This is a genomic window from Streptomyces sp. NPDC048560 (assembly GCF_040650955.1).
Taxonomy (GTDB): domain Bacteria; phylum Actinomycetota; class Actinomycetes; order Streptomycetales; family Streptomycetaceae; genus Streptomyces.
Genome location: NZ_JBEZIJ010000010.1, coordinates 240,020 through 294,559 on the forward strand (window position 1 = coordinate 240,020; position 54,540 = coordinate 294,559).

Consider the following 54,540-nt stretch of genomic DNA (forward strand, 5'->3'; position numbering starts at 1 on the left):
AGCCACGGACGGCCGCTGAACTCCACCCAGCCCTCGCGCAGATCGGACAGGAGGCCGCCGCCCGCCGCGCGCACCGGGATGTGACTCACATCGAGAAACGCCCGCAGGGCCCCGGCGACGGCGAAGGCGGCGGCGTCGACGGCGAGCACCCATCCCGGGTCCATCGCCGCGATCATCGCCCCGCCGAGCGCCGCGCCGCCGATGGCCGCACCGTGCATCGACATCCGGAAGAGCGCGAAGGCCCGGCTCGCGTGCTCGGCGTCGACGCTGGACATCAGCATGCCCTCGGCCGCCGGGCTGAAGAACGCCTGCCCCGTGCCGCAGAGCGCGGTCAGCAGCATCATCTGCCACAGCTGGGGATCGCCCGTCAGGACCAGCCAGGCGAAGGTGGCCTGCGAGACGAAGTTCAGGGCGTTCGCGGCGACCATCACCCGGTGGCGCGGCAGGCGGTCGGCCACCGCACCGCCGATGAGCAGGAAGAGGACCAGCGGCGCCGTCCTGGCGGCGGCGACCAGTCCGACGTCGCCGCCGTCCCCTCCCGACTCCAGAACGGCGAACGCCGCCGCGATCAGCGCGCCATGGGTACCCAGGCTCGTGATGATCGCGGCGGCCGTCAGCAGACCGTAGTTGCGGCCGGCACCGACAGGGCGGGCGGCAGGGGCGGAGGGTTCGGAGGCGGAGGTCACCAGTGGACTATCGCCACCGGACCCCCTCTCCGACAAATCGACCGACGGGTGAGGCTCAGGACGAGGACCCCGCCAGCCGCACCGTGCTGAGGATCTGCTGGATGGTCGTGTCCGGAAGCTCGTCGTCGACGCCCGCGTTGGCGTACAGGACCCAGGTCGAGTACTCGTCCTTGGCGTTCTTGAAGGAGAACGCGATCGACTTGCCGTCGGTGTCGCACTTCTTCTTCTTGGAGACGTTCGCCGCGGTCGCCGTCGCCACGCTGCCGGAGAGACCCGACTTGGTGGTGTACGGCTTGGACTTGGCGACCTTGACGGTGCCCTTGGGCTCCTCCTGGGCGTAGGGGGCCCATACCCAGTTGCCCGCCTCGTTCCGGGCGGCCTCGTCGGTGCTCTTCGCACCCTGGGCGCCCTTGGTGCCGACGCCCGCGAGGCCGGTGTCCTCCTTGGTTCCGTCCTTGTCGGCGTCGTCGATGCACCACTTGCTCTTGTAGTAGGCGGGTGCGGAGAAGCCGACGGCGGGCGGTCCCGTGGGGTTCTTGACGTCCTCGAAGCCGGAGATCACGGTCGAACTCGCGACCTCCCAGTCACCGGGAACGTCGAACTGCGTACCCCACTTGGGATTGGTGACGACCTTCCACCCCGGGATCAGCGGCTTGGCGTCGCTGCCGCCCCGCGGATTCTCGGCCGGAGCGGACGTGGCCTCGGACGGCTTGGCCGACGCGGACGGCTTCTTGCCGTCGGCCACGCTCTTGCCGTCCTTCTCGCCGTCCTTGCCGAGCACGATCACACCGGTCACGACCGCTGTCACGACGACCGCGGTGGCGGCGACGATCGCGACGATCGTCGTCTTCTTCCTGTCGTCGCCCTGCGGGCCGCCGGGCGAGCCCGGAACGGCGTACTGCGGCACGGTCGGCTGCTGGTACGGATTGGGCTGCGGATACCCCGGCTGACCCGGCTGCTGGTACCCGGGCTGCTGCCCGGGCTGCTGGTATCCCGGCTGCTGATAGGGATTCGGCTGCTGGTACCCCGGCTGCTGGTACGGGTTCTGGTTCTGGTCCTGCGGGTTCTGCTCGCCCCCGGGCGGCTGCTGTCCTGGCCACATGGCCAGTAACCATAGAGGGGACGCGCCACCGCTGCTACGGCCGCCCCCGTACGGGATGGCCAAACGCCCCTACTCGTGAGTAACCTGCGGTGCATGAGCGCTGAACAGATGACAGTCGGCGAGATGCTCGTCGCGACGGTCCCGATGGCCAGGACCCTCAACCTGGAGTTCCTGGAGACGACCGCGGACCGCGCGGTCGTCCGGCTGCCCGACCAGGCCGATTACCACAACCACGTCGGCGGACCGCACGCCGGAGCGATGTTCACGCTCGCCGAGTCCGCGAGCGGAGCCATCGTCATCGCCGCCTTCGGTGACCAGATGTCGCGCGCCGTGCCGCTCGCCGTGTCGGCGGAGATCGGTTACAAGAAGCTGGCGATGGGCGAGGTCACCGCGACCGCGACCCTCGGCAGGCCCGCCGCCGAGGTGGTCGCCGAACTCGACGAGGGCAAGCGGCCCGAGTTCCCGGTCGCCATCGAGATCCGGCGCGCCGACGGCGCGGTGACGGCCGAGATGACCGTCGTCTGGACGCTGCGTCCGAACAGCTGACCACCGGCTCCGCCCGACAGGGCCGTCGCGCATCCCGTCACGGGGGCGCGACGGCCCTGAGTGCTGCCGGGGGCGGGTAGGCTGCGCGCCGTGCGCCACCGAGGCGCGCGGTGGGCGGTGAGTGGCTGCGCGGAGCGCGGTCGCGGCACCTGTACGGGAGGAACCGGCGTTGCACGTCCAGGAGTGGCTCGAGACCGTTCCCGCGGTCAGCATCTACCTCCTCGTGGGGATCGTTATCGGACTCGAGAGCCTGGGCATTCCGCTGCCGGGCGAGATCATCCTGGTCAGCTCGGCGCTCCTCGCCTCGCAGCACGGTGACATCGACCCGGTGGTGCTCGGCGTCTGCGCCTCGGCCGGAGCGATCATCGGCGACTCGATCGGTTACGCCATCGGCCGCAGGGGAGGCAGGCCTCTGCTCGCCTGGCTCGGCGGCCGGTTCCCCAAGCACTTCGGGGAGGCCCAGATCGCCATGGCGGAGCGGTCCTTCGAGAAGTGGGGCATGTGGGCGGTCTTCTTCGGCCGCTTCGTGGCGCTGCTGCGCATCTTCGCCGGCCCGCTGGCGGGCGTCCTGCACATGCCGTACTGGAAGTTCCTGATCGCCAACGTCTTCGGCGGCATCCTCTGGGCGGGCGGCACGACGGCCGTCATCTACTCCGTCGGAGTCGTCGCCGAGGCGTGGCTGAAGCGCTTCTCGTGGCTGGGCCTGGTGCTCGCCGTCCTCATCGGCGTGACGTCGATGCTCGTGCTCAAGAACCGGGCCAAGAAGGCCGCGGCGCAGAGCGGTGACACAGCCGCTCCCGCACCCGAGCCGGTGACCGTGCCCGCCGCCGACTGATCAACGCCGACTGGTCAACGCCGGCTGACCCGCCGCCGAGCCGAACAGCGACGAGCGGACCGGCGCCCCGGCGGCCGGGCGTCCGGCTCGCCGGATCCGCCCGGTCTCAGCCCTCGTGCTGCCGGCGGTGGGCCTTGGCCAGCTCCACGTAACCGACCGCGTTGAACCTGACGCCCTCGCGCTCCTCCGCGGTCAGCTCCCGCTTGACCTTGGCGGGCACCCCCGCGACGAGTGAGTTCGGCGGCACCCGCATCCCCTGAGGCACGAGCGCCTGCGCCGCGACCAGCGAGCCGGTGCCGATGTGGGCGCCGTTGAGCACCGTGGCGCCCATGCCCACCAGGACGTCGTCCTCGATGGTGCAGCCGTGCAGGACCGCGTTGTGGCCGACCGAGACCCGGGCGCCGACGGTGAGCGGGAAGCCCGGGTCGGTGTGGACACTGCAGTTGTCCTGGATGTTGCTGTCGGGGCCAAGGCTGATGGGGCCGCAGTCCGCCCGCAGCACCGCGTGGTACCAGACGCTGGAACCCGCGCTCATCGTGACCTCACCGATCACGACGGCGGTCGGCGCCACGAACGCGTCCGCGTCGATCGCCGGCTCCTTGCCGCCCATACCCATGATCAACGCCTGCTCAGCCATGGCCTGCTCCTCCGTGCTCCGGTGTGGTGCGGTCGCTCCGGTGGAACGGTAGGCGACGCCCGCCCGGCCGTCGGTGGTGGGGTGAACATCACAGACCGGGGCGCCGACCGGCTCCCGCCCAGGCCGTTACCGTGTGTCGCGTGCCGACGAACAGAAACACGTTCTCCTCGCTCGCCGCCCGGCGGCGCAGCCTCCTGTCCCGGGCCGTCCACCGTGCCTGGGCCTGGGTGCAGGAGACGGGCGCGGTCACCGCGCAGCACCCCGGGCGGCTTCGGTTCCGCCGGATGGGACCCGGGACCCGGCTGGCGTTCCCGCAGGGAACCGTGTTCGGGGAGGCGTGGATCGAGCTCGGCGACCACTGCATCATCGGGGAGCAGGTCACGCTCACGGCCGGCCTGATGCCCGATCTCGACCTGGGCTCGGAGACCGTACTCACCCTGGGCGACGGCGTCGTGCTGGGCCGGGGCAGTCACGTCATCGCCGACACCACGGTGACGATCGGACCGGACACGTACTGCGGCCCGTACGTCTACATCACCTCGACCAACCACAGTTACGACGATCCGCACGAGCCCGTCGGCCGGCAGTGGCCGCGCATGGAACCGGTGGTGATCGGCCCGGGCTGCTGGATCGGCACCGGCGCGGTGATCCTCCCCGGCGCCAGGCTCGGCCGCAACGTCGTGGTCGCCGCCGGCGCGGTCGTCCGGGGCGAGGTCCCCGACCACGCGGTGGTGGCAGGCGCGCCGGCCCGGGTCGTACGGAGCTGGGATCCCGAGAAGGGCTGGCAGCCCCCGCTGCGCACACCGGCTCCGGTCCCGATCCCTGACGGTGTCACGCCCGAACAACTGCGGTATCTGGCCGAGCTGCGGCCAACGACGCCTGAGGTGTCCGAGGCCGTGGACAGCCCTTAGCCGGAAGCCAGCAGCACCGTCCCCACCAGGGCCAGGCCCGCCCCGGCCGCCTGGATGCCCCGTAGCCGCTCGCCCAGTACCCCGCGTGCGGCCAGGGCCGTGACCACCGGGTAGAGCGAGGCCAGTACGGCGGCCACGGTGACGGGGCCGTTCTGGGCCGCGATCGAGTACGTGCCGTTGGCCGCGACATCGGCGAGGCCGACGAAGGCGAGCGCGGGCAGCGCAGCGAGGACGACCGCCCGGCCGCCCTCCTCGGGCAGCGCACGGCCGCCCCGGCGCACCGACACGTACAGGGCCGTGCCGCCGACGGCGATGTTGGTGAGGCGCTGGACGAAGAGGGCGAGGAAGAGCCCGGTGACCGTCGTGGACGCCTCGGAGATCAGCGCCATCACGGCGCCGAATCCGAACGCGGCCAGGAGCGTCAGCAGCACCGCCTGGCGCTGCACGGGCGCTCCGCGCAGCTCAGGCCCGCCCGCCAGCACGATGCCCGCCACCGCGACGGCGACGCCGGCGAACTGGAGCAGCCCCGGCCGTTCTCCCACGACCAGCCCGACGCTCACCGGCACGGCCACACCCAGGGAGCCGAGCGGGGAGACGACGCCCATCGGTCCGAGCGCCAGCGCCTTGTAGAAGCTGAGCATCGCGACGGGGCCGACCGCGCCCGCGGCCACCGCGAACCACAGCCGGCCGTCGGCCTCGCTCCATGCGCCGGTCGCCACCACGATGCCGCCCAGCACGAGGGCCGCGATCGACTGGGAGACGACCACCACGGTGAGTGCGGGCGTACGCCGGGTGAGCAGCCCGCCGCCGAAGTCGGCCAGCCCCCACAGCAGGCTGGTGGCCAGGGCGAACAGAGCTGTCATGACGTGCCTCGCAGTACAGTGCGGTCAACGGTTCGGTGCACCACACCGTAGTGCAGTATTTTGAACTCTGTCATCCAGAATATTGGACGGAATGTGTCTGACCTCGATCAGCTCACGCAGTCGCTGGCCCGCAATCTCAAGCGGTGGCGGGGTGAGCGCGGCTTCACCCTGGACGCTCTGGCAGCCCGCGCCGGGGTCAGTCGCGGCATGATCATCCAGATCGAGCAGGCGCGGACCAACCCCAGCGTCGGCACCACCGTCAAGCTCGCCGACGCCCTCGGCGTCAGCATCACCACCCTGCTCGACTACGAGCAGGGCCCGCAGGTCCGGCTCGTCCCCGCCGACCAGGCCGTACGCATGTGGTCGACCGAGGCGGGCAGCTCGACCACCCTGCTGGTCGGCACGGAGGCCGCGGGCCCTCTGGAGCTGTGGTCCTGGCGCCTGATGCCGGGCGAGGGCAGCACCTCCGATCCGCATCCCGAAGGAACCGTCGAGCTCCTCCACGTCACGGAGGGCGAACTGACGCTGGTCGTCGACGGCGAACCGCACGTGGTGCCCGCCGGAACCTCGGCGACGTTCGAGGCCCATCTGTCGCACGCCTACCGCAACGAAGGAACGCGGCCGGCGGAGTTCACCATGGCGGTCTCGGTCCCTCCTGCTCGCTGAGCGGTGAACTCGCCACGCGGCGCGGATACCTGCCCGCATCACGCCGGCGCCGGCCCGCGGCGGGAGGTCAGCCGGCGGGTCGCGAAGTCGGCCGCGTCGGTGAAGCGGAAGAGGCGGGCGACTGCCGACCCCACCGATCCGGTGCGTACCGCCGATCCGGCACCGGCACCGGCGTCCGTGCGCTCGAACTCGGCTCCCAGGGCAGGGAATTCGCTGTCGTCCAGGACCACGTCCTCGTACTCCCACCAGTGGCGGCCGTTCCCGGTGTCCACCACGCAGCGGTACGTGCGCCGTGGAGGGGAGGGGACGCGGTACTCGCCGAGGTGGAAGGCGGTGCAGCAGCCGAAGCCCGTACCCAGCAGCAGTACCTGAGCCCCGGCCTCGTAGAGGAAGGCCAGGGGCGAGTCCTCGCCGAGGTGACAGTCGGGCCGGTGGTGCGCGGTGAGCGGGCCGGCGAGAGGGCCGAGGGCGGTGAACGAGGTCTGAGGATGGTTGCTGCGCACGGCACCCGGAGTCAGCCGGACCGCCTCGGCGAGACGGCCCATGGACGGTGCGGCCGTGGCGGCGGGGTCGAAGGGAGGCATCCGGGCACGGACCGCCTCCGTTTCGCGGTCGGTGAGTCCGTGAACCAGGTGGAGGTAGTGACGCGAGGTGTCGGAGTTCTCCGGTGTGAACGACGGCACCACCAGCGTGCCGTCCGCGCCCAGCGCGTCCCGCAACGCGCCGACCACGGCGCCGGTCCCGCCGTCCACCCTGCCGACGGCCCGCATCGACGCATGGACCAGCAGCGCACCACCGCGCTCCACACCGAGCCGGCGCAGCTGCTCGGCCAGCCCGGCTCGGTCGTGGGCGGCGTTCACCGGACTCTGACCCCGTCGTCGGTACGCACGTGACGCATTCTCACCACGCGGCCCCGCGGGCGATACCCCGCACATCCGGCCACCCCGTGGCCCGGCCCTACCGGCCGAGACGCGGAATCTCGATCGCGGGGCAGCGGTCCATGACCATGTCGAGCCCGGCCGTGCGGGTACGCGCGTAGGCGGCTTCGTCGACGACACCCAGCTGGAACCAGACGGCCTTGGCACCGATGGCCGCGGCCTCGTCCGCGACCCCGCCCGCCAGCTCGCTGTTCACGAACACGTCGACCACGTCGACGTCGAAGGGAATGGCCTCCAGGGACGGATATCCCCGCTCACCGTGGACGGTCTCGGCCTTGGGGTGCACGGGCACGATCCGCTTGCCGTACCGCTGGAGCACGCTCGCGACGCCGTAAGCCGCCCGCCCCTCGTTCGACGACAGCCCCACGACGGCCCAGACGTCGCCGGACTCGGTGAGTATCTTGCGGATGGTGTCCTGGTCGCCGTACATGCCGTGCCTTCCTGCGGACGCGAATACTGACTGACTGCGCAACCTACGGCAGGCGCCGGGGATTCCCCGGCCGAGCGGCGCATAGGGTGGCCGGATGCAGGACCAGTACCGGACCGTCGCCCGTGCGGGCGTGCACGAGACCGAGATCAGCCGCTCGCGCTTCATCTGCGCGCTCGCCCCCGCCGCCACCGAGCAGGAGGCGCAGGACTTCGTCGCACGGGTACGCAAGGAGCACCCCACCGCCTCCCACAACTGCTTCGCGTACGTGATCGGCGCCGACGCCTCCGTGCAGAAGGCGTCCGACGACGGGGAGCCCGGGGGTACGGCGGGCGTTCCGATGCTGCACATGCTCATGCGCCGCGAGGTGCGGTACGTGGCCGCGGTCGTGACCCGCTACTACGGCGGCGTGAAGCTCGGTGCCGGTGGTCTGATCCGGGCGTACGGCGGATCGGTGGGCGAGGCGCTCGACGCGCTCGGCACGATCACCCGCCGACGTTTCCGGCTGGCGACCGTCACGGTGGACCACCAGCGCGCGGGCAAGCTGGAGAACGATCTGCGGGCCACCGGCCGCGCCGTGCGCGAGGTCACATACGCGGAGGCGGTGACCATCGAAATCGGGCTGCCGGACTCCGAGGTCGAAGGATTCACGGCCTGGCTGGCCGATGCCACGGCGGGCAGCGCCACCCTCGAACTCGGCGGGGAAGCGTACGGAGACGCCTGAATCCGTGATTGATGCGGGTTCCGGGGGCCACCGGCGTTAGCGTGGTCGGTGCTGCTCGTGGGATCACGGGTCCGCCCCGGGTGGAGGAAGAGGAACATGCAGGTCGTAGCCGTCGGAGTGATCTCTTGAGGATTCTGCACACCTCCGACTGGCATCTGGGGCGCTCACTCCACCGCGTTCCGATGCTCGACGCGCAGCGGACCTTCCTCGACCACCTCGTGGCCACGGTGCGCGAGCGTGGGGCCGACGCCGTCCTGGTGTCCGGAGACGTCTACGACCGGGCCGTTCCGCCGCTGTCCGCCGTCGAACTGTTCGACGACGCGCTGCACCGGCTCGCCGCCGAAGGCGTCCCGACCGTCATGATCTCCGGGAACCACGACTCGGCCCGAAGGCTCGGTGTCGGCGCGGGCCTGATCGGCCGGGCCGGCATCCATCTGCGGACCGACCCCGAGAGCTGCGGCGCCCCTGTCGTCCTGCGCGACGCGGACGGTGAGGTGGCGTTCTACGGGCTCCCCTATCTGGAACCGGCCCTCGTCAAAGACACGCTCGGCGCCGCGAAGGCCGGTCACGAGGCCGTCCTCACGGCCGCCATGGAACGCGTGCGCGCCGACCTCGCCACCAGGCCCGCCGGGACCCGGTCGGTCGTTCTCGCCCATGCCTTCGTCGCGGGCGGTGAACCGAGCGACAGCGAACGCGACATCACCGTCGGCGGGGTCGCCGCCGTGCCCGCAGGTGTCTTCGACGGCGTCGACTACGTGGCCCTGGGACACCTGCACGGCAGCCAGCGCGTCACCGAGCGCGTGCGCTACTCGGGCTCCCCGCTCGCCTACTCCTTCTCCGAGGCGGATCACCGCAAGACCATGTGGCTGGTCGACCTCGACGCGGAAGGCTCGGTCGCCGCGGAGCGGATCGACTGCCCGGTGCCCCGCCCTCTCGCCCGGCTCCGCGGACGCCTCGACACCCTGCTCGACGACCCCCGCCACGAGCGGCACCAGGAGTCCTGGGTCGAGGCCACCCTCACGGACCCGGTGCGCCCGGACGACCCGATGGCCCGGCTCACGGAGCGCTTCCCGCACACCCTGAGCCTGGTCTTCGACCCCGAGCGGACCCCCGAGGACCCCTCGGCCTCCTACGCACAGCGCCTCAGAGGGCGCGACGACCACCAGATCGCGGAGGACTTCGTGGCCCACGTGCGCGGCGGCAGCGGACCGGACGAGCAGGAGCGCTCGGTGCTGCGCTCCGCCTTCGACGACGTACGCGTGGACGACGGCGTGCACGAGGTGTCCCGTTGAGGCTCCACCGGCTGACGATCACGGCCTTCGGCCCCTTCGGCGCCACCCAGGAGGTCGACTTCGACGCGCTCTCCTCGGCCGGCATCTTCCTGCTCCACGGCCCGACGGGCGCGGGGAAGACCTCGGTCCTGGACGCGGTCTGCTACGGCCTGTACGGGGCCGTGCCCGGCGCCCGGCAGAGCCCTGGGACCTCGTTGCGCAGCGATCACGCCCCGGAAGGACTGACCACCGAGGTCCGCCTGGAGCTGACCGTCGGCGGACGCCGTCTGGAGGTGACCAGGCGCCCGGCCCAGCCGCGCCGGAAGAAGAAGGGCACCGGCTTCACGACGGAGAAGGCGCAGAGCTGGCTGCGCGAGTACGGCGCGGACGACGGCTGGCGCGCACTCAGCCGCTCGCACCAGGAGATCGGTGAGGAGCTGACCGAGCTCATCGGGATGAGCAGGGAACAGTTCTGCCAGGTGGTCCTGCTGCCCCAGGGCGACTTCGCGCGCTTCCTGCGTGCCGACGCCGAGGCCCGCGGCCGGCTGCTCGGCAGACTCTTCGACACCCGGCGCTTCGCGGCGGTCGAGGACCGGCTCGCGGAGCTGCGGCGTGGCGCGGAGGCGCAGGTCAGGGCCGGGGACGAACAGATCGTCGGCCTCGCCCAGCGGATCGCGCAGGCCGCTGGGCCCGCCGGCCGGGAACGGCCGCTGCCCGAGGCCCAGCCCGGCGACCCGGGCCTGGCCGAAGGTGTACTGGAGTGGGCCGCCGTGGCACGCGCCGGGGCACGGGAACGGCTCACGGTCGCCGAGTGGGCCCTCACCGCCGCCGAGAGCCGCCAGGCGGCCGCCCGTCACAGGCTCGACGCGGAACGCGAGCTCGCCAGGCTCCAGCAGCGGTACGAGGAGACCGGGCGCCGCGCCGCCGCTCTCGAGGCGGGCCGCGCCGAACGGGACCGGTGTGCCGAACGCCTGGAACGGGGGCGGAAGGCCGAGCTGGTCGCTCCCGCGCTCGACCTGTGTGACGAGGCGGAGCGCGCGTACCGTGCGGCGAACGAGGAACGCGAGCGTGCACGGGGCCGGCTGCCCGCGGACCTGGCCGACGCGGGCGCCGACCAACTCGCCACGCTGGAACGCCGGTTCCGCCAGGAGCTGGGCGGACTGGAGGCGGCGCGCCGGGCGGAGCGCCGCAGCGCGGAGATCGACGCCGAACGGGCCGCCCTCGAACGGCAGTCGCGTGCCGACGACGAACTGATCCAGGACACCGGGCACTGGCTCGCCGGATGGGAAGCCACCCGCCTCGGACTGCGGGAACGCATCGAGGGCGCGCAGGAGGCGGCGACCCGCGCGGAGCAGCTGGCCGGCCATCTTGCTCCCGCGCGCAGGAGGCTGGAGGCGGCCCGACGGCGAGACGCGCTCGCCGTCGAGGCGGCGGACGCCGCCGAGCGGCTGTCCGAGGCCCGTGAGAGGGCCCTCGCGGCACACGAACACTGGCTGGGCCTGAGGGAACGGCGCCTGCGCGGCATCGCGGCTGAGCTCGCCGCGGGTCTGGTCGACGGTGCGGCATGCACGGTCTGCGGCTCCGCCGAGCATCCCGACCCGGCACGGCCCGGAGACGGGCATGTGGACCGGGCCACCGAGGAGGCCGCGCTCACCGCGCACCGCCGTACCGAAGCGGTGCGCGCCGAGGCGGAGCGCGAACTCGGCTCCGTACGCGAGCGGTTCGCGGCGGCGAGCGCGGACGCGGCGGAGGAGCCGGGCGAGGAGGGCGACGCCGTCGTCCCCTCCGTCGCCGAACTCCACGCACTGGTCGCCGAGTTGACCGGGGAGCACGCTTCGGCCCACCGCCTGGCCGCCGGTATGCACGCGGCGCGGGAAGCGCTCGGCGCCGCCGAGCGCGAGCACGCGGGGCGGCTCGAACAGTTCGGGCAGGCGGAGCGCCGCGCTGCCGCACGTACCTCGCAGCGCGAGGCGCTCGACCGTGAACAAGCTTCCCTGGAAGCGGAGTTGATTGCCGCACGCGGCGAGTCGGCCACGGTCGCAGCCCACGCCCACCGGCTGGAACGCAGGGTCGGACTGCTCGGCGAAGCGGCCGAAGCGGTACGGGCCGAGCAGAGCGCCGCACAGCGGCGCAAGGAGGCCGACGACCGGCTTGCTGACGCGGCGTTCAAGGCGGGATTCCCCACCCCCGCAGTCGCGGCGGCGACCCTCCTCACCGACTCGGAGCACCGCGACCTCCAGCACCGGATCGACGCCTGGCAGGCGGAGGCCGCCGCCGTCGCCGACCGGCTCGACGAGCGGGACGCCCGCGCCGCCGCAGAGCGCCCGCAGGCGGCTCCGGACGCCGCGCAGACCGCGCACGACACCGCCGAGCGGCTGCTGCGGGACGCCGGTTCGGCGCTCGCCGCCGCCCGTGAGCGCTGCTCCGAACTCGACCGGCTGTCGCGCCGGGCCGCCGAGGAGGTACGCGCGCTGGGCCCGCTGCGGCGGGAGTACGAGCGGGTGGCCCGGCTCGCCGGGCTGACCGCGGGCACCTCCGCGGACAACGAGCGCAAGATGCGCCTGGAGGCGTACGTGCTCGCCGCGCGGCTGGAACAGGTCGCGGCGGCCGCCACCGCCCGGCTCCACAAGATGTCGTCGGGCCGCTACACCCTGGTCCACTCGGACGCCCGCTCCGGAGGCCGCCGGGCCGGCCTCGGTCTGCACGTCGTGGACTCCTGGACCGGCCGGGAACGCGATACGGCGACCCTCTCGGGGGGCGAGACCTTCTTCGCCTCCCTCGCCCTGGCACTCGGCCTCGCCGACGTCGTCACCGACGAGGCCGGCGGCGTACGGCTGGACACGCTCTTCATCGACGAGGGCTTCGGCAGCCTGGACGAACAGACCCTCGACGAGGTGCTCGACGTCCTGGACTCGTTGCGGGAACGCGATCGCAGCGTAGGCATCGTCAGTCATGTGGCCGATCTGCGCCGCCGCATCCCCGCCCAGCTCGAAGTGGTGAAGGAGCGGCACGGCTCGGCGGTGCGCCACCGCACTGCGGACGGGCTCAGCGGCTGATCGGACGCCGGGGGAGCGGGGAGGAGTAGACGATGCTGGTGGTCACGGCGCCGAGCGTGCCGATCCGGCCGGTGACCTCCTCCAGATGGCGCATGGACCGGGCGGTGACCTTCAGTACGAAGCAGTCGTCGCCTGTCACGTGGTGGGCCTCGATGATCTCCGGCGTCACGTCCGTCAGATCATGGAAGGGCTTGTAGTTGCCGTTCGGGTAGCGCAGCCGTACGAGCGCCAGGATCGGCATTCCGAGCCTCTCGGGGTCGACCACCGCGGCGTAACCGCTGATCACCCCCAGTTCCTCCAGGCGGCGGACCCGCTCGGTGACCGCGCTCGGGGACATCGCCACGGCGCGCGCCAGGTCGGCGAACGAGGCCCGGCCTTCGCGCTGGAGGACATCGAGGATGCGCCAGTCGGTGGCGTCCGGGGAATAGTCGGTCATGCCGACCAGACAACAGGGAAATCCCCGGCGGATCAAGACGTATGCCGGGGATCATTACTTCCGCAAAATGATCACCGCCCGTAGATTTTTGGCCATGACCTCACAGCAGCTTGCCACCGCATCGAACCCCGTCCTGCGCGTCCCGCCGGCCTCGCCGGCTGCCGCGGCCGCCTACTTCGGCGCCTCCCTCGCCTTCCACGCCGATGTCTCCGACGTCGCGGCGGCCCTTGCGGCGGACGGCGACCCCGGGTTCGTCGTCATCGACTCCCGGTCCACCGCCTCCTGGGACCAGGGGCACATCCCGGGCGCGGTGCACCTGCCCACCGCCCTCATCGCGGAACAGGCCGGCGACCTGCTCGACCCCGCCGTGCCCGTGATCACGTACTGCTGGGGCCCGGGCTGCAACGGCGCCACGCGTGCCGCACTGGCCCTCGCCGAACTCGGCTACCAGGTCAAGGAGATGCTCGGCGGTTTCGAGTACTGGGCGCGCGAGGGCTTCGAGTTCGAGACCTGGGAGGGGCGCGAGCGGCGCTCGGCCGACACGCTCACCGCGCCCGCCGACTCCGACGACTGCGGCTGCTGACCCCGTAGTCACGGGCATCGAGCCCGGACCGCAGCTGACCGGTCCCGGGCCGGACCGCATCCCTTCGTGCGCGGGCGACCGGCCGGACGAGGGGCAGACCGTGACCCGGCCGCCGCCTGGTGAAGACGGCGGCCGAGTGGGGCACGCGGGCTCGGAGCGCGGTCCATGTCGGACCACGAGCCCCTGGTCACGGGCTTCCGCGCAGGCTGCGGATTTGCGTCCGGCTGCGGCCGGGCTCAGGGCTGCGGACCGAGCCACGGCGCCGGCCGGGCCGGACCCGGCCGCGGCGGGCGGCCGGGCCGGACGATCAGAGCCGGGACAGCTCGTCCACCAGGTCGTCCAGGCCGAGGGACCCCTGGGAGAGCGCCGCCATGTGCCACGCCTTCGCGTCGAAAGCGTCGCCGTGCGCCTTGCGGGCGTTCTCCCTGCCCAGCAGCCAGGCACGCTCGCCCAGCTTGTAGCCGATGGCCTGCCCCGGCATCGACAGATACCGGGTCAGCTCGCTCTCGACGAAGTCGGCGGGCCGCCCGCTGTGGTTGCCGAAGAACTCCTGGGCCAGTGCCGGGGTCCACCGCTCGCCGGGGTGGAACGGCGAGTCCGCCGGGATCTCCAGCTCCAGGTGCATGCCGATGTCGACGATCACCCGGCACGCGCGCATCATCTGCGCGTCGAGATAGCCGAGCCGGCGCTCCGGGTCGGGCAGGAAGCCCAGCTCGTCCATCAGCCGCTCCGCGTACAGCGCCCAGCCCTCGGCGTTGGCGCTGACCTGACCCACCGATGCCTGGTAGCGGGAGAGGTTCTCCGCCACGTGCGTCCACTGCGCGATCTGCAGATGGTGGCCCGGAACGCCCTCGTGGTACCAGGTGGAGACCAGGTCGTACACCGGGAAGCGGGTCTCACCCATCGTGGGCAGCCAGGTCCGGCCGGGGCGCGAGAAGTCCTCGGAGGGGCCGGTGTAGTACGGGGCCGCAGCGCCGCCCGCAGGGGCGATGTGGGACTCCACCTTCCGTACCCGCTCGGCGAGTTCGAAGTGGGTGCCGTCGAGCGCCTCGATGGCCTCGTCCATCAGCTCCTGGAGCCAGGCCCGGACCTCGTCGACCCCTTCGATGTGCTTGCCGTGTACATCGAGATGCGCCAGCGCCTCCCAGGGGCCCGCGCCCGGCAGGATCTTCTCCGCCTCCGTCTTCATCTCGACCAGGAGACGGTGGTATTCGGACCAGCCGTACGCGTACGCCTCGTCGAGATCCAGGTCGGTGCCGTTGTAGAAACGCGCCCAGCGGGCGTACCGCTCGCGGCCCACGGTGTCGGGAGCGCCCTCGATCGCCGGGGCGTACACCTCGCTCAGCCAGTCGCGCACCGCCGTCAGCGCGGCAGCGGCCTGACCTGCCGCGCCCTCCAGCTCCGCACGCAGCGCGTCGGGTCCGGGGGCGACGAAGTCCTGGAAGAATCCGGAGCCGTTCGCGCCCGCCCACTCCGTCAGCTGCTCGACGAACGTGGCGGTCGCGCGCGGCCCCCCGTACAGCTTCCGCTCCAGGCCGAGTTCCAGCGAGGCCCGGTAGCCCTCCAGCGCGGCCGGGACGGCCCGCAGGCGGTCCGCTATGGCGGCCCAGTCCTCGTCGGTGTCGGTCGGCATGACCGTGAAGACCCCTCGCAGGCTGTGGGCCGGCGAGTGGAGGTTGGAGACGACCCGCAGACCCTCGTCGGTGTCGTGTACGCCGAGTTCGGCCGTGAGCCGCTCGCGAAGCAGCCGTCCGCACCGGCGCTCGGCGTCACTGTCCGCACCCGGCAGCTTCTCGGCCTCGTCCAGCTTCTTCAGGGTCTCGCGGGCGAGGCCGGCGAGGGCCGCCTGTCCGGCGGGCGAGAAGTCGGGCAGCCGACGTGAGCTTTCGGCGACACCGAGATACGTACCGGTGATCGGGTCGAGTTCGATGAATGCGTCGACGTAGGCGTCGGCGACCTGGCGGGGCAGCGCGCTCTGAGAAGTGTCTGACATGCGGACATCCTCGTACGACGAGGGCCTCCGCGTCACCACCGCCGGAAATCAGCCGACCGGCTGTCCGGGCGGTGGCACGGGCGGCGCTCCCGGCGGCAACAGGGGCCCGCACTCCCACTGCTGGAAGATCAGGCGCGTCTCCACGCGGGCCACTTCGCGGCGCGAGGTGAACTCGTCCAGCACCAGCCGCTGGAGGTCCGCCGTGTCGGACACGGCCACCTGGACCAGATAGTCGTCGGGGCCGGTGAGGTGGAACAGCGCACGGGTCTCCGGCAGCGCCCTGATCCGGTCGACGAACGGGCCGATCAGCTCGCGGCGGTGCGGCCGGACCTGCACCAGGAGCAGTGCCTGCAGCCCCCGCCCCAGACGCGCCGGGTCGAGGCGCAGCTGGTGCCCGAGAATGACGCCGGAGCGGCGAAGCCGCGTCACCCGGTCCATGCAGGTGGACGGAGCCACCCCGACCTCGGCGGCCAGCTCCCGGTAAGTGGTCCGTGAATCGTTCTGGAGGAGGCGCAGAATGTGCAGATCCACCGGATCGAGAACGACAGAATCAGCCATGGTCCGAACGTAACACGGTCATTTTCCTCCTCGGTCCGGCAGCTGTTCAGAGTGGTGACATGGACACCGAAGCCTCGACGACGCCCCGGACCTCACCCCCGTCCCGGGCGCTGGCCACCGAAGCCGTGCACGCCGGACGCGACGACCTCGCCTCCCTCGGCCTGCACGCCCCGCCGCTCGACCTGTCCACCACCTACCCCTCGTACGACTCGAGGGGTGAGGCCGAGCGGATCGACGCCTTCGCCACCACCGGCGCCAGGCCGGACGGGCCGCCCGTCTACGCGCGCCTCGACAATCCGACCACCGGCCGCTTCGAAACGGCACTCGCCCGGCTGGAGGGAACGGAGAGCGCCGTCGCGTTCGCCAGCGGAATGGCGGCCCTCACCGCCGTCCTGCTGGCCCGCGCGAGCATCGGCCTGCGCCACGTGGTCGCGGTCCGCCCGCTCTACGGCTGCAGCGACCACCTCCTGGGCGCCGGGCTCCTCGGCACCGAGGTCACCTGGACCGACCCGGCGGGCATCGCCGATGCGATCCGCGCCGACACCGGTCTCGTGATGGTGGAGACCCCCGCCAACCCGACCCTCGCCGAGGTGGACATCCGTGCCGTCGCGCACGCCTGCGGGTCCGTTCCGCTGCTCGTCGACAACACCTTCGCCACCCCCGTGCTCCAGCGGCCGGTCGAGCACGGTGCCCGCATCGTGCTGCACAGCGCCACCAAGTACCTGGGCGGTCACGGCGACGTGATGGGCGGAGTCGTCGCCTGCGACGAGGAGTTCGCGGCCACCCTGCGCCAGGTGCGGTTCGCCACCGGCGGCGTACTGCACCCGCTCGCCGGCTACCTGCTGCTGCGCGGGCTGTCCACCCTGCCCGTGCGCGTACGGGCCGCTTCGGCCAGTGCTGCAGAACTCGCCAGGCGGCTCACCGCAGACCCGCGCATCGCCCGCGTCCACTACCCGAAGGTGGGCGGCGCGATGGTCTCGTTCGAGGTGTACGGGGACCCGCACCGGGTGATCGCCGCCGTGCGGCTCATCACTCCCGCCGTCAGCCTCGGCAGCGTGGACTCGCTGATCCAGCATCCGGCCTCCATCAGCCACCGCATCGTGGCCGAGGGAGACCGGCAGGCAGCCGGCGTCGGAGACCGGCTGCTGAGGATGTCGGTCGGCCTGGAGGACGTCGAGGACCTGTGGGCCGATCTGTGCCAGGCGCTCAGCGACCCGTCCGGTCGGCCCGCTCGTACGGCGGCAGCGAACGGACGGGAGACGCATCCAGTCGGGCTGTGACGACGAGCGTCCCTTCCTCGATCTGGTAGTCGAGGGGCAGCCCCAGCCCGCGCATCGCCGCGACCATGCCCGTGTTGTGGGCCTGGGTGACGGCGTAGACGCTCTCGCAGCCTGCCTCGACGGCCAGCGCCACCAGTCGGCCCAGCAGCTCCGAGCCGATGCCGCGGCGCTGCCAGTCGTCCTCGACGAGCAGGGCGACCTCGGTCTCGTCGCCGTCCCAGAGCAGGTGGCCGAGCGCCACCAGCTTGCCCGAGGCCGTCTGCACGGCGAGAGTGCGGCCGAAGCGCGGGCTCAGCAGGTGATCGAGATAGCGGCCGGCGTCGCGGACCGGGCCGTGGTAGCGCAGCGCGAGAGTCCGCTCGGAGCAACGGTCGTGCATGGCGCGGGCCGCGGCGAGGTCGCCACGGTCCGCGCGACGCACGGTGATCTCGTTCCCCTCGGGGAGGGTGAGGACGTCCTGGCTGCGCGGGACGCGGGGGCCGAGCCGCGCGTCGAGCTCCACGAGGGCGCGGGCCCGGGCGAACTCGGTCGGTGTGAACGGCAGGTGCGGACGCTCGACGGTGATGACACCGCCTGACGGGTCGCGCAGCCGCATCACGGTCTCCTCCAGCACGCCTTCGACCGGTGCGCTCTCCCCGGTGGGGCGGCCGGTGATGGAGACGGCGGGCAGTGAGTGGATGGTGCAGCGGCCGAGCAGCTGACGCAGCGCCAGGGGGAGTTCGGCGGCGTCCAGTGCCGTACGGGTGGCGAGCCCGAGGACCCGGGTCGGGGTGTCGACCAGGTCGTGGGCGTCCGCGCGCTCGATCCACGTGGAGCTGCCGCCGGCCGCGGAGATCTCCCGGGTGAGCTCCTGCGCTTGCAGAGTGGCGGGCGCTCGCAACAGGAACTCGTCGACGGTTCCGACGGCCAGCGGATGCGTCTGGAGCGTCAGGATGTCCACCCGGAAACGGGCGAGCGCGATGCACAGGGCGGCCAGACTGCCCGGGGCGTCGCGCACGGTCGTGCGCATCCGCCACAGCGTGGTGTCCTCGACGGCCAGTTCGTCCCCCGCCCCCGTTCCGGCGTCCGGTACCACCGCGTCACCGTCCGCGCCCGGCGGGGCGTGGCTGTGGCGCCGTGCCCACCAGGTGTGGAACGCGGCCGTGGCGGCGAGCGCCACGGCCGAGGCGATGAGCAGATAAGGGCCGTCGGGCTGGTGCCCGATCAGGTTGGCGATCGCGTCGGCCACGGCCACCGCCGTGAACAGGGCCGCCAGCTCGATCAGGTCCCGCCGCCAGTGGTGGGTACGGAGTGCGCTCTTCGCGGTTGTCACATCAGTCATGTCCTCACTGTGACCGAGCGGTGTTGCCTGATCACGAACGGCTTGTGACTGATGGGTTACGTGTGGATCTGGCTGACTATCCTCCTCTTTTTGTTGGTTATCCACCGGACCGCCCCGAGCCGTCCTGGGGGGACTCACTGGCCGGTCAGCCCCGGCTGGAGCACCTTGGTGAACAGGACGGTTCCGCCCTGGGCGCGGAGCCGTACCGTCAGCTCGCCGCTGTCTCCGTCGATGTCCACCTCGCCGAAGTACTGCGGCGACTCCATGGGAGAGACGTTCGCCCGCTCGGGAGCCCGCAGGAAGACCCGGTCGGGGCCGAAGGTGGCGTCGAGCTTGTTCGCCGGGAATCCGCCGGCGGCCAGCGGGCCCGAGACGAACTCCCAGAAGGGCGCGAAGTCCTTGAAGGCCGCACGCTCGGGGGAGTAGTGCTGCGCCGAGGTGTAGTGGACGTCGGCCGTCAGCCACACCGTGCCGGTGATCCGCTGCCGCTTGATGTGCCGCAGGAGTTCGGCCACCTGCAGTTCGCGGCCGAGCGGGGTGCCGGGATCGCCCTGGGCGACCGCTTCGAAGTTCGTCGCCCCGTCCGGGACGACCAGCCCCAGCGGCATGTCCGCGGCGATCACCTTCCAGGTGGCACGCGACCGCGACAGTTCCCGCTTGAGCCAGGCGAGCTGTTCGGCGCCGAGGATGCCGGTGGTGTCGTCGGCCTGCCGGTTGGGGGAGTTGGCGTTGCGGAAGGAGCGCATGTCCAGGACGAAGACGTCCAGCAGCGGCCCGTGGCGTACGACGCGGTACATCCGCCTCCCGGCGGAGGGCCCGTGCGCAGCCGGTGCCGGGACGTACTCGCTGAACGCCCGCGACGAACGGGCCGCCAGCACGTCGACGTTCTTCTCGGTGTAGCGCGGGTCGTCGAGGATCTGGCCGGGATACCAGTTGTTACGCACCTCGTGGTCGTCCCACTGGACGATGGAGGGCACCTGCGCGTTGAACGCGCGCACGTTCTCGTCGAGCAGGTTGTACCGGAAGTTGCCGCGGTACTCGTCGAGCGTCTCGGCGACCTTCGCCTTCTCCTCGGTGGTGATGTTGCGCCAGATCCGGCCGTCGGGCAGCGTCACGCTCGGCTCGATGACCCCGTCCGCGTAGATGCTGTCGCCGCTGCAGAGGAAGAAGTCCGGGTCGAGGCGGCGCATCTCGTCGTACACCCGGTAGCCCCCGATGTCGGGGTTGATGCCCCAGCCCTGGCCCGCGATGTCGCCCGACCACAGGAAGCGCACACCGTCGCGGCGCCGCGCGGGCGCCGTCCGGAACGATCCGTACACCGGCCTGCCCGTCCGGCGCGGATCGTGCGGGTCGGTGAGCGTCACCCGGTAGTGCACCCGCTCGCCCGGCGGCAGCCCGTACAGGGCGGTCGTGCCGGTGAAGTCCGTGCGGGACCCGATAAGCGGGCCGTGCCATCTGCGGGCCCTGCGGAACGACTCCGTGGCCGACGTCTCCACGAGCATCTGCGCCGGACGGTCCGAACGCACCCACACCAGGGCGGACGACGAGGTCACCGCACCCGTCTGGACACCCCATGCCGCACCGGGCCGGCCGGAGAGCGCGAAGGCGGGGGCGGCGGCGACGGTGCCCGGCAGGGCGACGGCGGCCGAGGCGAGGAGCGAGCCGCGCAGGAGGGTGCGACGGCCGGGGTGAGGGACGTGCGGACGCGACGACATCGGTGGGCCTCCAGGGCGAGGGGCGGTCGGGGCGAGCTGACTGCTGCCGACCCATGCCTAGTGCCCGAGGGCGGCCACCGGCCCAACCCCAGGTGAACAGGTGGCCCTTGGCCCTTGGCCGCTCCTGGGCACCCTGGGTTGCCCTCGGCCGCTCTTGGGCATCTGGGCCCCGCCCTCGGGCACCGACGTACCGCCGCGGGACCGGACCGCTCAGCGGCTCGTGTCGAGAATGACGCGCGCCACCGCCGCCGGGTCGTCGTTCATCGGGACATGACCGCAGCCCGGCAGCCGCACCAGGCGGGCCCCGGGGATGGTCTGCTTGGCGCGGATCCCCTGCCGGCGCAGCAGCAGCCTGTCCTGGCTGCCCCAGGCGATGGTCACGGGGAGGCCGGGCACGTCGTCCGTGAAGGCGACACTCCTGCCGACCGCCAGGGTCTGATGGAAGCCGGTCGCCTCCCGCAGGGCGAAGGTCTCGGCGACCACGGCCTCGGGTGAACGGCGGCCGGGCCGGGCGTAGATGGTGCTCGTCAGCGCGGCGCGGCCGACCGCCCGGGTTGAGAGCCGTTGGATCAGGGGAGCCGGCATCGACAGGGCGGCCCGGCGCATCGCGCGCAGCGTCGAGAAGGCGTAGCGGCGCTCGCCCTGTGTCCAGAATCCGGCCGGGGACAGCGCCGTCACCGACCGGACGAGCTTGAGACGGCCGAGCTCCAGGGCGAGCAGGCCGCCCAGGGAGTTCCCCGCGACATGCGGCTGTCCGACACCGATCTCCTCACAGAAGGCGCCGAGCACGGGAGCCACGGTGGCCAGGTCGTACGGGAGGCCGTCCGGCAGCCCGGGGGAGGCGCCGAATCCGGGGAGGTCCAGGGCGATGACATCCCGCTCCGCGGCAAGGATCCGCAGCACCGGGTCCCACGCCTGACGGTGGTGTCCGATGCCGTGGAGCAGCAGCAGCGGCTCTCCGGATCCGGTTCGCTCGTACGCTATCGACACGCTGTGGCGCTCTCCGGCGGAACCGGCGGTGAACGAGGCCGTGGTGGCCATACGGCTGCTCCCAGAGGATTTAGACGTTGCGTCAACAAAGGATTACCGATCGGTAGCTTGTAGTTCAAGGGGCCGTGCGATTCCCGCTGGACAGCGCCCCCGGGTTGGGCTGGGATGGGACGGTGACTGCCGATACCGTGACCGATCTCTTCGAAGAACACCGGCCCGTGCTGACCGGAGTGGCCTACCGGATGCTCGGTCGCATCGCCGACGCCGAGGACGTGGTGCAGGAGGCGTGGCTGCGCTGGTCCTCGGCGGACCGCGACGACGTACGGGAACCGCGGGCCTATCTCGTACGGATCACCACCCGCCTCGCCATCGACCGGCTGCGCCAGGTCCAGTCGCGGCGCGAGGCGTACGTCGGCCCCTGGCTCCCCGAACCGGTCGTCACCGACTTCGGTCCCTCCGTGCCCGACACCGCCGAGCGGGCGGTCCTCGCCGATTCCGTGTCGCTCGCCGTACTGGTCGTCCTGGAATCCCTCTCGCCGTTGGAGCGCGCCGTCTTCGTGCTGCGCGAGGCGTTCGGATTCCCGTACGCGGAGATCGCCACCGCACTCGACCGGACCGAGGCCGCCGTGCGTCAGCTCGCCGGGCGCGCGAAGCGCCATGTGGAGGAGGGCAAGCCGCGCTACGACGTGGACCCCGCCGAGCGCCGCGACCTGACGGAACGCTTCCTCGCCGCGGCGTCAGGCGGCGACCTCGAACAGCTCCTCGCGCTGCTCGCGCCCGATGTGCGCCTCGTCAGCGACAGCGGGGGCAAGGCGAAGGCGCCGCGGCGGATCATCGAGACGGCGGACAAGGTCGGCCGCTTCCTCATCGCCGTCAGTCAGGAGCAGGCGCCGGACATGGAGTTCCGGTTCACCGAGCTCAACGGCGGCGTGGCGCTGGTGATCCTCTCCGGCGGCAAGCCGGACACCTTCTTCCAGGTGGACATCAGGGACGGCGTCATTCAATGCGCCTATCTCATCCGTAACCCAGACAAACTATCCGGACTTCCCGTCGAGTAACTCTGGCCCGCCGCGCACCAATTAGCGCCCGATCCCTTCGTGACCCAAGCATCGAGCCCCACGGACCCGCCCCGACGTGGGGCTTTGTGCTGCGCGCGCCTCACGGCACCAAGAACGTCCTGTGAACGCTCTGCGGTGCGGCCCCGTTTCACTCCGTCACTACTGAAGGATTGGTCTTGACCAAGGGGGTGTGCCGTCCTATGGTCACAACGTTAAGACAGGAACCTTTAATAAATAACGTCGCGGAAAGCCGCGGGGCGATTGCGAGGACAGGGTGGGGACCACGCAGCTGGAATCGGTGCAGGAGCCGAAGTACTGGCACCTCAAGACCGTGCTCAGTGAGGCACTCGACTCGGACTTCGCGGTGGGGGAGATCCTGCCCAACGAGCGGGACCTCGCTGCCCGGTTCGGTGTCGCCCGAGCCACGCTCCGGCAGGCTCTCGAGCAGCTCGAACTCGAAGGCAGGCTCCAGCGCCGCCGCGGCGTCGGGACCACGGTCGCTCCGCCCCGCGTGGGTGTCGCCGTGTCCACCGCCCAGCAGGACTGGACGGGTGGTGCCGGTGAGACGTGGCAGCCCGTCGACTGCACCACCGGGGCCGCCCCGGCGGTCGTGAGCGCCATGTTCGACGTTCCCACCGGGGACACCGTGCACCGGGTCCGCCGTGTCCGCGTGAGCCACGGTCAGCCGCTCGCGGCGGAGTTCCTCTACGTCCCCGCCTCCTCGGTGCCCGCCCTCTCCGCCATCGACGCCCCTTCGGGTCCCGCCCGCGCGCGGAGCGTCCTGCGCGAGCTGGACCGGCTCGGCCTCAACGGCCAGGACCGCTCCGTGGAGCTCGGTTCCGCCCGGGCGGACGACGCCAAGGAACTCGACAGGCTTCCTGGGGCCCCCGTACTCGTGGTCACCACGCGCTACTTCGCGGCAGGCGGCACGGCGGCCGTGTCCGTGGCCACCTACCGGGCCGACACCTGCCGGCTCACCTTCGGTGACTCGGGCGCCCTGGAGATCAGTCACGAAGAGCAGGCGCAGCAGGCCTCCTGACCCTCCGCACTCCCGCCCCGGGCCTGCCCGCCCAGGTGCTCGGTACGGCCCGTCGCCATCAGCGGCGGGCCGTCGCCGTGCCCTCCACCGCGAACAGCTGCTCCTCGACGTGGTCCAGTGCCAGCCGCAGAGCACCCGTCGCCACAGCGGCCTCGCCCAGCAGGGAGAGCGTGACCCGGGGCGGGCGCAGGCAGTAGCGGGCCAGCTCCCCGCGCAGGGGATCGAGAACGCCGTCCAGCCCCGCTGCCCAGCCGCCGATCACCACGAGCTCCGGGTCGAGCGCGAGCACCAGGGCCGCCACATCGTGGACCAGCCGCTGGTTGAAGCGCTCGACGGCCGCCTGAGCACCGGCATCGCCCCTCCGCGCCTCCGCGAAGACAGCGGCCACAGCGTGCTCGTCCAGCGGATCGAGCGGGGTGTCCGTCGTGGACAGCAGATGCTCAGGGGTCACGTCCCGGCCCAGCAGGTGCAGCGCACCGATCTCACCGGCCGCCCCATGGAACCCGCGATGAAGACGCCCGCCGATCAACGAGCCGGCCCCGGGGCTCAGGCCCGCCAGAACGAACACGATGTCGTCCGACTCGGTCGCCGCGCCCTTCCAGTGCTCGGCCACCGCCGCGGCGTTGGCGTCGTTCTCCACGAGCACCGGACAGCGGAACGAACGCCTGAGCCGCTCGCCGAGGGCGAGCCCGGTCCACTCCGGCAGCGCGGTCCCCAGCCGTACGGTTCCGTCGGCCTCGACGATGCCCGGGCTGCCCACACCGACCGCACGCAGACTGCTCCGGGCCACCCCGGACCGTCGCAGAAGATCCGCGATCACCGTCCTGACCTGGTCCAGCCGGTCGTCGGCCCCCGCTGTCTCGGACACCGCACGTGATCCGGCACCGATGATCCGGCCGTCCAGCCCCGACAACAGCGCGGAGACCCGGTGCGGCCCGATCTCGACACCCAGCAGATGCCCGGCCTCGGCCCGGAAGCGGAACCGTCTGGCCGGCCTGCCCTGCCGCCGGGCCTCGCCCTCGTCGGCCTGGGCCTCGACGACCAGCCCGGCCTCGAAGAGGCCCTCGACGACACCCTCGACCGTGGGGCGGGAGAGCCCCGTGATCCGGGTCAGGTCCGTCAGCGTGGGAGAACCCGCGCCCCGCAGGGCGTGCAGTACCACCGCGGAATTGATCCGCCTCAACAGTGACGGGTCCCCGCCGGTCAGCCGGCCCACGGTGTGTCCTCCCAGCTCGCGCGCATGTTCTGCCGGATCGTACTCGCTGGTCGGGGACCCAGCGACCACCGGACGCAGCCGGTACCGAGAGGTGACCTGCGTCAGCGCGGCGCCACGAAGCCGGACTCGTACGCGGCGATGACCGCCTGGGTCCGGTCCCTCGCCCTCAACTTGGCCAGGATGGCGCTGACATGCGACTTGACGGTCTCCACCCCGACGACGAGCTTGGCGGCGATTTCCGCGTTGGAGAGCCCTCTGGCCATCAACCGGAGCACCTCCTCCTCCCGCTCGGTGAGCGAGGCCAGCTCCATGGCGGCCCGCGCCTTGTTCGTGCCGTACTCGGCGGCGAGCCGCCGGACAGCGGCCGGGAACAGCAGTGACTCCCCCTCGGCCACCAGCCGCACCGCGTTCACGATCTCGGCGGGCCGCGCCCGCTTCAGCAGAAAGCCGTCGGCTCCCGCCCGGAGCGCCTCGTAGACGTACTCGTCGTTCTCGAACGTCGTCACCACCAGGATCTTCGGCGGATCCTGCATCGTCCGCAGCACCACCCTGGTCGCTTCGATGCCGTCCATCAGCGGCATACGCACATCCATGGCGACCACGTCGGGCCGCAGTTGACGCACCAGCGGGATCACCGCGGCACCGTCACCCGCCTCGCCCACCACCTTGATATCGGGCTGTGCCTCAAGGACCGCACGCAGACCCGCGCGTACGAGAGGTTCGTCGTCGACCAGAAGTACGGTAACCGGCATCCACTCAGCGTATGTGCTCCAGCGGAAGGCTCGCGTGCACTCTCCATTCGCCGTCGTAGGGGCCCGTCTTCGCCTTCCCGCCCAGCAGGGCGGCCCGCTCCCGGATGCCCCGCAACCCGCTGCCACCGCCCGACATGCTCGACGCGCCCGTGAGCGGATTCATCACTTCGAGCTCCAGCCACCCGTCCACCACGCTGATGCGCACCCGGACGGTCACGGAGCCGGCGTGACGCAGTGCGTTGGTGAGGGACTCCTGAAGGATGCGATATCCCTCGCGGGACACCGGAGCGGGCACAAGATCGAGCGCGCCGGACACCTCGGCGACGACCTCCGCGCCCGAACCACGAGCGGAATCCAGGAGCCGGTCCGCCTCCACCAGCGTGGGTCGCCCGCTTGCCGGGGTGCCCGACTCACGCAGCACCCTCAGCACCCGCTCCAGGTCGTCCAACGCCTCCCGTCCCGTCTCCTCGATCGCGGCGAGGGCCCGCTCCGTGAACGCCGGATCGTTCGCCGCGCGCGCGGCGCCGGCCTGTACGACAGCCACAGTCAGTGCGTGCCCGATCGAGTCGTGTAGTTCTCGCGCGATGCGATTGCGCTCCAGCAGTTGCTCGGTGCGCTCCTCCAGGGCCGTCAACCTCTCGGTGGCGGTCGGTCCGAGCAGCCAACGGGCGGCTGCCGCCGCGACGTCACCGCCCACCGTGACGACGGCGAGCAGGACAAGGACCGGTACGGGGGCCAGGAGGCCGTACCACCAGTGCGGTTCCACTCCCCGCACCAGCCAGTCGTTACTGGGCCCCTTCCCGAAGGCCATACCGACGAGATCGACGGAGGTGGCCGGCAGCCAGACCGTCGCGAACATCACCGGTACCGCGAACAGGAGCCGAAGCTCAAGCCAGAGCACCGTCCGCCAGCGATCCGGCCACGTCGACGCGGCCGCCACCGAGATCGAGGCATCCGGTCTGCCGCGCTCCCACGGTGTGAGCAGCAACTGCCCCTGGACTCCTTCGGCCAGGCGCATCGCCGGGACAAGTCCGACCGGCACCGCCATGAGCGCGAGCATCCACGGCTTGTCCGGGGAGATGAACAGCCACACGCTGGCGACCGCGGCCGGGCTGACGAGATGCAGCCAGCGGCTGTACGTGGCCGGCCGGGCCAGCGGAGCGAGGAAGCGGTACATGCGAGCCATCGTGCCACCGCGGCTGTGGCGGCGGCCTCCCCCTGGCGAGGGAGATGATCCACCCCGGCGGGGGAGGCCGTAGAGGGTGGACGACGGCCAGGCTGAGGACATGACCAGCATCGACGTTCATGAGCTCACCAAGGAGTACGGCGCCACCCGCGCCGTGGACCGCCTCACGTTCAGCGTGCGGCCAGGCCGGGTCACGGGCTTCCTCGGCCCCAACGGCGCGGGCAAGTCGACCACCATGCGGCTCGTCCTCGGACTGGACCGGCCCACCGGCGGCACGGCGACCATCGGCGGACAGGCGTACGCACGGCTCGACAACCCGCTGCGCAAGGTCGGCGCGCTGCTCGACGCCCAGGCGGCCCACGGGTCGCGGACCGCTCGGCATCACCTGCTGGCCCTCAGCGCCAGCAACGGGATCCCCGACGCGAGGGTCGACGAGGTGCTCGAGGAGGCCGGCCTCAGCCAGGTCGGGGGCAAGCGGATCAAGACCTTCTCACTCGGTATGCGCCAGCGCCTAGGCATTGCCGCCGCTCTCCTCGGCGACCCGGAGGTGGTGATGCTGGACGAACCGTCGAACGGGCTGGACCCGGAGGGCATCGTCTGGATACGTGAGCTGATGAAGAGGCTCGCACGCGAAGGCCGTACGGTCCTCGTCTCCAGCCATCTGATGAACGAGACCTCTTCCTTCGCCGACCACTTGGTGGTTCTCGGCAAGGGCCGGCTGCTGGCCGATCTGCCGATGAAGGAATTCCTCGACTCCCGCGGGAAGCCCCGGGTGCGGCTGCGCACGACCGAGTCGACGCGGCTCAGGGACGCCTTGATACGGAAGGGGCACGACCCGGTGCAGGAAGACGACGGCCGGTGGACCGTCGAGGGTGTGAGGGCGGAGGAGATCGGCACCATAGCCGCCTTCGAGGGCATCCCCATCCTCGAACTGCTCGACGAGCAGACCACCTTGGAGCAGGCATATCTCGACCTCACGGCGAAAGAGACGGAATTCGCGTCCACCGGAGGAACCCCGACCACTCGCCAGGAGGCCTGACCATGTCGACGACCGCGGTTCTCCGCTCAGAGTGGATCAAAATCAAGTCGGTCCGGTCGGTCGCGGGCTCGCTGATAGCCGTCTTCGCCGCAACGCTGGCCATCACGGTGCTCACCTTCGCCACGGTCGGCCAGGCGGAGGCGGACAACGAAGGTGCCGAGCCGGTCTTCGACGCGTTCTACGCACTGAACTTCGGGCAGATCGCGGCAATCAGCTTCGGTGCCGTGGCTCTGTCCTCCGAGTACCTGAACGGTGCTCTGCGCATATCGCTCGCGGCCGTGCCCCGCAGAGGACTCTTCTACCTCGCCAAGATGTCGGTCGTCGGCGGGCTCGCCCTCCTCGTGGGTCTGTTCACCAGCTTCTCCTCGTTCCTGGTGGGTCAGCTGTTCATGGGCGAGTACGCGATCGGGCTCGGGGAACCGGGCGCGCTGCGCGCCGCCTTCGGCGGTGGCGTCTATCTGGCGCTCATGGCGTTGTTCGCCGCGGGGCTCGCGGCCCTGCTCCGCAGCGCGACCGCGGTCCTGAGCCTGCTCATCCCCTTCATCCTCATCGTCTCCTTCGTGGTCGGGGACATAGCCGGAGGAGTTGCCCAGTATCTGCCGGACCGCGCCGGGCAGTTGGTGCTGCACCAGAGTCCACAGGGCAGTCTGGGCCCGTGGGCGGGGCTGGCCGTCACAGCGGCCTGGGCCGGAGCCGCGCTGCTGGCGGGCTGGTGGGCGGTGCGGAAGCGGGACGCGTAACTCAGGTGCGCGCAAGAGGGAGGCGCGGGGCGCCGGCGCCCCAGGCCCCGCCCCTCAGGCCCGGCAGGGCGTCACTTGTCAGTGTCGGACGGTTTACTGACGGAATGACGACCGCACACCACCTTCGCCTCATCGACGGGATGCGTGCCCGGGCCTTTCCCACGGAGCGCACTCCGGCGGGCTCGGGAGTCAGCGGGCCCGGCTACCACACGGCGTTCCTGCACGTCGAGGACGAGGACCTGGAAAGAGACGGGACGGGAGACCCGGAGCGCCGTGCGCAGTGCCTCGCCGAGCACGACACCTTGCTCACGCTGCTCACGCTCCGCTGGGGTGAGCCGGAAACCGTCAGTCTGTGGAGTGCGCAGGCGCGGATGATGGCGGGGGAGGAGATACCCGAGCCCTGGGCCGACCCGGTGGCGGGCTGCGAGTATCTCCAGCTCTGGAGGATCGAGGAACGCTGGATCGCGGTGGGGCTCCACCTGGAGAACGACGGGCCGGGCTGCGAGCTGAGTGTGCTGGTGACAGTGATAGACCCGCCCTGAGGCGCGGATGGTCGCTCGCTCGGTCCGGACGGCGTGGGCGGGCCGGGACTCAGCCGGAGGCCGGCTTCTCGCCGGGGACGGGGCCGTCGTGGAACGCGGCGGCTCGGAGGCGGGCGTATTCGTCGGCCATCGTGCGAACGGTCCAGTGGGCGTTGAGCCCGCTCGGGTTGGGGAGAGCCCAGACCCGTGCGTCGCCGATCCTCCGCTCCTGCGGGCCGATCTGCGCACGGCGTTCGCCGAAGGCCGTGCGGTAGGCCGTGACTCCGACGACGGCGAGCCACTGCGGAGCCAGGTGCGCCACCTTGTCCGTCAGCAGTTCAGCACCTGCGCGGAACTCGGCGGCGCTCAGTTCATCCGCCCGCGCCGTGGCTCGCGCGACGAGGTTGGTGATGCCGAGGCCGTGCGCCGGCAGCTCGTACTGCTCGGACGGCTTCAGCCGCCGGGGGGTGAAGCCCGACAGGTGGAGCACCGGCCAGAAGCGGTTGCCGGGGTGGGCGAAGTGGAAGCCGGTGGCGGCGGTCATGAGGCTCGGGTTGATCCCGCAGAACAGCACACGCAGACCGCCCACGGCCACATCGGGAACGATGCGGTCGCGGGCGGCCAGGAGTTCTTCGGGTGTCATCCGGTGGGGTTCTGGCTGTCAGAGGATGGAGCCGGGGGTGTAAGCCGCGGCTTCCGGGTGCTGCTTGGCGATCTCCTCGATCCGGGAGACCACGACAGTGACCTGGTCGCCCGCCGCGCCCGTGAAGGACAGCTTGTCGGCCATCAGCGCGTCCAGCGCCGCGCGGTCCAGCGGGATGCGGTCGTCGGCGGCCAGCTTGTCCAGCAGTTCGTTGCGCTCCGCCCCCTGCTCCCGCATGGCGAGCGCCGAGGCGACCGCGTGCTCCTTGATCGCCTCGTGTGCGACCTCCCGGCCGACGCCGGCGCGGACCGCACCCATGAGGACCTTGGTGGTGGCGAGGAACGGGAGGTAACGGTCCAGTTCACGCGCCACGACCGCGGGGAACGCTCCGAACTCGTCCAGCACCGTCAGGAACGTCTCGAGGAGGCCGTCGAATGCGAAGAAGGCGTCGGGCAGGGCCACTCGGCGGACCACCGAGCAGGACACGTCGCCCTCGTTCCACTGGTCGCCCGCCAGCTCGCCCGTCATCGAGGCGTAACCGCGCAGGATCACCATCAGGCCGTTGACACGCTCGCAGGAGCGGGTGTTCATCTTGTGCGGCATGGCGGACGAACCGACCTGGCCGGGCTTGAATCCCTCGGTCACAAGCTCGTGTCCGGCCATCAGCCGCACGGTCTTGGCGACGGAGGAGGGAGCCGCGGCCAGCTGGACCAGCGCGGTCACGACGTCGTAGTCGAGTGAGCGGGGGTAGACCTGGCCGACGGAGGTGAAGGCCTGGGCGAAGCCGAGGTGTCCGGCGATGCGCTGTTCCAGGTCGGCGAGCTTCCCGGCGTCACCGCCGAGCAGGTCGAGCATGTCCTGTGCGGTGCCCACGGGGCCCTTGATGCCACGCAGCGGGTAGCGGCCGAGGAGATCCTCCAGCCGGGCGTACGCCACCAGCATCTCGTCCGCGGCGGTCGCGAAGCGCTTGCCGAGCGTCGTCGCCTGTGCGGCGACGTTGTGGGACCGGCCGGCCATGACCAGCTCGCGGTACTCGCCCGCCAGCTTGCCGAGGCGGGCCAGGACCGCCACCGTGCGGTCGCGCATCAGTTCCAGCGACAACCGGATCTGGAGCTGCTCGACGTTCTCCGTGAGGTCCCGGGACGTCATGCCCTTGTGGACCTGCTCGTGGCCGGCGAGGGCGTTGAACTCCTCGATCCGGGCCTTCACGTCGTGCCGGGTGATCTTTTCGCGCTCGGCGATCGAGGCCAGGTCGACCTGGTCGAGTACACGTTCGTAGTCGGCGAGGGCGGCGTCAGGCACCTCGATCCCGAGGTCCTTCTGAGCGCGCAGCACCGCCAGCCACAGCTGACGCTCCAGCTTCACCTTCTGCTCGGGGGACCAGAGGACAGCCAGCTCCGTGGAGGCGTAGCGGCCGGCCAGGACATTGGGGATGCGAGGCTTCGCAGACACAGCAGTCACGTGTCCAGATTCTACTGGCGGTTTGTGCAGGCCAGCGCCGCGGGTTCACTTGTGGCTTGCTACGAGGCCGGGAAGGCGTGAAGGCCGGCCGGGAAGGCGGGAAGCCCGGCCGGAGGGGTGCGAGCACCTTGAGGGTGTGGGGTGTACAGGCGCGGCGGTGCGCAGGGATGCGTGGAAGCGCGGTTCTGCGGGGGTCAGCCGAGCGGTGGCTCGTACGGCAGCAGCTCGGCGCGCTTCGCCGGGCGGCCGTCGCCGGACGACCGGCCCGTCAGCCGTCGCCCGATCCACGGTGCCAGATGCTGCCGGGCGAACCGGACGTCGTCGACCCGCCGCACCGCCCAGCGGGGCGGCACCGTCGCCGGCATCGGCGTGCGCCAGTCGAGCTCGGCCGGAAGCCCCAGTGTCTGCCACACCGCCTCGGCCACCCTGCGATGGCCCTCCGCCGTGAGATGCAGCCTGTCGACGTCCCACATCCGCGGGTCGGCGAGGGAAGCGGCGCCGTACAGATCGACCACCAGTGCCCCGTGCCGGTGCGCCAGGTCGTCGATCAGGGAGAACACCTCCTCCATCCGCGGACGGAAGCGCTCCATCACCGGGCCGTTGCGTCCCGGGCTGTGCATCAGCACCAGCTGCCCGCAGGACGGCGCGAGACGCTCCACGGCCTCCTCCAGCCGCGCCCGCACCATGCCCATGTCGCACTTGGGCCGCAGGGTGTCGTTGAGCCCGCCCACGAGCGTGACCACGTCGGCCCGCATGGCTGCGGCGACATCGACCTGTTCGTCGACGATCTGGCCGATCAGCTTTCCGCGCACGGCGAGGTTGGCGTACCGGAATCCCGGGGCGCGGGCTGCGAGGCGGGAGGCCAGGACGTCGGCCCAGCCCCGGTAGGAGCCGTCAGGCAGCAGGTCCGACATGCCCTCGGTGAAGGAGTCGCCGATCGCGACGAAACTGGTGTAGGAGGCATTCGTTTCCATGGCTCTGCGATCGTACCGCGCGGTATCCGGTGCGTCCCGCGCCGGCTACCGCTCAGTAGATCGCGCGACTACTGCCCAGTAGGGCGGCCCGGTCACCGGGTAGCAGCCAGCCCGACAGCAGGCGTCTCCCGCTCCGGCTCTCCGTATCCGGCTCTCCGTATCCGGTTGTCCGTATCCGTGGAGCCGGATCGCGCCCCTTCCCGGGCCGGGCGAACGGGAGCGGGACCGGAGCGGGACCGCCTCAGCGTCCCTGCGGGCGTCCCACCAGCTCGCGCAGTACGTCCTCCATCGTGACGAGCCCGGCCATCCTGTCGTTCTCGTCGACGACGACCGCCAGGTGGGTACGGCTGCGCCGCAGCGCGTTCAGGACGTCGTCGAGCGGCGTCGACTCCCGTACCCGGGCGATCGGACGCATCGCCGTCACCGGGAACGGGACATCGCGCGGAGTCGCGTCGAGTGCGTCCTTCACGTGCAGGTAGCCCAGGATCCGCGCCTCGCTGTCCATGACGGGGAAGCGGGAGAAGCCGGTCTCCGACGAGAGCCGTTCCAGTTCCTCGGGCGTCGTCCCGACCCGGGTGGAGACCACCTGGGCCACCTGCAGGACGACATCGCGTACCGGGCGGCGGCCCAGTTCCAGCGCGTGACGCAGCCGCTCCGCCGAACGGTCGTCGACCAGACCGGCGTCCCCGGCGTCCTTCACCAGCCGGGCCAGTTCGTCGTCGGAGAAGGTCGCGGAGACCTCGTCCCGGGTCTCCACCCGCAAGAGCTTGAGCAGCACGTTCGCGAAGGCGTTGATCGCGAAGATCACCGGGCGCAGTCCACGGGCGAGTGCCACCAGCGGAGGGCCGAGCAGCAGCGCGCTGCGGGAGGGCTCGGCGAGCGCGACGTTCTTGGGCACCATCTCGCCCAGGAGCATGTGCAGATACGTCGCCACGGTCAGGGCGATGACGAACGACAGCGGATGCACCAGTCCGTGCGGCACACCGAGCACGTCGAACACCGGCTCCAGCAGATGGGCGATGGCTGGTTCGGCGACGATACCCAGCACCAGCGTGCACAGCGTGATGCCGAGCTGCGCCGCCGCGAGGAGCGCCGACACGTGCTCGAGGCCCCAGATGACACTCTTGGCGCGCCGGTTGCCCGCCTCCGCCTCGGGTTCGATCTGACTGCGGCGTACGGAGATCATCGCGAACTCCGCGCCGACGAAGAAGGCGTTGACCACGAGGGTCAGCAGACCGATGAAGAGCTGGACGGCGGTCATCGTTCGTTCTCCGTCAGCTCGTGGGAACCGGCAAGCGGCGCGTGCAGGAGAGCGCGCGCGGCGCGGCGCCCGGAGGCGTCGACCACGTCGATGCGCCACCCGGCCAGATCGACGGTGTCACCGACCACCGGGATGCGTCCCACCTCGGCGGCGATCAGTCCGGCGAGGGTTTCGTACGGTCCCTCCGGCACGCGCAGCCCGATCCTCCGCAGCTGGTCGGTGCGGGCAGCGCCGTCGGCGGACCAGAGCGTGCGTCCGTGGGCGTCCTCGCCGGCCCGGGCGAGGTCCGGTGTCTCGTGCGGGTCGTGCTCGTCGCGTACCTCGCCGACGACTTCCTCGACGATGTCCTCCAGCGTGACGACACCCGCCGTACCGCCGTACTCGTCGATGACGACGGCCATGGCCAGTTTGCCGGACAGCCGGTCGAGCAGCCGGTCCACGGTGAGGGTCTCCGGTACGAGCAGCGGCTCACGGAGCATCTCCGAGACCCTCCTGCGGTGCCTTTCGTCGGCGGGGATCGCCAGGACGTCCTTGATGTGGGCGACGCCGACGACCGAGTCGAGGTTGCCGCGGTACACGGGGAAGCGGGAGAGACCGGTCGCGCGCGTCGCGTTCGCGACGTCCTCGGCCGTGGCCTGCACCTCCAGCGCGGTCACCTGGACGCGCGGGGTCATCACGTTCTCGGCGGTCAGCTCCGACAGGTTGAGGGTGCGGACGAAGAGTTCGGCGGTGTCCGCCTCCAGCGCGCCCTCCTTCGCGGAGTGCCGTGCCAGAGCCACGAGCTCCTGCGGGCTGCGGGCGGAGGCGAGCTCCTCGGCCGGTTCGAGGCCGAAGCGGCGCACGATGCGGTTGGCGGTGTTGTTGAGGTGGCTGATGAAAGGCCGGAACAGGGCGGTGAACACCCGCTGCGGTGTGGCCACTCTCCTCGCCACGGCCAGGGGTGAGGAGATCGCCCAGTTCTTCGGGACGAGCTCGCCGACCACCATCAGGACGACGGTGGACAGCGCGGTGCCGAGCACCAATGCAACCGAGGACGCCACGCCGGGGGAGGCGCCCAGCGCCTCCAGGGGCCCTCGGATGAGCTTGGCGACGGAGGGCTCGGCGAGCATGCCGACTACCAGGTTGGTGACCGTGATGCCGAGCTGCGCGCCGGACAGCTGGAAGGTGAGGCTGCGGACGGCCTTGAGGGCGCTGGCCGCCCCCCGGTCCCCTCGCTCGACCGCCCGCTCAAGCTCCCCGCGCTCGACCGTGGTCAGGGAGAACTCCGCCGCCACGAAGGCTCCGCACGCGAGCGAGAGCAGGAGCGCCACGAGGAGCAGCAGCACTTCGGTCATCGGTTCACCTCCGTCCCATGATCATGCAGGGACAGGGGGAGCGCGCGATGAACGCGACGTCGGCTACTGGGAGGCTCGCCCATGGGCGGACGCTCACACCTTTCGTGGGAGTCGGTCGATGACAGGCCATCGTAAGGCCGCCCGGGTCGGCGCGTCCGCCGGGCGCCCGGTGTGCGGCGGCGGATCGCGTGCGTGCGGCGGCGCGGCGGCGGCTCGTGCGCGCGGCGCGGAGGCTCCGTGCGGGGACTCAGCCGCAGCGCCTCAGCCGGCGAGGGGCTTCACCCAGCGGCTCCACTGGGGTTGCACTGCGTACCCGGCTGCGCGCCACGCCCGCTGCGCCAGGTCGTTGTGGTCGAGGACCATCGCGTCGCCGCGCCGCCCGCCCAGCTCCGCGAATCGTTCCTCCGCCGCGGCGAGGAGAGCCGTGCCGATGCCCCGTCGGCGCAGGCCGGGATCGACCGCGAGCCGGTACAGGTGGCACCGCCACCCGTCGAAGCCCGCGATGACGGTTCCGGCGAGGACACCGTCCAGCTCCGCGAGGAGCAGTGCGCCGGGATCGCGGGCCACCAGCCGCCGTACGCCGTCCTGGTCGTCACTGATGCTGGTGCCCTCGGCAGCCACCTCCCAGAAGGCCAGGACAAGGTCCAGATCGTCGGCACGGGCGGCGCGTATCGCAAGATCATTCATGGCGGTCATCCCATCACCGGCGGGGCGGGGCCGTCGAGAGGATTCCGGCATACGGGCGGGTCCTGCCGGGGCCTGCCGCTGCACGTGTACGGAGCACCGCGCGGCCGCCCTTGCTGGCGCTAGCGCAGGCGCGCTAGCGTGAGGGGGTGCCCAAGACTCAGCTGAACGTACGAGTGGACGAGGCCACCGCCGAGGCCGCGCGACAGCGCGCGCTGCAGAGGGGGATGAGCGTGAACCGCTACATCGAGGAGCTCGTGAAGCAGGACGCGGGCGAAGTGGGACACACCTTCGTCGAAGCCGCGGCCGACTTCATGAAGCAGTACGAGTCGGTTTTCGCGGACGAGTTCGGTGCGGAGGGCGAGCGAGCCCGTTGAACGTGAAGATCGACCTTTCCTGGCTGCTCATGGTCGCCGAGCACAAGACGCCCGGAGATCCGCAGGTCGTCGACTGGGGCGCACTCGTGGCCGCGGTGAGCCGCCACGAAGCGGAGATCTTCGGCAGCCCCGTCTACAGCGACCCCCACTCCCGTGCCGCCGCCCTGCTGCAACTGCTGCTCCACGTGCCCGCGCTCGAACACTCCAACGCGATGTTCGCCTCCGCCGTCGCCTACGGCTACCTCGTCGCCTCGGGGCTGAAGGTCATCACCTCGCCCGAACAGGTGCGTGACCTGGCCAGGCTGGTCAAGGAGGGGAAGGCGGACGTCCGGGCCATCGCCGAGGAACTGCGCCAGTGGAGCGTGTGACTCCGGGGCGCCCGCCCGGGCAGGCTCGCGGGGGGCCACTGTGGCCCGTTCTGGGCAAGATCCCCGGAAGGCACCCTTCCGCGACTCTCCGCCACTAATGTCCCGAGCATGACACGCATAGCGCGCCTGAGAAGCATCGGACGGACCCGGCGGATGACGGTCACCCTCGTCGGCACGGCGGCCGCCGTGATCCTGGGGGTGAGCGGGGCCCTGGCCGTCGGCGCCCCGGACGACGGGGGCACGGGCACCTCGGGCGGTACGACGGTCGGGGTGTCGGGTGGCTCGGAAGGCGAACCGACGCCCAGCGGATCACCGGCACCCAGTCCCGGCGCGTCGGACGGCGCGGGAGACGCCGGCGGGCCCATCGGCGGCTCCAGCGATGGTTCCAGCGGTGGCGGGGAGCCCACCGAGTACCCGGACCCCTCGGGCCACCCGAGTCCGAGCGATCCCGGCGACCCGTCCCCGACATCCCCCGCTGATCTCGCCGAGCTGACCGAACGCATCGGTGAGCTGGAGTCGAAGGTCGACCAGCTGCCCACGAAGAAGGAACTGGCCGACGCCCTGCGGGCCTTCGCCGACCAGCTGGACAACGGCGGGCAGAGCGAGGGCTGACGGACTCAGTCGTCCGAGAAGGGCCGGCGCGCCACACCCAGGACGCAAGGGGATGAGGGGAGTTGCATCCCCTTCTCCGGAATGCGCAGTCGGCGGTAGGTACCCAGCTCGAAACCGGCGGCCTCGACGGCGGCGATCGTGTCCCGTGCCGTGTGACATCCGCCGAAGAGCAGCGGCCAGACCGTACGGTCCACCACCCGCTGCGTCGCCGCGAGGCCACGGCCCGGGGCGAGCCCGTGCTCGAAGAAGCGCAGCTCGCCCCCGGGCCGCAGGACCCGCCTGATCTCGGCCAGGGCGCGCGGCAGGTTCCGCACGGTGCACAGCACGAGGGAGGCCACGGCCGCGTCGAAGGCCTCGCTCTTCACCGGCAGCGCCTCGGCGGTGCCGGGCACCACGTCCACCGGGACCTCCGCCCGCAGCGCGGCGTCGACCGCCAGCTGCCGCAGGCTCCGTTCCGGCTCGATCGCCACCACCTCGGACACGGCCGCCGGGTAGTGCGCGAAGTTCAGGCCGTTTCCCGCGCCGACCTCGATCACGCGGCCCGACAGTCCGGCCAGCAGCTCCGCGCGATGGGCGGCGATGCCGCCCCGGTCGTCGGCGGCCACACTGATCCGGGCGTAGAACCGGGCGAAGACGGGATGGTGCACCGCGTCCCGCGGGATCTTCCTGCTGCGCAGCTGCATGACGGCCTCCTCGAGGAACACGTACGGCTCCCTTCGATTCTCCCCCGCAGGCGCCTGCTTCTCCCCTGCACGCGGGCGATCGGGCGGGCGGTCACGGCACCCGGTGCCCTCCCAGCTCCGTGGACAGCCAACTCGCCGCACGCGCACGGAAATCCCGGGGAGCCAGCGATCCCGCACCGGCCGGCACCGCACCCAGCAGGGGGGCGCCCGCGGCCACCGGAAGATCGTCGATGTTGCACCGGGCAGCCAGGTCGGGTTCGGCCGGCATACTGCCTACCACCACACCCAGGCACTCCAGACCCCGGGCCCGCAGGGCTTCCGAGGTCAGCGCGGTGGCGTTGAGGGTTCCCAGCCCCGCCTGCACCACCACCAGGACGGGCGCGCCCAGCAGGCGTGCGGTGTCCGCGAGGGTGGAGCCCTCGTCGTCGAACCGTACGAGCAGCCCGCCGGCGCCCTCGATCAGCACCAGATCGTGGTCGACCGCCAGCTTGCCCGCCGCTTCGGCCACCTCGTACGGGCGCACCGGTGCGAGACCGGCACGGCGCGCGGCCGTCGCCGGGGCCAACGGGTCCGGGAACCGGGCCAGTTCGACCGGGGTGACATGCCCGCCCGCGAGCCGTACCACCTCGGCCGCGTCCCCGTGTTCCCCGGGGACCAGTCCGGTCTGTGCGGGCTTGAGCACCGCGACCCTCCGGTCTCGCGCCACCGCGGCCACGGCCGCGGTCACCACGGTCTTGCCGATCTCGGTGCCCGTGCCGGTCACCACCAGAATCGTCATCTCAGCCCTCCCGCGAGGCAGCGCACACGGCGCGGCAGATCCTCGCCACATCGTCATCACTCGTCACATAGGGCGGCATGGTGTAGATGAGGTCGCGGAACGGCCGCAGCCAGACCCCCTCCCTCACCGCGGCCCTCGTAGCGGCCTCCATGTCCACCTCGTGATCCAGCTGTACGACGCCGATGGCGCCCAGCACCCGGACGTCCCGGACCGCGGGCAGCGCGGCCGCCTCCGCCAGACCGGTCCGCAGCCCGTCGCCGATCCGCCGGACCTCTCGCTCCCAGTCCTGCCCCAGCAGCAGGTCCACCGACGCGCAGGCCACCGCCGCGGCGAGCGGATTGCCCATGAACGTCGGGCCGTGCGCGAGTACGGGCACCTTGCCGCTGGAGATGCCCTCGGCCACCCGGGAGGTGCACAGGGTCGCCGCCATGGTCAGGTAGCCGCCGGTCAGCGCCTTGCCGACACACATGACATCCGGTGAGACACCGGCATGGCCGGCTGCGAACAGTTTGCCCGTACGCCCGAAACCCGTGGCGATCTCGTCGAACACCAGCAGTACGTCATGGGCGTCGCACGCCTCGCGCAGCACCCGGAGGTAGGCGGGCGAGTGGAACCGCATACCCCCCGCTCCCTGCACCACCGGCTCCACGATCACGGCGGCCAGCTCGTCCGCGTGGTCCGCGATCAGCCCGCGCAGGTGCGCGATGTACGCCTCGTCCGGTTCGGCGTCGAAGCCGTCCGGCGGCGCGTCCGCGAAGACCTGCCGGGGCAGCGCGCCCGACCACAGCTCATGCATCCCGCCCTCGGGGTCACACACGGACATCGGCTGCCAGGTGTCCCCGTGGTAGCCGCCGCGCCAGGTCAGCAGCCGCTGCTTGGACTCCTGTCCGGCCGAGCGCCAGTACTGCAGGCACATCTTCACCGCGACCTCGACCGACACCGAACCGGAGTCGGCGAGGAACACATGCCGCAACGGCTCCGGGGTGATCTCCACCAGCCGGGTCGCCAGCCGCACGGCGGGCTCATGGGTGAGCCCGCCGAACATCACATGACTCATCCGGTCCAGCTGGTCGCGCGCCGCCTCGTTGAGCACCGGGTGGTTGTACCCGTGCACCGCCGACCACCAGGACGACATGCCGTCCACCAACTCGCGCTGTCCGTGAGCCTCTTCGGCGAGCCGGAGCCGCACCCCGGACGCGGACTCCACGACCAGCGGTTCCTGACGGCCCGGCATCGGGCCGTAGGGGTGCCAGACGTGTGCCCGGTCCAGGGCGCGCAGCTCGGCGGGGGAGAGCGGCTCAGGCATTGGGCGCGAGGTCCGTGCCGGCGCCGCGGCGGCGGACCGTCACCAGGTCCGTGCGCGCCCCCGGCACCTCGGTCACATCCGCGACCGGCGCCTCGGGAGACTCCGCCGCCCCGGCAGGCTCGTCCGCGCCGTCGCCGCAGGGCCCGCAGCCGCCTTCGTGCGAGCCGCAGCCACCGCCCGCCTGCGCACGGTGCTGGGGCAGCGTCGTCGTGCCCGCACCCTCCACCTCGAAGCCGGCGTCCGCGATCATGTCCAGGTCGGTCTGGCCGGCCTGTCCCTCGCTCGTCAGGTAGTCACCCAGGAAGATCGAGTTGACCAGGTTCAGGGCGAGCGGCTGCATCGAGCGCAGATGGACCTCGCGCCCGCCCGCGAGCCGCACCTCGACGTCCGGGCAGACGAACCGGACCATCGCGAGGATGCGCAGACAACGCTGCGGAGTGAGGTTCCACTCCTTCGCGAGCGGGGTTCCCTCGAAGGGGATGAGGAAGTTGACCGGCACCGAGTCGGGGTCGAGCCCGCGCAGCGCGAAGACGACGTCGACGAGGTCCGCGTCGCTCTCACCCATGCCCGCGATCAGACCGGAGCACGCGGACAGCCCGGCGGCCTGTGCCTGCTGCACGGTCTCCACCCGGTCGGCGTACGTGTGCGTGCTGGTGATCGCGCCGTACGTGCCCTCGGAGGTGTTGAGATTGTGGTTGTACGCGTCGGCGCCCGCGGACCGCAGCCGCTCGGCCTGTCCGTCGGAGAGCAGACCGAGACAGGCGCACACCTCGACGCCCTCGTTCTGGTCCTTGATCGCCTCGATGGTCTGTGACACCCGGTCGACGTCGCGGTCCGTCGGACCACGGCCGCTCGCCACCAGGCAGACACGCTTCGCGCCGCCGGCGACCCCTGCGGCCGCCGCCTTGGACGCCTCGTCCGGCTTCAGCCACGTGTACTTGAGGATCTCCGCCTTCGACCCGAGCCGCTGCGAGCAGTACGAGCAGTCCTCGGGGCAGAGCCCGGACTTGAGGTTGACCAGATAGTTGAGTTTCACCCGACGCCCGAACCACTGGCGGCGTACCCGGCCGGCGGCGGCCACCACGTCGAGCAGTTCGTCGTCGGAGGTCGCCAGCACGGCGAGCGCTTCTTCGCGGGTCGGCAGTTCGCGCCGCAGCCCCTTGTCCACCAGCGTGTTCAGCAGGTCCATGGCGCTGATCCTTACGTACGGCACGGTCATCGGCCAAGGAGGAACCAGACAGAAGAGACGGAGAAGGGTGTGGGTATTGCCACATCCTGACCCGCTGCGCTCGCGGCTAAGGTCTGTGAGCTGCCTACAAAAGGGACCACGCCATGTCCTTCGCCCCGTTCGACTGGATCGACGACGAGGCCCGCCGCCGTACCGCTGCCGGACTCGTCCGCACGCTGCGGCCGCGATCCGCCGAAACGGAACTGCTGGACCTCGCGAGCAACGACTATCTGGGCCTCACCCGGCACCCGGAGGTCACCACCGCGGCCGCCGACGCGGCACGCCGGTGGGGCGCCGGTGCCACCGGCTCGCGACTCGTCACCGGGTCCACCGCCCTGCACGCCGAGCTCGAACGCGAACTGGCCGCCTTCTGCGGTTTCGAGGCGGCCCTGGTGTTCTCCTCCGGTTACGCGGCCAACCTCGCCGCCCTCACCGCGCTCTCGGGCCCCGGCTCCCTGATCGTCTCGGACGCGGGCAACCACGCCTCGATCGTCGACGGGTGCCGGCTCTCCCGGGCGGCGACGGCCGTGGTGCCGCACGCGGATCCCGACGCCGTGCGCAAGGCGCTGCACGCCCACGACGGGCGGGCCCTCGCCGTGACGGACTCGGTCTTCTCGGTGGACGGCGACGCCGCGCCGCTGACGGAGCTCGCCGACGCCTGCCGGGCCGGCGGCGCCGCACTGCTGGTGGACGACGCGCACGGGCTGGGCGTAGTCGGGGAGGGCGGGCGCGGCGCGCTCGCCGCCGTGGGGCTCGCCGGCGGGGAGGGGATCGTCGCCACACTCACCCTGTCCAAGTCGCTGGGCAGCCAGGGCGGGGCGGTCCTCGGGCCGGCCCGGGTGATCGAGCACCTGGTCAACACCGCCCGCACGTTCATCTTCGACACCGGGCTCGCCCCGGCGGCCGCCGGAGGGGCGCTCGCTGCCCTGGGCCTGCTCCGGCGTGAACCGGAGAGGGCGGGGCAGGCCCGTGGGGTGGCCACAGCCCTGTACGAACAGCTGACAGCGGCCGGTCTCACGGTGGCACGCCCCGACGCGGCGGTGGTCGCCGTGCGGGCACCGTCCGCGGACACGGCGGTGCGCTGGGCGGCCGACTGCCGCGCGGCGGGCATCGCGGTCGGCTGTTTCCGGCCGCCGTCGGTACCGGACGGGATCTCGCGGCTGCGGCTCACCGCCCGCGCGGACCTGACGCCGGAACAGATCTCGGGCGCCGTGGCCACGATCCTCAGGACCGCTCCCGAAGGCGCGTCGGCCCAGGCCGGCTGAGGCGCAACGCGGTCAGCCGTCGCAGGTTCCGGGGTACAGCCCAAATCCAGTCTTCCGTGGCAGAGTTCACCGCTTTGGGCGACAGATATATACATATCTTGGTGCATGGTCGTTACAGAGGGCAGCATCGGTGTCAATCTGGCGCGAAGCACAACCCCGGCCGATCTCGGATCGGCCGGGCCGGGAAGGGACGGCGCCGCCATGGCAGACCAGCAAGAAGCATCCGTCACTCTGCCGAGCGATCCGGTCTCGGTCTCCTCGGCGCGGAAGTACGTGGCCCGGGTACTCGGCGAGTGGGGCCTCCCGGACGACACCGACATCGCCGACAGCATCCGTCTGATCGTCTCCGAACTGGCCACCAACGCCGTCCAGCACACCTTCGGCCAGTCGCCCACCTTCACCGTGGACCTCCGGCTGGACCGGGACGAGGAGCTGTTTCTGGGGGTGACGGACAGTCACCCACGCTGGCCGCGGCGGCTGCCCGCCGCTGTTCAGCAGGACAACGGACGCGGCATGGTCATCATCCGTTGTCTGGCCAAGGAGTGCGGCGGGCGGCTCACGATCAGCCCCACCGCCGACGGGGGCAAGACGGTCTCGATCGCGCTTCCCTGGACCGCACCGGTCCAGAGCTGACCTCGGGCGAAACGGTCCGTCAGCACGCCCTGGCGGCACGTCCGTAGGGGTTCCGGGCGACGCAGTGGCGCCCCGCCCGCACGGGTCCGTCCTCGCGCCGTCGCGGCTCGGACGAAAAGGGCGTCGTCACGACGCGGATGCACGGGGTCCGTTCCCCTCCGTCGCGGCCCGGCCGAAGCGGTCGTCGTCACGCCGGTGCGGCGCGGCCGAAGCCGCTGCGCAGCAGAGCCGTGAGGGTCGCTGCCGCCGCCGTCGCACGGTCGCCCCGATGAACGACCGAAATGGTCCGCCGGAAACCGGCGGGGTCGAGCCGCCGCACCGCGAGTGGCGTCGGAGACATCGCGGCGACCATCTCCGGCACCACGGCCGCGCCGAGGCCGGCGCTCACCAGCGCACACACCAGTGCGTAGCCGGGGGACTCGCAGACCACGGCCGGGGTCGCCCCCGCCTCGGCCAGGGCGCTCTCCACCCCGCGCCGGGGCGGATGCGTCGGCGCACTGCTGATCAGGGGACGGCCGGCGAGCTCGGTGACCGGCAGCCGCCCCGTGCCCTCCGAGAGGACCTGCCCGACGGCGGTGACCAGCACGAGCTCTTCGACCAGCAGCGGCTCGACGACCACCCCCGCGGGTGGCGGATCGGCGACCGCCGGTTCGTACGCGTGGGTCAGCGCCAGATCGACCTCCCCCGCGGCGACGGCGGCGACCCCGTCGGGCGGCTCCAGGTCGGTGACGGTCAGCTCGACGTCCGGATGGGCGCGCCGGAACGCGCTCAGCACCGGAGGCAGCAGATGGATCCCGGCCGTGGTGAAGGTGGCGACGCGCAGCCGGCCGCCCGACAGCCCGGCGAGCCTCGCCAGCTCGTGCCGGGCCTGGTCCATCTCGTCCAGCACCCGCCTGGCCCGGCCGGCCAGCAGTTCCCCGGCCGCCGTGAGCCGTGCTCCGCGGTGGTGGCGCACCAACAGCTCCGCGCCCGCTTCCCGCTCCAGTTTCGCCAGCTGCTGGGAGAGCGCCGGGGCCGTGTATCCGAGGCGGGCCGCGGCGCGCGTGATCGACCCGGACTCGGCGACCGCCACCAGCGCCGACAGGCGCGTCGGGTCGTACATTAAGCGTTCCTTTTGGCAGACCCAGGAGATTGCAAGTACATGCTAAAGGCCCGTCCGGTCCATGGTGTACCCATGGATGCACAACTGCTGGCCTTCACCGGGGTGGCCGCCGCGATGGTGGCGCTGCCGGGTGCCGACTTCACCGTGGTCGTACGCAATGCCCTGGACTCGCGCCGGGCCGGGGTGGCCGCAGCGGTGGGCGTCGCCGCAGGGTTGCTCGTCCACACCGCGCTCGCCGTGGCGGGCCTCGCCGCCGTGCTGGTGACGATGCCCGTGCTCTTCCGCACCGTCCAGCTGCTCGGCGGCGCGTACGTGCTCTACCTCGGACTCAGCGCGCTGTACGCGCTGCGGCGGCCCCCGGCGGGGGCCGGGGCGGACGCGGACGCGGCACCTGGAAGGGCGGCCGAAGCACTCGGGCCCTCGTTGCGGCAGGGTTTCCTGACCAACGCCCTGAATCCCAAGGCGCCGGTGCTCTTCCTCAGCCTGCTGCCCCAGTTCGTGCCGGACGGGCAGCCGCCGCTGCCGAGGACGCTGCTGCTCGCCGCGGTCGTGGTGCTGCTGGCGCTGATCTGGTTCCCGGCCGTGGCCCTGCTCGTGGACCGGCTCGGCCGGTGGCTGCGCCGGCCGCGTACCGCCAGGGCGATCGAGGGCGGCAGCGGCGCGGCGCTCACCGCGCTCGGGCTCGTGCTGGTGGGCGGCCCCCTGCTGCACTGAGGCAGCGGGGGCGCCGGTCATCGCACCCGCCCGTACCAGACGCTCTTGGACCAGATCCGCTCCAGGCGCACGACGGACCCGGACTTCGGGGAGTGCCAGATCCGGCCGTGGCCGGCGTAGATGCCCACGTGGTAGACGCTCCGGCCGAAATGGAAGAAGACCAGATCGCCGCGCTGTCGCTGCGACGAGGCGATGTGCCGGGTCTTGTTGTACTGCTGCTGAGCCGTGCGGGGGAGCTTCTTGCCCACCCTCTTGAACGCGTACAGCGTGAGCCCCGAACAGTCGAAACGGCGGGGGCCGGCGGCGCCGTACTTGTAGGGCGAGCCCTTCTTCGAGGCGGCGATGCTGAGCGCCTTCGTCGAGTGGGTCGCGGCCTCGGCGTCGTTCACGACGCCCGGGGCCAGCATGGTGGTGCCGATCGCGAGAGTGAGGACCGAGGCCGTACCGGCCCGGGCGAGAAGTGACGGGACATGAACCTGCGCAGACATGCGCAACCCTTCGTCAGCCGCCTGTGAAGGATGACCTGTCGGGTTCGGGCTGGCGAAGTTGCCCGGCCGCACGCGGCGGCTTCACCCCGAGGGACGGCCGGTTTCCCGGTCGGCCCGTTGTGCTCGGGTCCTCCACTCCTGCCGATCCACTCCTGTCGACCAGTCATCCGGACAGCGGCAGGACTCGGCGTCCGCCCGGACCGCCCCGCCGCGGTGGCGGGGGCTTGTCGTCCCAGGGATCTTGACTCACCCGGTGCCTGTTTTCCGAGCTGAAACGGTGTTATGTGAGGCTCGTCACGACTGATCCATTCGGGTGGACAGGGTGGATTCGAGACGGGTGACGGAGTGCCCGACCGGCCTCGTACCAGCGGCGGAGCGCTGAATTCCGCTCACAGTCCAGGCAGGTTGCGCAAGTTGAGCCGTCCCTCGTGAGAGTGACGGCCTACGCCGAACGAGCGAGGCAATTCGGTCTGGGCACCGGGCGTGTCGCACGGTGTCGCCGCAGGGCGCTCGGGAAGTCCTGGAGGAGGCCGGAAGGCGGGTGGCTCAGCGATTGATCAACTCGTGCCGACGGGGGGCACGGTGACGCGCGCGGCGCGGCGTTCCCCGTCGAGCACCCGCAGCGCCCGCGCCAGGGTGCCCGCGTGGATCTGCGTCTCGCCCCGTTCGTGCATGGAGGCGAGGGCGTCCCGCAGCGCTGCCGCCCGGGACGCCAGTGCCTGCGCCGCCCGGAGGGCGCTGTAGGTGTCACTGCCGCGGGCCGGGTTGATCCGGCCCACCTGGTCGAGCACTTCCAGGTAGCAGTCGATGAACTCCCCCTCGGCACGGGTCAGTGCGGGGAGCGGCGGGAACTCCGGTGGGCGCATGGGCGGTTCACCTCGCGGTGTGCGGCGGCTGGGACGGGCTGCGGTTCTCCATGACGTGGTCCACCACCCCGTACGCCTTGGCGGCCGCGGCGTCGAGGAAGGTGTCCCGGTCGAGGTCGGCGCCGACCTGCTCCACGGACCGGCCGGTGTGCCGGACCAGCATCCGCGTGAGCATCTCGCGCTCACGCATCAACTCCCGTGCCTCGATCTCCAGATCGGACGGCTGCCCCCGCACCGGCTCGGGCAGGGAGGGCTGCTGGATGACTACCCGGGCGCCGGGCAGGGCATGTCGCCGGCCCGGGGCGCCGGCCGCGAGCAGGACGGCCGCGGAGGAGCCGGCCTGGCCGAGGCAGAAGGTCTCCACCTCGCAGGTGAGGTACTGCATCGTGTCGTAGATCGCGGCCATGGCGGTGAACGCTCCGCCGGGCGAGTTGATGTACAGCGAGATCGGCCGGTCGGGCTCCGCATGCTCCAGGTACATGAACTGGGCGATGAGGTCGGTCGTCGCGGTGTCGTCCACGGCCGTTCCCAGGAAGACGATCCGCTCGGACAGGAGCTTCGAGTACGGGTCGAGGGTGCGGGTCCCGGTCGCGGTGCGCTCGGTGAACTCCGGCAGTACGTAACGGGCGGCGGGGCGGATCATGGCTCGGTCCCTCTCCTTGTAAAAAATGTACAGGACGTACACAAGGTTATGATGGGGACTATGGCCTACGAGATTCCGGTGACGCAAGCCCGGGCGGAGCTCGCCGAACTGATCAACCGCGTCGTCTACGGCGGCGAACGGGTGGTCGTGACGCGGCACGGAAAGCCGCTCATCGCGCTCGTATCCGCCGCTGACCTGCGGCGACTTGAGGACGAGGAAACCGCGGCGGAGGAGCAGGTGATTCGCTCGGTGTCCTCGATACACTCCGCGACGTCCGCTCCGGGCGAACGGCGCAGCTTCGGTATCGCCGCGGAGCACCGCCGCCACGACGAGCACGGCGGCTGACCACTTCACGGGCACGCGAAAGAGCCGTGCACCCCCGTCCGTCAAGGCGGGGGTGCACGGCGGCTCGGTGGGTCAGCGTGTGAGCGCCGGTTCGGGCGCGACGACGGCCGGTGCCGGCTCGTCCTTGCCGCCGCCGCCGCGTCGTCCGGCCAGTGTCAGGACGGTCAGCCCGGCGATCGCCCACAGGGCGAGGGTCAGTGCCGGGCCGCCTGCCGCGCTCCCGTCGAAGAAGGCGACCGACCGCAGCAGTGATCCTCCCGCTCCCGGCGGCAGCCACTGGCCGATCACGCCGACGGGTTCGGGCAGCATGTCAGGTGCGCTGGTGACTCCGGAGAACGAGTTGCCGAGCAGGACCATGAGCAGTGCGCCGAGGCCGATGCCCTTCGGTCCGAGGACTGCGGCGAGACCGGCTACGGCCGAGCCGATGGCCAGAACGGTCAGCCCGAGCACGCCGGCCTCGGTCCACCAGTCGCCGGCGAGTACGCCGAGCCAGCTGTGCGCCAGCGCCGCGGCGGTGAGGCCCACGAGCGCCGATGCGCCGGTCAGGGCGAGTGCGGCACGGAGGCCGCGCAGTCCCAGGACGGTCACCAGGGCTCCTGCCGCGACCCCGGCGAGGGCCAGCGGCAGGGCGCTCGCGCCGAGGGCGCTGCCTCGCGGATCGCCGGCAGGCGCCTTCACCACATCGGTGACCTGGATGTCCGTGCCGGGCGGGGCCGACGCGGCCACGGCCTCGCGCAGGAGCTGGGCCACCACAGGGCCACCCGCGGTAGCGGTGAGCAGCCGGGGCCCGGTGGGGGTGGCGACTACGGCGCCGTATACGACCCGGTCCTCGATGGCCGCCCGGGCGTCGGCCTCGTCCTCGTACCGATGGACCTCGAAGGCGCCGGCGCGCTGTTCCATCCGCTCCTGGAGCTGATCGGCGGCGGGGGCGGCGCCGGCTATCCCCACGGGCAGATCGCGCGGGGCGATCCGGGCGGCCGGCCAGGCGAAAGCCCACAGGGCCAGGGCCATGACCATGGGGACGAGAAGGATCACTGCCACGGCGCGGCGGTTGCGCTCGGTGGCGGTGAGGGGCGTGTGGGGCATGAGGGCCTCCCTCGGAACCGTAAAGAGAAGGATCGTTCGTTTTTGCTACTCCACTGTCGTGCCGGGAATCGCGCCTTGTCAAGAAGGAACGTTCGTTTTAAGTTGTCCGCATGGCTCGCGTATCCCAGGAACACCTAGACGCCCGTCGCCGCCAGATCCTTCAAGGTGCGGCCCGCTGCTTCGCCCGTGACGGCTTCCACGGCACCTCGATGCAGGACGTGCTCAAGGAGGTCGGGCTCTCGGCAGGCGCCGTCTACCGCTATTTCACCGGCAAGGACGACCTGATCGCCGCCATCGCGGGCGAGGCGATCGGCGGGGTGCGCGCAGCCTTCGAGGAGGCCGCCCGTACCACTCCTCCGCCGGCGCCCGACCGTCTCATCGGCCGGGTCACCGGCGCCCTCTTCTCCGGTGGCCCCTTCGGCCTCGCCCCGCAGGCGTTCGCGGGTCTGGTCGTCCAGGTCTGGTCGGAGGCGCTTCGCAACGAACGGCTCGACAGCACGTTGGGCGAGGCGTACGGCGCCCTCCGGGCGGCCTGGGTCCAACTCGTCGACGCGTACCGCGCGAACGGCATGTTCCCCGCCGATCTGCCCGCCGACAGTGTGGCCCGCACGCTGATCGCGACGGCCCAGGGCTTCATCGTCCAACTGGCACTGTTCGGTGACATCAAGCCGGAGGTCCTGGAGGAGGGCCTGCGAGGCCTGATGTCCATGGATGTGCAAAGGGCCAGTTAACGCGCCGGAAAAACTTCCGCCCTAACGTGCAATACCTCGCCGCAGGACCCTCGTTCATGATCAACAGACTGTTGAAGGTGGATAGGGTCCGGCTGCGTCCAGGGCAGGTACTGGGCGGAAGACGAAGAGGTGGAAGCGTGCAACTCACCCCGCACGAGCAGGAACGCCTGCTCATCCATGTGGCAGCCGATGTGGCGGAGAAGCGGAGGGCGCGCGGGCTGCGGCTCAATCACCCGGAGGCCGTCGCCCTGATCACGGCGCATCTGCTGGAGGGCGCACGGGACGGCCGCACGGTCTCCGAACTCATGGCGTCCGGACGGAAGCTGCTCACCCGTGACGACGTCATGGAGGGCATCCCGGAGATGATCCACGACGTCCAGGTCGAGGCCACCTTCCCCGACGGCACGAAGCTCGTCACCGTCCACGACCCGATCGTCTGACGGGGGAGCGCCGCGATGATTCCCGGAGAGATCCTGTACGCGGACGGAGCCGTGCCGCTCAACGAGGGCCGGCCCGTCACCCGCCTCACCGTCCTCAACGCCGCCGACCGGCCCGTCCAGGTCGGCTCGCACTACCACTTCGCCGAAGCCAACCCCGGCCTGGACTTCGACCGTGCCGCCGCGCGCGGCCGGCGCCTCAACATCGCCGCCGGGACCGCCGTCCGCTTCGAGCCCGGCATTCCCGTCGACGTCGAACTCGTCCCGCTCGCAGGCCTGCGCGTCGTGCACGGCCTGCGCGGCGAAACCGGAGGTGCCCTCGATGCCTGAGCTCGACCGCGCGGTCTACGCCGACCTGTTCGGCCCCACCACGGGCGACCGCATCCGGCTCGCCGACACCGACCTGTTCGCCGAGATCGAGGAGGACCGCTCCGGCGGGCCCGGACTCGCCGGCGACGAGGCGGTGTTCGGCGGCGGCAAGGTGATCCGGGAGTCGATGGGCCAGGCGCGCACGAGCCGCGCCGAAGGCGCTCCGGACACCGTGATCACCGGCGCCGTGATCATCGACCACTGGGGCATCGTCAAGGCCGACATCGGCATCCGGGACGGCCGGATCGCCGGGATCGGCAAGGCGGGCAACCCCGACACGATGGACGGGGTGCACCCCGCTCTCGTCATCGGCCCCGAGACCGAGATCATCGCCGGCAACGGCAAGGTGCTCACGGCGGGCGCCGTGGACGCCCACGTCCACTTCATCTCGCCGACCATCGTCGACCAGGCGCTGTCCGCAGGTGTCACCACCCTGGTCGGCGGCGGCACAGGACCGGCTGAGGGCACCAAGGCCACCACCGTCACTCCCGGCGCCTGGCACCTTGCCCGGATGTTCGAGGCGCTGGAGGGCTACCCGGTCAACATCGGCCTGCTGGGCAAGGGCAACACGATGTCCGGCGACGCGATGCGGGCCCAACTCCGTGGTGGGGCACTCGGTTTCAAGATCCACGAGGACTGGGGCGCGACGCCCGCCGTCATCGACGCCTGCCTCAAGGTGTGCGAGGAGAGCGGCGCCCAGCTCGCCATCCACACGGACACCCTCAACGAGGCCGGCTTCGTCGGTGACACCCTCGCCGCCATCGCGGGACGCTCGATCCACGCGTACCACACCGAGGGTGCGGGTGGAGGGCACGCTCCCGACATCATCACGGTGGTCTCGGAGCCGTACATCCTGCCGAGCTCCACCAACCCGACCCGGCCGCACACCGTCAACACCATCGAGGAACACCTCGACATGCTGATGGTCTGCCACCACCTCAATCCGGCCGTGCCGGAGGACCTGGCCTTCGCGGAGTCGCGGATCAGGCCCTCGACCATCGCGGCAGAGGACATCCTCCACGACCTCGGCGCGATCTCGATCATCTCCTCCGACGCGCAGGCGATGGGCCGCGTCGGTGAAGTGATCATGCGCACCTGGCAGACCGCGCACGTGATGAAGAAGCGGCGGGGCGCCCTGCCCGGGGACGGTCGCGCCGACAACCGCCGCATCCGTCGCTATGTCGCCAAATACACCATCAACCCCGCGGTGGCCCAGGGCCTGGACCGGGAGATCGGCTCCGTCGAGACCGGCAAACTCGCCGACCTCGTCCTCTGGGACCCGGCGTTCTTCGGCGTCAAGCCGCAGACCGTCATCAAGGGCGGGCAGATCGCCTACGCGCAGATGGGCGACGCGAACGCCTCCATCCCCACTCCGCAGCCCGTCATGCCCCGGCCGATGTTCGGCGCACTCGGCCGCGCACCCGCCGCCAACTCGTTCAACTTCGTCACAGGCGCCGCCATCGAGGACGGACTGCCCGAACGCCTGGGTCTGGGCAAACGGTTCGTGCCGATCACCAGCACCCGGGGCGTCACCAAGGCGGACATGCGTGAGAACGACGCACTGCCCCGGGTCCAGGTCGATCCGGACAGCTTCGCCGTCACGATCGACGGAGAGCCAGTCGTCCCCGCGCCGGCCGCGGAACTCCCCATGGCCCAGCGCTACTTCCTCTTCTGACGGCCCCGATCCTGGCGGCCCCGACCCTGACCGCGCCGATCTGACAGCCACGACCCCGACGGCCCCGGCTCCTCCCATCGAAAGTCATCCATGACGCGCGCAGCGCTGCTCGTCCTCGCCGACGGCCGGTTCCCCGCCGGTGGCCACGCCCACTCCGGTGGCGCCGAACCGGCCGTCAAGGCAGGACGCATCCGAAACGCCGACGACCTCGCCGAATTCTGCCGGGGCCGGCTCCACACCACCGGACTCACCTCCGCCGCACTCGCCGCCGCGGCGGCACACGGTCTCGACCCGCTCGACCTCGACGAGGCCGCCGACGCCCGTACACCCTCACCGGCCCTGCGGGCCGTCGCGCGCAAGCTCGGCCGTCAGCTGATGCGGGCGGCACGGGCCACCTGGCCCAGTGCCGAACTGGCCGCGCTCGCCGCCGCCCGGCCACGCGGCGCACACCAGCCCGTCGTCCTCGGGCTCACCGCACGGGCCGCGGGACTCGGGCCCGAGGACGCCGCGCACTGCGTCGCGTACGAGACCGTCAGCGGGCCCGCCACCGCGGTCGTCCGCCTGCTCTCCCTCGACCCCTTCGAGGCCACCGCCGTCCTCGCCCGCCTCGCCCCCGAACTCGACCAGGTCGCCGAACAGGCCGCCACCGCCGCCCGCATCGGCCTCGACGCGCTGCCCGCCGCTTCGGCACCGCTGCTCGACATCGCCGCCGAAGCGCACGCGGCCTGGCCGGTCCGCCTCTTCGCCTCGTAACCGCACCCTCAGGAGCCGCCCCATGCACCTCGACCACAGCCACGACGGTCCTGCCGCCGTGAGCGCCGACGCCGCACGGCCCGACGGCACCCGGCGCGCCCTGCGCATCGGCCTCGGCGGCCCCGTCGGCTCCGGCAAGACCGCCACCGTCGCCGCCCTCTGCCGAGCCCTTCGCGACCAGCTGTCGATCGCCGTCGTCACCAACGACATCTACACCCGCGAGGACGCCGCCTTCCTGCTGCGCAACGCCGTCCTGCCGCCCGAGCGGATCCAGGCGGTCGAGACCGGAGCCTGCCCGCACACCGCGATCCGCGACGACATCTCCGCCAACCTCGAAGCCGTCGAGGACCTGGAGGACGCGGTCGGCCCCCTCGACCTGATCCTGGTCGAGTCCGGGGGTGACAACCTCACCGCCACGTTCTCCAGAGGGCTGGTCGACGCACAGGTCTTCGTCATCGACGTGGCGGGCGGCGACGACATCCCCCGCAAGGGCGGCCCCGGTGTCACCACCGCCGACCTCCTCGTCATCAACAAGACCGACCTAGCCCCCTACGTCGGCTCCGACCTCGGCCGGATGGCCCGCGACGCCGCCGAGCAGCGTGGCGAACTCCCCGTCGTCCTCACCTCCCTGAAGTCCGCCGACGGCGTCGCCCCCGTCGCCGACTGGGTGCGCGCACAGCTCGCCGCCTGGACCGCATGAGCGTCCAGGCCACGGCCCGCATCAGCGCGGTGACCGACCGCAGGGGCGTCACCGTACTGCCGGTCCTGGAGAGCAGCGGACCGCTCGCCCTGCGCCGCACCCGCTCCCCACGCGCCCCGTACGCCCGCGTCACCGTCGTCGGTGCCATGACCGCGCCCCTGGGCGGTGACCGGCTCGCGGTCGCGGCGGACGTCGGGGACGGCGCGCGGCTGACCGTCGACTCGGCCGCCGCCACCGTCGCGCTGCCCGGAGCGGGGCCGGAGGCCGGTCCGGCGACGTACGACGTGCGCCTGGCCGTGGGGGAGGGGGCGGTGCTCCGCTGGCTCCCGGAACAGCTCGTCTCCGCGTACGGCAGCGAGCTGCGCATGACCACCCGGGTCGAACTCGCCGCGTCCGCACGCCTGGTGCTGCGCGAGGAACAGATCCTCGGCCGGCACGGCGAGCCGACCGGCACGCTCACCACCCGGCTCACCGTGCGCCGGGCCGGCCGGCCGCTGCTGGACCAGCAACTCGCTTACGGACCGGGCGCGCCCGGCGGCTGGGACGGCGGGGCGGTACTCGGCGGCCACCGCGCCGTCGGGCAACTCCTCGTGGTGGACCCGGACTACGAGGGGGACACCTGCCCGGAAACCCGGCTGCTGTCCCCGTCCGCCGTACTCACCCGGCTGGCAGGACCCGCCGTGCTGGTGACCGCCGTCGCCGACGACGCACGGCTGCTCCGCCGGGTGCTGGACGAGGCACTGCACGAGCTGAAGAGCCTCGACTGAGGGGGAGTCCGCTCAGCGGGACCGGGGTCACCGGTTATTGGTTCGGTAAAGAAACACCCGTACGCCCTGTTGTCAGGAACCCCTCAGGCGAAAGGATCTGCCGGAAGTCCCGATGAAACGCGCCGCCACCACGCGGCGCATCGGATATGGGGGAGGTTCCACTTGAGACGCACAGCAGTGCTCGGTTCGGCCGGCACACTGATCGCGGGCACGCTCATAGCGGGCGCGATCGCCGCACCGGCGGCCAGCGCCGACGGGCGTCACCACGGCGGCTCCGAGGCGTACGGTGTCGAACTCGCCGCAGCACGGGCCGCGCAGGCCGGTATCGACTGGCAGGACTGCCCCGCGGACTGGGCGCTCTCCAAGCCCATCCAGTGCGGCTGGGTGACCGTCCCGCTCGACTACGCCAAGCCGAACGGCAAGAAGATCAAGCTGGCCGTGGACCGGGCCGTCAGCACCGGCACAGCGGCGGAGCGCCAGGGCGCCCTCGTCTACAACCCGGGTGGCCCCGGCGGTTCGGGCCTCCGGTTCCCGAACAGGGTCGTCACGAAGAACCCGCTCTGGGTGAAGACCTCGAAGGCCTACGACTTCGTCGGCTTCGATCCGCGCGGCGTCGGCCACTCGGCGCCGATCTCCTGCATCGACCCGCAGGAGTTCGTCAAGGCTCCCAAGGCCGACCCGGTCCCGGACAACGAGGCCGACAAGCGTGCACAGCGCAAGCTGGCCGCCGAGTACGCGGACGGCTGTGCCGAGCGCAGCGGCGACATGCTGCCGCACATGACCACGCCCAACACCGCGCGCGACCTGGACGTCATCCGCGCCGCGCTCGGTGAGAAGAAGCTCAACTTCCTGGGCGTCTCCTACGGCACGTACCTGGGCGCGGTCTACGGCACGCTCTTCCCGACCCATGTGCGCCGCATGGTCGTCGACAGCGTGGTCAACCCGTCGAAGGACAGCATCTGGTACGAGGCCAACCTCAACCAGGACATCGCCTTCCAGATGCGCTGGAACGACTGGAAGGCGTGGGTCGCCAAGAACGACGCCACCTTCCACATCGGAGACACTCCCGAGAAGGTCGAGGAGGCGTGGCTCGAACTGCGCGCCGCCGCCAAGAAGGACCCGATCGGTGGAGTCGTAGGCCCCGCCGAGCTCATCGGCTTCTTCCAGA

Annotated in this window: 59 protein-coding genes and 1 riboswitch (2 of these 60 only partly in view); of the genes, 29 read left to right on the forward strand and 30 right to left on the reverse strand. The window is 71.5% G+C overall.

Going from position 1 to position 54,540, the window contains the following annotated elements; all coding sequences use genetic code 11:
- A protein-coding gene (locus AB0C82_RS26340) for an MFS transporter (protein WP_362846369.1) crosses the window boundary here: on the reverse strand, positions 1-686 show its 5' end (the start). It extends 688 nt beyond the left edge of the window; only the first 686 of its 1,374 coding nucleotides appear in the window; its start codon is at positions 684-686; its stop codon lies beyond the left edge, outside the window.
- 55 nt (positions 687-741) lie between these two features.
- Positions 742-1,788, reverse strand: a complete 1,047-nt coding sequence (locus AB0C82_RS26345; protein ID WP_362846371.1) for a hypothetical protein — start codon at positions 1,786-1,788, stop codon at positions 742-744.
- A gap of 108 nt (positions 1,789-1,896) precedes the next feature.
- On the opposite strand from AB0C82_RS26345, the gene AB0C82_RS26350 reads away from it, so the two are divergent.
- A complete protein-coding gene (locus tag AB0C82_RS26350; RefSeq protein ID WP_362846661.1) occupies positions 1,897-2,334 on the forward strand; it encodes a DUF4442 domain-containing protein in 438 nt (145 codons plus the stop codon).
- 169 nt (positions 2,335-2,503) lie between these two features.
- On the forward strand, positions 2,504-3,169 hold the full coding sequence (locus AB0C82_RS26355; protein WP_362846663.1) for a DedA family protein: 666 nt from the start codon (positions 2,504-2,506) through the stop codon (positions 3,167-3,169).
- A gap of 106 nt (positions 3,170-3,275) precedes the next feature.
- Here the strand turns inward: AB0C82_RS26355 and AB0C82_RS26360 are convergent, their stop codons facing one another.
- Positions 3,276-3,806, reverse strand: coding sequence for a gamma carbonic anhydrase family protein (locus AB0C82_RS26360; protein ID WP_362846373.1), 531 nt, complete (start codon positions 3,804-3,806; stop codon positions 3,276-3,278).
- Positions 3,807-3,946: 140 nt separating this feature from the next.
- Between AB0C82_RS26360 and AB0C82_RS26365 the strand changes: the two genes are divergently transcribed.
- Positions 3,947-4,717: an acyltransferase gene (locus tag AB0C82_RS26365; RefSeq protein WP_362846375.1), complete on the forward strand. Its 771-nt coding sequence runs from the start codon at positions 3,947-3,949 to the stop codon at positions 4,715-4,717.
- Here the strand turns inward: AB0C82_RS26365 and AB0C82_RS26370 are convergent.
- On the reverse strand, positions 4,714-5,580 hold the full coding sequence (locus AB0C82_RS26370) for a DMT family transporter (protein WP_362846377.1): 867 nt from the start codon (positions 5,578-5,580) through the stop codon (positions 4,714-4,716). The two genes, AB0C82_RS26365 and AB0C82_RS26370, sit on opposite strands and share 4 nt — an antisense overlap.
- A 93-nt stretch (positions 5,581-5,673) precedes the next feature.
- Between AB0C82_RS26370 and AB0C82_RS26375 the strand changes: the two genes are divergently transcribed.
- The gene (locus AB0C82_RS26375) at positions 5,674-6,246 is read left to right on the forward strand and encodes an XRE family transcriptional regulator (protein WP_362846379.1); all 573 of its coding nucleotides are present in this window, start codon (positions 5,674-5,676) and stop codon (positions 6,244-6,246) included.
- A 38-nt stretch (positions 6,247-6,284) separates the two neighbouring features.
- On the opposite strand, the gene AB0C82_RS26380 is transcribed toward AB0C82_RS26375, so the two are convergent.
- Positions 6,285-7,106 carry an AAC(3) family N-acetyltransferase gene (locus tag AB0C82_RS26380; protein ID WP_362846381.1) on the reverse strand — a complete coding sequence of 274 codons (822 nt, stop codon included), beginning with the start codon at positions 7,104-7,106 and terminating at the stop codon, positions 6,285-6,287.
- Positions 7,107-7,203: 97 nt separating this feature from the next.
- The gene (locus AB0C82_RS26385) at positions 7,204-7,614 is read right to left on the reverse strand and encodes a CoA-binding protein (RefSeq protein ID WP_362846383.1); all 411 of its coding nucleotides are present in this window, start codon (positions 7,612-7,614) and stop codon (positions 7,204-7,206) included.
- A 94-nt stretch (positions 7,615-7,708) separates the two neighbouring features.
- On the opposite strand from AB0C82_RS26385, the gene AB0C82_RS26390 reads away from it, so the two are divergent.
- The 3 genes from AB0C82_RS26390 to AB0C82_RS26400 all read left to right on the forward strand — a co-directional run bounded on the left by AB0C82_RS26390 (position 7,709) and on the right by AB0C82_RS26400 (position 12,662).
- Positions 7,709-8,335: a YigZ family protein gene (locus AB0C82_RS26390; RefSeq protein ID WP_362846385.1), complete on the forward strand. Its 627-nt coding sequence runs from the start codon at positions 7,709-7,711 to the stop codon at positions 8,333-8,335.
- A 125-nt stretch (positions 8,336-8,460) separates the two neighbouring features.
- Complete coding sequence (locus AB0C82_RS26395) at positions 8,461-9,627, forward strand: exonuclease SbcCD subunit D (RefSeq protein ID WP_362846387.1); 1,167 nt, start codon at positions 8,461-8,463, stop codon at positions 9,625-9,627.
- A complete protein-coding gene (locus AB0C82_RS26400; protein ID WP_362846389.1) occupies positions 9,624-12,662 on the forward strand; it encodes an SMC family ATPase in 3,039 nt (1,012 codons plus the stop codon). Before AB0C82_RS26395 ends, AB0C82_RS26400 begins: the two co-directional genes overlap by 4 nt.
- Here AB0C82_RS26400 and AB0C82_RS26405 read toward each other — a convergent pair.
- Entirely contained in the window at positions 12,652-13,098 is a 447-nt protein-coding gene (locus tag AB0C82_RS26405; protein ID WP_362846391.1) for an Lrp/AsnC family transcriptional regulator, read from the reverse strand. The genes AB0C82_RS26400 and AB0C82_RS26405 overlap by 11 nt on opposite strands.
- Before the next feature lie 94 nt (positions 13,099-13,192).
- On the opposite strand from AB0C82_RS26405, the gene AB0C82_RS26410 reads away from it, so the two are divergent.
- Positions 13,193-13,681: a rhodanese-like domain-containing protein gene (locus AB0C82_RS26410; RefSeq protein ID WP_362846393.1), complete on the forward strand. Its 489-nt coding sequence runs from the start codon at positions 13,193-13,195 to the stop codon at positions 13,679-13,681.
- A 307-nt stretch (positions 13,682-13,988) separates the two neighbouring features.
- Here the strand turns inward: AB0C82_RS26410 and AB0C82_RS26415 are convergent, their stop codons facing one another.
- Both AB0C82_RS26415 and AB0C82_RS26420 read right to left on the reverse strand, forming a co-directional pair.
- Positions 13,989-15,674 (reverse strand): DUF885 domain-containing protein, encoded by a 1,686-nt coding sequence (locus AB0C82_RS26415; RefSeq protein WP_362846395.1) that lies wholly within the window; start codon positions 15,672-15,674, stop codon positions 13,989-13,991.
- Between the two features lie 48 nt (positions 15,675-15,722).
- A complete protein-coding gene (locus tag AB0C82_RS26420) occupies positions 15,723-16,232 on the reverse strand; it encodes an Lrp/AsnC family transcriptional regulator (RefSeq protein ID WP_362846397.1) in 510 nt (169 codons plus the stop codon).
- Positions 16,233-16,291: 59 nt separating this feature from the next.
- Between AB0C82_RS26420 and AB0C82_RS26425 the strand changes: the two genes are divergently transcribed.
- Entirely contained in the window at positions 16,292-17,512 is a 1,221-nt protein-coding gene (locus tag AB0C82_RS26425) for a PLP-dependent transferase (protein ID WP_362846399.1), read from the forward strand.
- Here the strand turns inward: AB0C82_RS26425 and AB0C82_RS26430 are convergent.
- The 3 genes from AB0C82_RS26430 to AB0C82_RS26440 all read right to left on the reverse strand — a co-directional run bounded on the left by AB0C82_RS26430 (position 17,439) and on the right by AB0C82_RS26440 (position 21,589).
- The gene (locus AB0C82_RS26430) at positions 17,439-18,824 is read right to left on the reverse strand and encodes a GNAT family N-acetyltransferase (RefSeq protein WP_362846664.1); all 1,386 of its coding nucleotides are present in this window, start codon (positions 18,822-18,824) and stop codon (positions 17,439-17,441) included. The two genes, AB0C82_RS26425 and AB0C82_RS26430, sit on opposite strands and share 74 nt — an antisense overlap.
- Before the next feature lie 143 nt (positions 18,825-18,967).
- Positions 18,968-20,548, reverse strand: coding sequence for an alkaline phosphatase D family protein (locus AB0C82_RS26435; protein WP_362846401.1), 1,581 nt, complete (start codon positions 20,546-20,548; stop codon positions 18,968-18,970).
- Between the two features lie 210 nt (positions 20,549-20,758).
- The gene (locus AB0C82_RS26440) at positions 20,759-21,589 is read right to left on the reverse strand and encodes an alpha/beta fold hydrolase (protein ID WP_362846403.1); all 831 of its coding nucleotides are present in this window, start codon (positions 21,587-21,589) and stop codon (positions 20,759-20,761) included.
- Between the two features lie 122 nt (positions 21,590-21,711).
- Between AB0C82_RS26440 and AB0C82_RS26445 the strand changes: the two genes are divergently transcribed.
- On the forward strand, positions 21,712-22,596 hold the full coding sequence (locus tag AB0C82_RS26445; RefSeq protein ID WP_362846405.1) for an RNA polymerase sigma-70 factor: 885 nt from the start codon (positions 21,712-21,714) through the stop codon (positions 22,594-22,596).
- A 274-nt stretch (positions 22,597-22,870) separates the two neighbouring features.
- A complete protein-coding gene (locus tag AB0C82_RS26450; protein WP_362846407.1) occupies positions 22,871-23,635 on the forward strand; it encodes a GntR family transcriptional regulator in 765 nt (254 codons plus the stop codon).
- A 58-nt stretch (positions 23,636-23,693) separates the two neighbouring features.
- Here the strand turns inward: AB0C82_RS26450 and AB0C82_RS26455 are convergent, their stop codons facing one another.
- From AB0C82_RS26455 to AB0C82_RS26465, 3 genes are all read right to left on the reverse strand, one after another.
- Positions 23,694-24,851: an ROK family transcriptional regulator gene (locus AB0C82_RS26455; RefSeq protein ID WP_362846409.1), complete on the reverse strand. Its 1,158-nt coding sequence runs from the start codon at positions 24,849-24,851 to the stop codon at positions 23,694-23,696.
- 101 nt (positions 24,852-24,952) lie between these two features.
- The gene (locus tag AB0C82_RS26460) at positions 24,953-25,603 is read right to left on the reverse strand and encodes a response regulator transcription factor (RefSeq protein WP_362846411.1); all 651 of its coding nucleotides are present in this window, start codon (positions 25,601-25,603) and stop codon (positions 24,953-24,955) included.
- A 4-nt stretch (positions 25,604-25,607) separates the two neighbouring features.
- Positions 25,608-26,780 (reverse strand): histidine kinase, encoded by a 1,173-nt coding sequence (locus AB0C82_RS26465; RefSeq protein ID WP_362846413.1) that lies wholly within the window; start codon positions 26,778-26,780, stop codon positions 25,608-25,610.
- Between the two features lie 109 nt (positions 26,781-26,889).
- Between AB0C82_RS26465 and AB0C82_RS26470 the strand changes: the two genes are divergently transcribed.
- The 3 genes from AB0C82_RS26470 (at position 26,890) to AB0C82_RS26480 (ending at position 29,110) form a co-directional block, all read left to right on the forward strand.
- On the forward strand, positions 26,890-27,828 hold the full coding sequence (locus tag AB0C82_RS26470) for an ATP-binding cassette domain-containing protein (protein ID WP_362846415.1): 939 nt from the start codon (positions 26,890-26,892) through the stop codon (positions 27,826-27,828).
- 2 nt (positions 27,829-27,830) lie between these two features.
- Entirely contained in the window at positions 27,831-28,568 is a 738-nt protein-coding gene (locus AB0C82_RS26475; RefSeq protein ID WP_362846417.1) for an ABC transporter permease, read from the forward strand.
- Positions 28,569-28,672: 104 nt separating this feature from the next.
- Complete coding sequence (locus AB0C82_RS26480; protein ID WP_362846419.1) at positions 28,673-29,110, forward strand: hypothetical protein; 438 nt, start codon at positions 28,673-28,675, stop codon at positions 29,108-29,110.
- Positions 29,111-29,159: 49 nt separating this feature from the next.
- Here the strand turns inward: AB0C82_RS26480 and mug are convergent, their stop codons facing one another.
- The 6 genes from mug to AB0C82_RS26510 form a co-directional block, all read right to left on the reverse strand.
- On the reverse strand, positions 29,160-29,732 hold the full coding sequence (gene mug / locus AB0C82_RS26485) for a G/U mismatch-specific DNA glycosylase (RefSeq protein ID WP_362846421.1): 573 nt from the start codon (positions 29,730-29,732) through the stop codon (positions 29,160-29,162).
- 18 nt (positions 29,733-29,750) lie between these two features.
- Entirely contained in the window at positions 29,751-31,193 is a 1,443-nt protein-coding gene (gene purB, locus AB0C82_RS26490) for an adenylosuccinate lyase (protein ID WP_362846423.1), read from the reverse strand.
- Positions 31,194-31,387: 194 nt separating this feature from the next.
- Positions 31,388-32,167, reverse strand: a complete 780-nt coding sequence (locus AB0C82_RS26495; RefSeq protein ID WP_362846424.1) for an SGNH/GDSL hydrolase family protein — start codon at positions 32,165-32,167, stop codon at positions 31,388-31,390.
- A 241-nt stretch (positions 32,168-32,408) separates the two neighbouring features.
- Positions 32,409-33,428 carry a hemolysin family protein gene (locus tag AB0C82_RS26500; protein WP_362846426.1) on the reverse strand — a complete coding sequence of 340 codons (1,020 nt, stop codon included), beginning with the start codon at positions 33,426-33,428 and terminating at the stop codon, positions 32,409-32,411.
- Complete coding sequence (locus AB0C82_RS26505) at positions 33,425-34,762, reverse strand: hemolysin family protein (RefSeq protein WP_362846428.1); 1,338 nt, start codon at positions 34,760-34,762, stop codon at positions 33,425-33,427. Before AB0C82_RS26505 ends, AB0C82_RS26500 begins: the two co-directional genes overlap by 4 nt.
- 261 nt (positions 34,763-35,023) lie before the next feature.
- The gene (locus AB0C82_RS26510) at positions 35,024-35,458 is read right to left on the reverse strand and encodes a GNAT family N-acetyltransferase (RefSeq protein WP_362846430.1); all 435 of its coding nucleotides are present in this window, start codon (positions 35,456-35,458) and stop codon (positions 35,024-35,026) included.
- 137 nt (positions 35,459-35,595) lie between these two features.
- Here AB0C82_RS26510 and AB0C82_RS26515 point away from each other — a divergent pair, with 137 nt between their 5' ends.
- The 3 genes from AB0C82_RS26515 (at position 35,596) to AB0C82_RS26525 (ending at position 36,803) form a co-directional block, all read left to right on the forward strand.
- Positions 35,596-35,823, forward strand: a complete 228-nt coding sequence (locus tag AB0C82_RS26515; RefSeq protein WP_362846432.1) for an antitoxin — start codon at positions 35,596-35,598, stop codon at positions 35,821-35,823.
- Positions 35,820-36,191: a fic family toxin-antitoxin system, toxin component gene (locus AB0C82_RS26520; protein WP_185302072.1), complete on the forward strand. Its 372-nt coding sequence runs from the start codon at positions 35,820-35,822 to the stop codon at positions 36,189-36,191. Before AB0C82_RS26515 ends, AB0C82_RS26520 begins: the two co-directional genes overlap by 4 nt.
- 108 nt (positions 36,192-36,299) lie before the next feature.
- Positions 36,300-36,803, forward strand: coding sequence for a hypothetical protein (locus AB0C82_RS26525; RefSeq protein WP_362846434.1), 504 nt, complete (start codon positions 36,300-36,302; stop codon positions 36,801-36,803).
- A gap of 5 nt (positions 36,804-36,808) precedes the next feature.
- Here the strand turns inward: AB0C82_RS26525 and AB0C82_RS26530 are convergent, their stop codons facing one another.
- From AB0C82_RS26530 to bioB, 4 genes are all read right to left on the reverse strand, one after another.
- Positions 36,809-37,486 carry a class I SAM-dependent methyltransferase gene (locus AB0C82_RS26530; RefSeq protein WP_362846666.1) on the reverse strand — a complete coding sequence of 226 codons (678 nt, stop codon included), beginning with the start codon at positions 37,484-37,486 and terminating at the stop codon, positions 36,809-36,811.
- 91 nt (positions 37,487-37,577) lie between these two features.
- Positions 37,578-38,264 carry a dethiobiotin synthase gene (gene bioD / locus AB0C82_RS26535; protein WP_362846436.1) on the reverse strand — a complete coding sequence of 229 codons (687 nt, stop codon included), beginning with the start codon at positions 38,262-38,264 and terminating at the stop codon, positions 37,578-37,580.
- A 1-nt stretch (position 38,265) separates the two neighbouring features.
- A complete protein-coding gene (locus AB0C82_RS26540; RefSeq protein WP_362846438.1) occupies positions 38,266-39,570 on the reverse strand; it encodes an adenosylmethionine--8-amino-7-oxononanoate transaminase in 1,305 nt (434 codons plus the stop codon).
- Positions 39,563-40,759, reverse strand: a complete 1,197-nt coding sequence (bioB, locus tag AB0C82_RS26545; RefSeq protein ID WP_362846440.1) for a biotin synthase BioB — start codon at positions 40,757-40,759, stop codon at positions 39,563-39,565. Before bioB ends, AB0C82_RS26540 begins: the two co-directional genes overlap by 8 nt.
- 143 nt (positions 40,760-40,902) lie before the next feature.
- Here bioB and AB0C82_RS26550 point away from each other — a divergent pair, with 143 nt between their 5' ends.
- The gene (locus AB0C82_RS26550) at positions 40,903-42,063 is read left to right on the forward strand and encodes an 8-amino-7-oxononanoate synthase (protein ID WP_362846442.1); all 1,161 of its coding nucleotides are present in this window, start codon (positions 40,903-40,905) and stop codon (positions 42,061-42,063) included.
- A gap of 201 nt (positions 42,064-42,264) precedes the next feature.
- Complete coding sequence (locus AB0C82_RS26555; RefSeq protein ID WP_362846444.1) at positions 42,265-42,696, forward strand: ATP-binding protein; 432 nt, start codon at positions 42,265-42,267, stop codon at positions 42,694-42,696.
- A 187-nt stretch (positions 42,697-42,883) separates the two neighbouring features.
- On the opposite strand, the gene AB0C82_RS26560 is transcribed toward AB0C82_RS26555, so the two are convergent.
- The gene (locus AB0C82_RS26560) at positions 42,884-43,798 is read right to left on the reverse strand and encodes a LysR family transcriptional regulator (protein WP_362846446.1); all 915 of its coding nucleotides are present in this window, start codon (positions 43,796-43,798) and stop codon (positions 42,884-42,886) included.
- A gap of 72 nt (positions 43,799-43,870) precedes the next feature.
- On the opposite strand from AB0C82_RS26560, the gene AB0C82_RS26565 reads away from it, so the two are divergent.
- Positions 43,871-44,512, forward strand: a complete 642-nt coding sequence (locus AB0C82_RS26565; protein WP_362846448.1) for a LysE family translocator — start codon at positions 43,871-43,873, stop codon at positions 44,510-44,512.
- A gap of 17 nt (positions 44,513-44,529) precedes the next feature.
- Here the strand turns inward: AB0C82_RS26565 and AB0C82_RS26570 are convergent, their stop codons facing one another.
- From AB0C82_RS26570 to AB0C82_RS26580, 3 genes are all read right to left on the reverse strand, one after another.
- Positions 44,530-45,000 (reverse strand): C40 family peptidase, encoded by a 471-nt coding sequence (locus AB0C82_RS26570; RefSeq protein ID WP_362846450.1) that lies wholly within the window; start codon positions 44,998-45,000, stop codon positions 44,530-44,532.
- A gap of 3 nt (positions 45,001-45,003) precedes the next feature.
- Positions 45,004-45,187, reverse strand: a riboswitch (cyclic di-AMP (ydaO/yuaA leader).
- Between the two features lie 370 nt (positions 45,188-45,557).
- Positions 45,558-45,866, reverse strand: a complete 309-nt coding sequence (locus AB0C82_RS26575) for a hypothetical protein (RefSeq protein WP_362846452.1) — start codon at positions 45,864-45,866, stop codon at positions 45,558-45,560.
- Between the two features lie 7 nt (positions 45,867-45,873).
- Positions 45,874-46,509 carry an ATP-dependent Clp protease proteolytic subunit gene (locus tag AB0C82_RS26580; protein WP_362846454.1) on the reverse strand — a complete coding sequence of 212 codons (636 nt, stop codon included), beginning with the start codon at positions 46,507-46,509 and terminating at the stop codon, positions 45,874-45,876.
- Positions 46,510-46,569: 60 nt separating this feature from the next.
- Here AB0C82_RS26580 and AB0C82_RS26585 point away from each other — a divergent pair, with 60 nt between their 5' ends.
- The gene (locus AB0C82_RS26585) at positions 46,570-46,854 is read left to right on the forward strand and encodes a type II toxin-antitoxin system Phd/YefM family antitoxin (RefSeq protein ID WP_362846456.1); all 285 of its coding nucleotides are present in this window, start codon (positions 46,570-46,572) and stop codon (positions 46,852-46,854) included.
- Between the two features lie 72 nt (positions 46,855-46,926).
- On the opposite strand, the gene AB0C82_RS26590 is transcribed toward AB0C82_RS26585, so the two are convergent.
- Positions 46,927-47,940: an ABC transporter permease gene (locus tag AB0C82_RS26590; protein ID WP_362846458.1), complete on the reverse strand. Its 1,014-nt coding sequence runs from the start codon at positions 47,938-47,940 to the stop codon at positions 46,927-46,929.
- 110 nt (positions 47,941-48,050) lie between these two features.
- Between AB0C82_RS26590 and AB0C82_RS26595 the strand changes: the two genes are divergently transcribed.
- From AB0C82_RS26595 to AB0C82_RS26630, 8 genes are all read left to right on the forward strand, one after another.
- Positions 48,051-48,671 carry a TetR/AcrR family transcriptional regulator gene (locus AB0C82_RS26595; protein ID WP_362846460.1) on the forward strand — a complete coding sequence of 207 codons (621 nt, stop codon included), beginning with the start codon at positions 48,051-48,053 and terminating at the stop codon, positions 48,669-48,671.
- Between the two features lie 137 nt (positions 48,672-48,808).
- Positions 48,809-49,111: an urease subunit gamma gene (locus tag AB0C82_RS26600; protein WP_328908833.1), complete on the forward strand. Its 303-nt coding sequence runs from the start codon at positions 48,809-48,811 to the stop codon at positions 49,109-49,111.
- A 15-nt stretch (positions 49,112-49,126) separates the two neighbouring features.
- Positions 49,127-49,438 carry an urease subunit beta gene (locus tag AB0C82_RS26605; protein WP_362846462.1) on the forward strand — a complete coding sequence of 104 codons (312 nt, stop codon included), beginning with the start codon at positions 49,127-49,129 and terminating at the stop codon, positions 49,436-49,438.
- Entirely contained in the window at positions 49,431-51,152 is a 1,722-nt protein-coding gene (locus AB0C82_RS26610) for an urease subunit alpha (RefSeq protein ID WP_362846464.1), read from the forward strand. Before AB0C82_RS26605 ends, AB0C82_RS26610 begins: the two co-directional genes overlap by 8 nt.
- A gap of 90 nt (positions 51,153-51,242) precedes the next feature.
- Positions 51,243-51,905: an urease accessory UreF family protein gene (locus tag AB0C82_RS26615; protein WP_362846466.1), complete on the forward strand. Its 663-nt coding sequence runs from the start codon at positions 51,243-51,245 to the stop codon at positions 51,903-51,905.
- A gap of 22 nt (positions 51,906-51,927) precedes the next feature.
- Positions 51,928-52,605, forward strand: a complete 678-nt coding sequence (ureG, locus tag AB0C82_RS26620; RefSeq protein WP_362846468.1) for an urease accessory protein UreG — start codon at positions 51,928-51,930, stop codon at positions 52,603-52,605.
- Positions 52,602-53,372: an urease accessory protein UreD gene (locus tag AB0C82_RS26625; protein WP_362846470.1), complete on the forward strand. Its 771-nt coding sequence runs from the start codon at positions 52,602-52,604 to the stop codon at positions 53,370-53,372. Before ureG ends, AB0C82_RS26625 begins: the two co-directional genes overlap by 4 nt.
- Positions 53,373-53,534: 162 nt before the next feature.
- On the forward strand, positions 53,535-54,540 hold the 5' portion of the coding sequence (locus tag AB0C82_RS26630) for an alpha/beta hydrolase (protein ID WP_362846472.1). It continues 572 nt past the right edge of the window; 1,006 of the gene's 1,578 nt are visible here — the first part of the coding sequence; its start codon is at positions 53,535-53,537; its stop codon lies off the right edge, out of view.

Coding starts and splice junctions, on each gene's coding strand:
- AB0C82_RS26345 (WP_362846371.1), bottom strand. CDS start 1,788: ATGTGGCCAGGACAGCAGCCGCCCGGGGGCGAGCAGAACCCGCAGGAC.
- AB0C82_RS26350 (WP_362846661.1), top strand. CDS start 1,897: ATGACAGTCGGCGAGATGCTCGTCGCGACGGTCCCGATGGCCAGGACC.
- AB0C82_RS26360 (WP_362846373.1), bottom strand. CDS start 3,806: ATGGCTGAGCAGGCGTTGATCATGGGTATGGGCGGCAAGGAGCCGGCG.
- AB0C82_RS26370 (WP_362846377.1), bottom strand. CDS start 5,580: ATGACAGCTCTGTTCGCCCTGGCCACCAGCCTGCTGTGGGGGCTGGCC.
- AB0C82_RS26385 (WP_362846383.1), bottom strand. CDS start 7,614: ATGTACGGCGACCAGGACACCATCCGCAAGATACTCACCGAGTCCGGC.
- AB0C82_RS26390 (WP_362846385.1), top strand. CDS start 7,709: ATGCAGGACCAGTACCGGACCGTCGCCCGTGCGGGCGTGCACGAGACC.
- AB0C82_RS26405 (WP_362846391.1), bottom strand. CDS start 13,098: ATGACCGACTATTCCCCGGACGCCACCGACTGGCGCATCCTCGATGTC.
- AB0C82_RS26410 (WP_362846393.1), top strand. CDS start 13,193: ATGACCTCACAGCAGCTTGCCACCGCATCGAACCCCGTCCTGCGCGTC.
- AB0C82_RS26415 (WP_362846395.1), bottom strand. CDS start 15,674: ATGTCAGACACTTCTCAGAGCGCGCTGCCCCGCCAGGTCGCCGACGCC.
- AB0C82_RS26420 (WP_362846397.1), bottom strand. CDS start 16,232: ATGGCTGATTCTGTCGTTCTCGATCCGGTGGATCTGCACATTCTGCGC.
- AB0C82_RS26425 (WP_362846399.1), top strand. CDS start 16,292: ATGGACACCGAAGCCTCGACGACGCCCCGGACCTCACCCCCGTCCCGG.
- AB0C82_RS26435 (WP_362846401.1), bottom strand. CDS start 20,548: ATGTCGTCGCGTCCGCACGTCCCTCACCCCGGCCGTCGCACCCTCCTG.
- AB0C82_RS26440 (WP_362846403.1), bottom strand. CDS start 21,589: ATGGCCACCACGGCCTCGTTCACCGCCGGTTCCGCCGGAGAGCGCCAC.
- AB0C82_RS26460 (WP_362846411.1), bottom strand. CDS start 25,603: ATGCCGGTTACCGTACTTCTGGTCGACGACGAACCTCTCGTACGCGCG.
- AB0C82_RS26465 (WP_362846413.1), bottom strand. CDS start 26,780: ATGTACCGCTTCCTCGCTCCGCTGGCCCGGCCGGCCACGTACAGCCGC.
- AB0C82_RS26470 (WP_362846415.1), top strand. CDS start 26,890: ATGACCAGCATCGACGTTCATGAGCTCACCAAGGAGTACGGCGCCACC.
- AB0C82_RS26475 (WP_362846417.1), top strand. CDS start 27,831: ATGTCGACGACCGCGGTTCTCCGCTCAGAGTGGATCAAAATCAAGTCG.
- AB0C82_RS26480 (WP_362846419.1), top strand. CDS start 28,673: ATGACGACCGCACACCACCTTCGCCTCATCGACGGGATGCGTGCCCGG.
- mug (WP_362846421.1), bottom strand. CDS start 29,732: ATGACACCCGAAGAACTCCTGGCCGCCCGCGACCGCATCGTTCCCGAT.
- AB0C82_RS26495 (WP_362846424.1), bottom strand. CDS start 32,167: ATGGAAACGAATGCCTCCTACACCAGTTTCGTCGCGATCGGCGACTCC.
- AB0C82_RS26500 (WP_362846426.1), bottom strand. CDS start 33,428: ATGACCGCCGTCCAGCTCTTCATCGGTCTGCTGACCCTCGTGGTCAAC.
- AB0C82_RS26505 (WP_362846428.1), bottom strand. CDS start 34,762: ATGACCGAAGTGCTGCTGCTCCTCGTGGCGCTCCTGCTCTCGCTCGCG.
- AB0C82_RS26510 (WP_362846430.1), bottom strand. CDS start 35,458: ATGACCGCCATGAATGATCTTGCGATACGCGCCGCCCGTGCCGACGAT.
- AB0C82_RS26525 (WP_362846434.1), top strand. CDS start 36,300: ATGACACGCATAGCGCGCCTGAGAAGCATCGGACGGACCCGGCGGATG.
- AB0C82_RS26530 (WP_362846666.1), bottom strand. CDS start 37,486: ATGCAGCTGCGCAGCAGGAAGATCCCGCGGGACGCGGTGCACCATCCC.
- bioD (WP_362846436.1), bottom strand. CDS start 38,264: ATGACGATTCTGGTGGTGACCGGCACGGGCACCGAGATCGGCAAGACC.
- AB0C82_RS26540 (WP_362846438.1), bottom strand. CDS start 39,570: ATGCCTGAGCCGCTCTCCCCCGCCGAGCTGCGCGCCCTGGACCGGGCA.
- bioB (WP_362846440.1), bottom strand. CDS start 40,759: ATGGACCTGCTGAACACGCTGGTGGACAAGGGGCTGCGGCGCGAACTG.
- AB0C82_RS26550 (WP_362846442.1), top strand. CDS start 40,903: ATGTCCTTCGCCCCGTTCGACTGGATCGACGACGAGGCCCGCCGCCGT.
- AB0C82_RS26555 (WP_362846444.1), top strand. CDS start 42,265: ATGGCAGACCAGCAAGAAGCATCCGTCACTCTGCCGAGCGATCCGGTC.
- AB0C82_RS26560 (WP_362846446.1), bottom strand. CDS start 43,798: ATGTACGACCCGACGCGCCTGTCGGCGCTGGTGGCGGTCGCCGAGTCC.
- AB0C82_RS26565 (WP_362846448.1), top strand. CDS start 43,871: ATGGATGCACAACTGCTGGCCTTCACCGGGGTGGCCGCCGCGATGGTG.
- AB0C82_RS26570 (WP_362846450.1), bottom strand. CDS start 45,000: ATGTCTGCGCAGGTTCATGTCCCGTCACTTCTCGCCCGGGCCGGTACG.
- AB0C82_RS26575 (WP_362846452.1), bottom strand. CDS start 45,866: ATGCGCCCACCGGAGTTCCCGCCGCTCCCCGCACTGACCCGTGCCGAG.
- AB0C82_RS26580 (WP_362846454.1), bottom strand. CDS start 46,509: ATGATCCGCCCCGCCGCCCGTTACGTACTGCCGGAGTTCACCGAGCGC.
- AB0C82_RS26585 (WP_362846456.1), top strand. CDS start 46,570: ATGGCCTACGAGATTCCGGTGACGCAAGCCCGGGCGGAGCTCGCCGAA.
- AB0C82_RS26590 (WP_362846458.1), bottom strand. CDS start 47,940: ATGCCCCACACGCCCCTCACCGCCACCGAGCGCAACCGCCGCGCCGTG.
- AB0C82_RS26595 (WP_362846460.1), top strand. CDS start 48,051: ATGGCTCGCGTATCCCAGGAACACCTAGACGCCCGTCGCCGCCAGATC.
- AB0C82_RS26605 (WP_362846462.1), top strand. CDS start 49,127: ATGATTCCCGGAGAGATCCTGTACGCGGACGGAGCCGTGCCGCTCAAC.
- AB0C82_RS26610 (WP_362846464.1), top strand. CDS start 49,431: ATGCCTGAGCTCGACCGCGCGGTCTACGCCGACCTGTTCGGCCCCACC.
- AB0C82_RS26615 (WP_362846466.1), top strand. CDS start 51,243: ATGACGCGCGCAGCGCTGCTCGTCCTCGCCGACGGCCGGTTCCCCGCC.
- ureG (WP_362846468.1), top strand. CDS start 51,928: ATGCACCTCGACCACAGCCACGACGGTCCTGCCGCCGTGAGCGCCGAC.
- AB0C82_RS26625 (WP_362846470.1), top strand. CDS start 52,602: ATGAGCGTCCAGGCCACGGCCCGCATCAGCGCGGTGACCGACCGCAGG.